Below are 54,283 nucleotides of genomic sequence, written 5' to 3'. Positions count from 1 at the left end.
CCGTGTCCGGGTGCACCTCGACGAAGGCTTCCGGCACGACGTCGTTGAGTTCCTCGATCAGCCGCGTCTGCGCGCCGGACTGGTAGTGCTGCAGCACGCGGCCGGTGGTGGCCTGCAACGGGAACTCCTCGTCCGGCAGCTCGGCCGGTCCGGTCTGCTCGACCGGGACGAACCGCGCGCGGCCGTCCGGGTGGGCGAACGCCTCGAGGAACATCCGCGGGGTGCCGGGGTGATCGTCCGCCGGCACCGGCCAGTGCAGGGCTTCGCCGTCGCGCAGCCGGTCGTAGCTGACGCCCGAGTAGTCGGCGATCCCGCCCTTGGACGCGATCCGCAGCTCCTCGAACACCGTCTCGGCGTGGGCGGGGAACCGGTTTTCCGGCTGTCCCAGCCGCTTCGCCAGTCCGTTGAGGACGTCCAGGTCGGACCGGACGCCCGGAGGCGCGTCGATCGCCTTGCGGCGCAGCAGGACGCGGCCTTCGAGGTTGGTGAGCGTGCCGTCCTCCTCGGCCCACTGCGTGACCGGCAGGACGACGTCGGCCAGCGCGGCCGTCTCCGACAGCACGAAGTCGGCGACGACCAGGAAGTCCAGTGCGGCAAGCCGATCTTGGACGCGCCCGGACCGCGGCGCCGAGACGACGACGTTGCTGCCGAACACCATCAGCGCCTTCGGGCCGTCTTCCTGGCCCAGCGCTTCGAGCAGTTCGGCGGCCGACCGGCCGGGGCCGGGCAGGCTGTCCGGGTCGACACCCCAGACGCCGGCGACGTACTCGCGCGCGGCGGGGTCGTCGAGCTTGCGGTAGCCGGGCAGCTGGTCGGCCTTCTGGCCGTGCTCGCGGCCACCCTGGCCGTTGCCCTGGCCGGTGAGGCAGCCGTAGCCGGAGCCTTCCCGGCCGGGCAAGCCCAGCGAGAGGGCCAGGTTGATCCAGCCGCCGACGGTCGCGGTGCCGGTGGCGTGCTGCTCGGTGCCGCGGGCGGTCAGGACGTAGGCGTTGCGGGCGTTGGCGAGCTTCGCGGCGGCCAGGCGCATGTCGGCGGCCGGGACACCGGTGACGCGCTCGGCCCGTTCCGGCCACCAGCTCGCGGCGATCCGCCAGGCGTCCTCGAACCCGTTCGTGCGTGCGTCCACATAGGACCGGTCGAGGTGGCCGCCTTCGACGACCGCGTGCAGGATGCCCAGCGCCAGCGCGAGGTCCGTGCCGGGCGCGGGGGCCAGGTGCAGGCTCGCCAGCTCGGCGGTGGGGGTGCGCCGCGGGTCGACGACGATCAGGTCGGCCCCGCGCAGGTGCTGGGTGAACGGCGGCATGGTCTCGGCCGGGTTCGCCCCGGCGAGCAGCACGACGTCGGCGTTCTTGAGGTCGGTGACAGGGAAGGGCATCCCGCGGTCGGCACCGAAGGCCTTGGTCCCCGCGGCGGCGGCCGAGGACATGCAGAACCGGCCGTTGTAGTCGATCTGCGAGGTGCCGAGCGCGACGCGGGCGAACTTCCCGAGCAGGTAGGCCTTTTCGTTGGTGAGGCCACCGCCGCCGAAGATCGCCACGCCGTCCGGGCCGTGGGCCTCCTGCGTTTCCCGCAGTTTGCGGGCGACGAAGTCGAGGGCGAAGTCCCAGCTGACGGGCTCGAGCGCGCCGTCGACGCGGATCATCGGGGTGGTGAGACGCTTCGGGCTGGTGAGGAGACTGCCGGAGGTCCAGCCCTTCTGGCACAGGCCGCCGGCGTTGACGGGGAAGTCCCGCGGCGTGACGCGGGAGCCGTCGAGGGTCATGCCGCACTGCAGCGCGCAGTACGGGCAGTGGGTGTCGACCTGCGGCACGGGCACCTCCTCGGCGGTTCGGGGATGCCCTGACGCTAAGGAGGCCGTGTTACTCGAAATCGACGGAATGTTTCAGGCAGTTGACATTGCTGCGGGAGTCGCGTGCCCTCGGCGGTGAGGTGCGTGACCGGGGTTACAGAACGCCGGAGACCTCGCGGGCCGCCGCGCGCAGCCCGTCCAGCGAGGCCTGCGTCGAACGAGGATTCAGCGCGTTCGACGCCAGCCGGAACAACACCGCCCGCAACAGCAGCTGCGGCCACTCCGGCAGGTGCGCCCACCGCTCCAGCAGCTCCCGCGACGCTCCGCCCCACGCCAGCGCGTCCACCGCCACGATCGCCGCGCCGTACTCGCCCGGGCGGTAGTACGGGACGAAGTCCACCAGCCCCGGGGCGGCGTCGCCGTCGAACAGCAAGCCCGCCAGCAGCTCGCCGTGGGCCACCTGCGGCGGCAGGCGGATCGGGCGGCGGGCGCCGGCCAGGACCTCGAACCAGCGGCCGCCCTTCGTCTCCTCCAGCGGGACTTCGAGTTCCTCCCACGCCACGCGGTCGGCGATCGCGTCGACGTCGCGGCGCGTGGCCAGGAACTCCGGCCGGGGCAGGCCGATCGTGGCGCGGTGCAGCTTCACCGCGGCCAGCACCGACGCGTCGCCGCGGTGCTCGGGCGTTCCGGGCACGAAGCGGGACGCCGTCCAGCCGCCGACGATCCAGCGGCCGTCGCTGGAGCGGACCGGCTTCGCCACCCGCAGGCCCGGCTCGGTCACGTAGTCGAGCGCGCGGGCCGTCCACAGCGTCCTGGCCTTGTCCGTGACCGGCTTGAACACGAGGTCGCCGCTGCGCCACGCCGTCGAGTCCGGCAGCGGTTCACCGGCGTCGACGAGGCCGCCGAAGGCCGAGCAGACGTGCGCCGGAGGGCGTTCGAGGGTTGACCGCACGAGCGGTGACGTTACCCGGCCGGGTGTTCCACGAACGAGAAGACGCGCTGGTCACAGAGTGTTTTAGCGCCTCAGTACGACTCGGGCGAAACGCCGTGAAGGCCGCCTCCGAAGCCGGAGGCGGCCTTCACGGGGAACCACTGTCAGTAGGTCGGCAGGCTCGGGTCGATCTGCTTGGCCCAGGCCAGCACGCCACCGCCGAGGTGCGTCGCGTCCTTGAAGCCGGCCGCGTGCAGCGCCGCGAGGGCCTCCGCCGAGCGGGCGCCCGACTTGCAGTGCAGGACGATCGGCTTGTCCTGAGGCAGCTCCGCCAGCGCCTCGCCCGAGAGGATCCGGTCCTTCGGGATCAGCGTCGCGCCCTTGATGTTGACGATCTCGTACTCGTGCGGCTCGCGGACGTCGATCAGGGCGAAGTTCTCGCCGCTGTCGAACTTGGCCTTGAGCTCGGCCGGGGTGATGGTGCTGCCCGACGCGGCCTGCGCGGCCTCGTCGGAAACCACGCCGCAGAACGCCTCGTAGTCGATCAGCTCGGTGATCTTGGGGGTCTCCGGGTCCTTGCGGATCTTGACCTCGCGGTACTTCATCTCCAGCGCGTCGTAGCTGATCAGGCGGCCGAGCAGCGGTTCGCCGATGCCGGTGATGAGCTTGATCGCCTCGGTCACCATGATCGAGCCGATGGACGCGCACAGCACGCCCAGCACGCCACCCTCGGCGCAGGAGGGGACCATGCCCGGGGGCGGCGGCTCCGGGTAGAGGTCGCGGTAGTTGAGGCCCTTGCCGTTCGGCGCGTCCTCCCAGAAGACGCTGACCTGGCCTTCGAACCGGAAGATCGAGCCCCAGACGTACGGCTTGCCGAGGATCACCGCGGCGTCGTTGACCAGGTAGCGCGTCGCGAAGTTGTCGGTGCCGTCGACGATCAGGTCGTACTGCTCGAAGATCTCGAGCGCGTTCGACGAGTCCAGCCGGTCGGTGTGCAGGTGCACCTTGACGAACGGGTTGACGTCGGCGATCGACTCCTGCGCGGACGCGGCCTTGAGCTTGCCGACGTCGGACTGGCCGTGGATGACCTGGCGCTGCAGGTTCGACTCGTCCACGACGTCGAAGTCGACGATGCCGAGCGTGCCGACCCCGGCCGCGGCCAGGTACAGCAGCGCGGGGCTGCCGAGGCCGCCGGCGCCGATCACCAGGACCTTCGCGTTCTTCAGCCGCTTCTGCCCGGTCACCCCGACGTCGGGGATGATCAGGTGCCGGCTGTACCGGGCCACCTCTTCCTTGGTGAGCTCGGCAGCCGGCTCGACGAGCGGCGGCAGTGCTGACATGGGTCCTCCATCTCGCGCGCGTATCGCGTCCATCCCACTATGCACAACGCGCGCAGGCAAATATGCCTTCCCGTGTCCGGATGGTGGGAAGGACTACGGCTTCGGCGTGGGATTCGGCCAGGCGTTGGGCAGGCAGGTGCGGCCGTCCTTGGCCACCTTCCCCTTGTCGCCGCCGGGGATGTCGTTGAGCATCGACACGTAGTTGTCGTCCACGCCGAAGGACTGCTGCATCATCACCGGCGCGGGCTGGCCGTTGCCGCCGCAGCCGACGTGCTGGTTGCCCAGCGCGTGGCCGACCTCGTGGTTGATGGCGTACTGCCGGTAGCCGGTCATGTCGGCGTTGAACGCCTTCGCGCCGCGCACCCAGCGGCCCAGGTTGATCAGCACCCGGCCCAGGCTCTTGCGGTAGCAGGACGCCTCGAACTTGATCTGGAAACCGCAGGCGTCGGCCCGGTGGGTGGTCTCCGGCGTGGTGAGGCTCACCCTGAACGACGGGTTCGGGAAGTTGGCGTCGACGCGCTGCAGCGCGATCTTGCCGTCCCAGGTCCACCCCTTCTTGGGGTCGGACAGCGTGCCCTGGACGGCGGCCGCGAAGGCGTCGTCGCCGGCGTAGCTCGCCGGGTCGATGCCGTCCTCGACCTCGACCGTGTAGGTGTAGAGCTTCCCGGTGCCGACCTTCGGGCCGCTGCCCGGCACGACGTGCCACTTCCCGGCGCCGGCCTGGGTGAACGGGGTGCCCTCGGGCAGGTCGGCGGTCGGCACCTTGAGGTCGACCGGGGTGGCCGGGTTCTCCGGGATGGCCTGCTCGCCGTTGCCGTCGATGGCGCCGCCCGCCGCGTCGCCGCCCGCCGACTCGACGCCGGGCGCGGTGACGCCCTGCTCGGCGATCGGCTCGGCCGGGCTGTTCGCGGTGTTGACCACGACGAGCACGGTCAGCACGACGAGGATCGGCAGAGCGTAGACGCGCCAGCCGTAGGTCTTGGTGAGCTTCGCGATGCCCGACTTCTCGGGCGCCGTCTTTTCCCGCGCGGTCTCGACGTGCGGCTTCCACGACGCGCTCAGCGGCTCGGCGGTGGTGCGCCGCCCGCCGGGGCGGTAGCGGTCCTCGCCGACGCGCTGGGCGGGCTGCTTGGCCGGGCGGTACTGCCCGGTCCGCGGGGCGTCTTCGGGCTCGGCGCGCCGGGCCGACGCGCGGTGGGGAGCCCGCCGATCGTCGCCTCGCGCGTCCTGCTTCACCCGATCCACCGCACCAGGGTGCCACAGCGCCACCGAACCGTTATCGGCGACTGGCGGACCACCCGGGGATTCATTGTCACCCGATCGGACTACCAGGTGCCGGCTTCGACGTGCTCCCACATGCCGAGGACGGCCTTCGCTACGACGATCGGGCGTTCCATCTGCGCCACATGCCCGGTCCGCGGCAGCACCAGCAGGCGGGCCTTCGGGATCACCCGGGCCGTCCGCATGGCGCGTCTCACGGAAATGACGCGGTCGTCGCGTCCCCAGACCACCAGCGTCGGGGCCTGGACGCGCGGCGCCGCCGACCACAGCGACGCCTTCCCGAGCGTCGACCACGCGCGGAAGATCGCGAACGTGCTGCGCGCCATGGCCGGCGTGGCCCAGGCGAACCCGGCGCGGGCGCCGTGCTCGTCGGCCAGCTCGTCCAGCCGTTCGGCCGGGAACCGCGACGGGTCGGCGAAGCACAGCTTGATCACCTGCGCGGCGCGCTCGCGCGGGCCGAGTGCGGCCAGCTGCGCGCGCACCCGGGCGCCGACCAGCGGCAGGTACGCCAGCGCCATCCGCGGGTCCGACAGCCGCCGGGGGTCGAGGCGGCGGTCCGGCATCGCGGGCGAGATGAGCGTCAGCGTCTTGACCAGTTCCGGGCGCCGCTCGGCGATCAGCAGCGCGATGGCGCCGCCCATCGAGTTGCCGAGCAGGTGCACCGGCGCGCCGACGTCCTCGATGTGCCGCGCGACGACTTCCGCGTGCGCCTGGAGGCTGAAGTCGAAGCCGGCTTCGGGCTCGGAGTAGCCGAACCCCGGCAGGTCGGGCGCGGTGCCGCCGGCGACCGGCGCGAGCAGCGCGGCCAGGTCGGTCCAGTTCGTGGACGAGCCGCCGAGGCCGTGCACGTAGACCGCGGGCACGCCGCCCGGGCCCGGCGTGCGGCGGACGTGGAGACGGGCGGTGCCGACCTCTTCGAAGGCCGCGGGCCACGGCGGTTTCAACGGCTCGAGGGACGGTAATTCCCTGGTCGACAGGGGCACGTGCGTCAGCGGCACCCGCGTGGTGGCGGTGGTGTTCACGGATTCAGGATGCCCGACCCGTGGCAAGGCATACATACCGGCGAGTAATCTTCAGGTCGACTTCACGCGGTGGCGACCCCGCCCGTCGAAGGGGCGATGACGGGAGGAAGAGCATGACGGAGATGACGCGGCTGCAGCAACGTGGGGTGCGCCTGCCCCGGACGGAACGGCGGGCGCAGCTCCTCGCCGCGGCGCAGCGGGTCTTCGCCGAGAACGGCTACCACGCCGCCGCGATGGACGAGATCGCCGAAGTGGCCGGTGTCAGCAAGCCGGTGCTCTACCAGCACTTCCCCGGCAAGCTCGACCTGTACATCGCGTTGCTGGAGAGCCACGTCGACGAGCTGGTGAAGCGCGTGCAGACGGCCCTGGACTCGACGACGGAGAACCGCCAGCGCGTCCCGGCGACGGTCGGCGCGTTCTTCGACTTCGTCAGCAACGACGCGGGCGCGTTCCGGATGGTGTTCGAGTCCGACCTGCGCGGCGAGCCGGCGGTCCAGGAAGCGGTCGACCGGGCGACGTCGGCGAGCGTGGACGCGATCACCGAGACGATCACGGCGGACGCGGGCCTCGACGAGGACAAGGCGCGGCTGCTGGCGGTCGGGCTGGTCGGGATGAGCCAGGTCAGCGCCCGGTTCTGGCTGCAGCACCACCAGTCGATGAGCCGCGAGGAAGCGGTGGCCCTGACGGCCAACCTGGCGTGGCGCGGCATCGGCGGCGGCTTCCCGCTCAAGGACGCCTGACCCCCAAGGCCGCACTTTCACGTGAAAGTGCGGCCCCCTGGTGGGCACTTTCACGTGAAAGTGCGGGGGTCAGCGGGTGGCGGTGCGGACCAGGGCCGAGATCCGGCGGGCCACCTCGAAGGGACGCTCCTGCGGGAGCATGTGCCCGGCTCCCGGGAACCGCACGAACTCCGCGTGCGGCAGCTCGTCCGCGATCACCTTCGCGTGCGCCAGCGGGCACAGCCGGTCCTTCTCCCCCGCCAGCACCACCGACGGCACGTCGCACAGCGCGCCCAGCCCGCCGACCCCGCGGTGGGACGCGATCGCGTCGAGGAACATCCCCGCGCTCGCCGGGTGGGCCGCCAGCAGCTGCTCGACGACGCTGTCCACCTGCTCACGCCCGGGCCGAACCCCGAACACCAGCCGGCGCGCGCCCGAGCGGACCATCCCCGGCCGCAGCCGCAACGTCTCGCTCCGCAGCCCCGCCAGCAGGCGGGCCACCCGCGGCTCGAAGCGCGTCACGCCCCGGCCGACCAGGCCCGGGAACCCGAGCGTCAGCTGGTCCATGTCGCCCGACGACGTCGCCACGAACGCCGCCCCGGCCAGCCGCTCCCGGACGAGCGCGGGATGCCGTTCGGCGAGCACCATCAGCGTCATGCCGCCCATCGAGTGCCCGGCGAGCACCAGCGGCCCTTCCGGCACACGCGAAGCGATCAGCTCGGCGAGGTCGTCGGCCAGACGGGCGATGGTGGCCCCGCCGGGCCGCGCGTGCGCCGAGCCGCCGTGGCCGCGCAGGTCGTAGCGCAGCACGCGGACGCCGGGGTCGAGGTGCGGCACGACGAAGTCCCACGTGCGGTGGTCCTGCGTCCAGCCGTGCACCAGCACCAGCGTCACCGCCGAGTCGGCCGGCCCGGACTGCGCGACGTGCAGCGCGGCGCCGTCGCTCGTGACGAACCGGTGCTCGATCGACGGGTCGCGCAGCCGCGACGCGGTGGTCACCGGCCCGCCGGGAGCAGGAACGACTTGCGCCAGAAGTACTTCCCCGGCAGCCCGACCAGGCCGGACTCCTCCAGGAACGGCATGATCTTCTCCCCGGCCCACGCGATCGTCCCCTGCCAGTGCGGGTTGTTCAGCGCCGCCTCGACGCCGTCACGCGGCCGGATGCCGACCGCCTTGTAGACGTTCGGGTTGATGAACGCCCGCGTCACGAAGTACGAGATCAGCGCGATGATGAACTGCTGGTAGGCGATCTCGGCCTTCGACAGCTTCGCCATCCCGCGCGTGACTTCCTCGCGGGCGAAGGTGACGTGCCGGGCCTCTTCGAGGACGTGGATCCGGTTGACCATCCGGACCAGCGGCTGGACGCCCTCGTCGTTCATCTGCTCGCGCTGCAGGCGGTCCAGGACCTCCTCGGCGACCAGGATCGCGCCGTAGCGGGCCGGGCCGTAGGAGATCGACGGCATCAGCTTCGCGAGCTTCCGCAGCCACGGCACCGGGCCGTAGGCGGGGCAGCCGATCCGCGACGCCATCCGCGCGAACATCGTCGAGTGCCGGCACTCGTCGGCGATCTCGGTGAGCGCGAACTGGGCGTGCGCGGACGTCGGGTCCTCTTCGTAGACCTCCTTGAGCAGCATCTGCATCAGCAGGATCTCGAACCACAGCCCGGTCGTCGCGACGCTCGCGACCTCGTGCTTGCCCAGCTCGATGCGCTGCTCGGGGGTCAGCTTGTCCCACAGTTCGGTGCCGTACAGCGAGGAGCGCTCGTCCAGGATGAAGCGTTTGCCCTCGACCAGCGGCGCCGTCCAGTCGATGTCGACGTCGGGGTCGTAGAACTTGTTCGCCGACGACTTGAGCAGGCGGTCCGCGGTCTTCTCGCGATCCGGTTCCTTCAGCGTCCGCGTCATTGCCGACACCCCTTCCGCAATGTGTAACTTGAGGTAACAGTTACCTCTGCGTAGCATGAGCCCGGTGATCGAACGTGTCAAGCGCTCCGGCAAGCAGTCCAGGTCCGCCTCCCGCGACGAGGAGGCGACCGGCGACGCACGCCGCGACCGCTGGCGCAAGCACCGGATCGCGCGGCGCAAGGAGTTCGTCGAGGCAGCGCTGCGGGCGCTCGACACGCACGGCCCCGACCTCGGCATGGAGGACGTCGCCGCGGAGGCCGGCGTCACGAAACCGGTGCTGTACCGGCACTTCGACGACAAGGCCGACCTCTACGTGGCGCTGGGCCAGCGCGGCACGGAGATCCTGTTCGAGCGGCTGATCCCGGCGATCAACGCCGAGCTGGCGCCGGTCCCCCGGATCCGGATGGCGCTCGACGCGTTCTTCACGGTGATCGAGGAGCACCCGAACCTGTACCGGCTGCTGGCGCACGGGCGGCCGGAGAAGCCGGTCTCGTCGGACGTCGTGGCCGAGGACAAGGAACTGATCGCGACGGCGCTGACGGCGCTGCTCGGCGACTACATGCGGATGTTCAACATGGACTCCGGCGCGGCCGAGCCGTGGGCGCACGGCATCGTCGGCATGGTCCAGAACACCGGCGAGTGGTGGCTGGACCGCCGTTCGATGGGCCGAGACGCGGTGGTCGAGTACCTGACGCAGATCATCTGGGCGGCGATCGACGGGCTGACCCGCCAGAACGGCGTGGTCATCGACCCGAACCTGCCCCTGGAAGCCAACAAGGTGGTCCAGCTGGGCCGCGCTTCGGACCCGGATTCGCTGGAGGAGACGTCATGAGCGAGCACGAGGAAGACGGCTACAGCGGGCCGGCCACGCTGGAGGTCGACGGCGTTTCGGTGCCGGTGACGGTCGAGCTGCGCGGCTACTTCCAGCCGATCGACGGCTATTACCGCTGGTACGGCCGGGTGGCGGTGAACGAGGAGCTGACCCGCCTGGCGGGCGGCAAGAAGAAGGCCGTCTCCATCCAGGCGGGCGAGCACACGGCGTCGGGCGAGCTGTCGGACCCGGACCCGTGGGGCCGCTACCGGATCATGGGCACGAGCACGCCACCGTTCCACGTGCCCACGACCCTGGAAGAGCTGAACGCCTAGGGCAGGCGGGGTCCCGGCAGCTCCACGCCGGGCAGCAGGCCGTTCGCGATGTCCGTCGCGCGCCACTTGCGCACGGACAGCCGGACCGCCGTCACCGGCGCGGCCAGGAACGGCGCGGCCTCCGGGACCTTCGCGACGAGCAGCTCGCGCACCCGCGCGTCCTCCTCGGCGCCGACGACCTCGGCGAGCGCCTGGGCCTGCAGGAACGGCTGCATCGGCGAGCCCGTCGAGACCACCACCGACACCACGGGGTTCTCACGGATGGCGGCCAGCGTCCGGCCGCGGTCCTCGAGGACGAGGTTGAGCGTGAACTCGCCGGTTTCGGCGAAGTACACCCCGCCGACCCACGGGCCGGTGCTGCCCGAAGTGGCGAGGAACAACGACTTGTGCGCGGAGAGGGTGCTCCGCACGAGGTCCGCGACGGCGGCCGGTTCGAGAGTGGTCACCGGCCGAAGCTAGGTGGCGGGAAAGCGACACTCCAAGCAAGACGCCACAATCCGGTGAATCCGGGCATGCGAAAGCCACCCCGGGAACGTCCCGAGGTGGCTTTCGCGGGCTGGGTGGGTCAGTCGCCGACGCCGAAGCCGACCTTGCGGACGTCGGACGGGGCGATCTCGACGTACGCGATCCGGTCGGACGGGACGATGTACTTGCGCCCCTTCTCGTCGTTGATGCGGAAGAGCCCGTCACCGGCCGTCAGGGCCTCGGCGACCAGCTTCTCCACCTCTTCGGGAGACTGGCCACTGGACACCACCAGCTCGCGCGGCGTGTCCTTGATGCCGATCTTGACCTCCACGTGGGACCTCCGCTGGAAATTCGTAAGGGATGTGCCGGCCAAGGCTAACCGAACCGGCTCGTTCCGGTGGCGCATGTCCGCGCCCGACCGCGTCGTCACTTCCGGGTACTCCATCGAGATCAGCCCAGGCCGAGCGCCTGCATGCGCTTCGTGTGCCCCTGTTGCAACCGCCGGAACAGCGCCGCAATTCCGGAGAGGTCACCCGAACCGCCGATGATCAGCTCCGCCAGCCCGTCGCGCTCGGCGACGACGTACTGGGCCTGCGTGAGCGCCTCGCCGAGCAGGCGGCGCCCCCACAGGGCGAGCTTGTCACGGGTCTTGGGGTCGGCTTCGATGCCGGCGGCGACTTCGCGTTCGGCGAACGCGGAGTGGCCGGTGTCCGCGAGCACGGTGAGCACCAGGTCCTTGGTCTCCGGGTCGAGCCAGCTGGCGATCTCGCGGTAGAGGTCGGCGGCGAGCCCGTCGCCGACGTACGCCTTGACCAGCGACTCGAGCCACGACTTCGGCGGCGTCGACGCGTGCCACGCGTCGACCTTGGCCACGAACGGCGTCATCGCGTCTTCGATCTTGACGCCGTGGGCGGCCAGGTGGTCGGCCAGCAGGCCGTAGTGACCGATCTCCGCGGCCGCCATCCTCGCCAGCGCGGCCCGCCCGGCCAGGGTCGGGGCGCTGCGCGCGTCTTCGGCCATCCGGTCGAACGCGGACAGTTCGAGGTAGGCGATCACACCCAGAAGGTCGACTACGCCCTCTGAGATCTCTTTCGGCTCGGTCACCCGGGCAGGGTATCGCCGAAGCACCCGGGCGTGCCGCGACGAGACCGATCCCACTGGTTCCGGCGCGCCGGGTACTGTCGAAAAACTGCTGACCAGGTACACTGCGTTTGACATCGAAGCTTCCGTACGCCATACCGGCGTCGGGAAACAGGCAGGTCACGCGGCTTGCCGACGTACTGCAATGTGCGTGCACGCCTCTTCCGGCATTCCCGGGACGGACCGGTTCCGCGCTCCAGATCAGCGCCAGGGACCAGGGTTTACTCCCGGTCGAGTGTCGAGCGGACCCACGGCTGTGCGCGCTGGTCACGAGAGAGGCGATCACCCTGACCGCAGAAATTCCCACAACCGAACAGACCCCCGCCGTCGCGCTGGAACACAGCGAGACCGGCCCGGCCGCGCTCGACACCTCGCACCCGCTGCAGGCGGGCGTCGAGGTCGAGCCCGAGGCCCCGACCTTCGCGTCCTTCGGCGTCAAGCCGGAGATCGTCAAGGCCCTCGGCGAGGCCGGCATCGAGCGGACCTTCGCGATCCAGGCGCTCACGCTGCCGCTCGCGATGGCCGGCGACGACCTCATCGGCCAGGCCCGCACCGGCATGGGCAAGACCCTCGGCTTCGGCGTCCCGCTGCTGCACCGCGTGCAGGTCCCCGGCGACGGCACCCCGCAGGTGCTGGTCGTGGTCCCGACCCGCGAGCTGTGCATCCAGGTCGCCAACGACCTCAAGGGCGCCGGCAAGCACCTCGGCATCCGCACCCTGGCCATCTACGGCGGCCGCCCCTACGAGCCGCAGATCGAGGCGCTGCGCAAGGGCGTCGACGTCGTGATCGGCACCCCGGGCCGCCTGCTCGACCTGGCCGAGCAGCAGCACCTGGTGCTGGGCAAGGTCCGCGGGCTCGTGCTGGACGAGGCCGACGAGATGCTCGACCTGGGCTTCCTGCCCGACATCGAGCGCATCCTGCGGATGGTGCCGGACGAGCGGCAGACGATGCTGTTCTCGGCCACCATGCCCGGTCCGATCATCACGCTGGCCCGCACGTTCCTGCGCCAGCCGACGCACATCCGCGCCGAGGAGAACGACGCCGGCGCGGTGCACGAGCGCACCACGCAGTTCGTCTACCGGGCGCACTCGATGGACAAGCCCGAGGTCGTCGCCCGGATCCTGCAGGCGGCCGACCGCGGCCTCACGATGATCTTCAGCCGCACCAAGCGCACCGCGCAGAAGGTGGCCGACGACCTGGTCGAGCGCGGCTTCGCGGCCGCCGCCGTGCACGGCGACCTGGGCCAGGGCGCCCGCGAGCAGGCGCTGCGCGCGTTCCGCTCGGGCAAGGTCGACGTGCTGGTCGCGACCGACGTCGCCGCCCGCGGCATCGACATCGACGACGTCACGCACGTCATCAACTACCAGTGCCCGGAGGACGAGAAGACCTACGTCCACCGGATCGGCCGCACCGGCCGCGCCGGGCGCACCGGCGTCGCCGTCACCCTGGTCGACTGGGACGAAGAGCCGCGCTGGAAGCTGATCTCCGACACCCTCGGCCTGGACAAGCCCGAGCCGGTGGAGACGTACTCGTCGTCGAAGCACCTGTTCGAGGACCTGGGCATCCCGGAGGGCACCACCGGGCGGCTGCCGCTTTCGAAGCGGACCCGCGCGGGCCTGGCCGCCGAGGAGGAAGAGGACCTGGGCGGCAAGAAGCGCGGCCGTGGCCGCGGCCGTTCCGGCGAAGCCGCGTCGGAGGACGCGCCGCGCAAGCGCACCCGGGCCCCGCGCAAGCGGACCCGCGGTGGCTCGCGGGCGGCCGAGGCGATCGAGGCCGCGGACAACGCCGCGGCCGCTTCGGACGAGGCTCCCGCCTCGGAGGGCCGCACCCGGACGCGTCGCCGCACCCGCGGCACCGCGCCGGAGGCGACCGGCCCGGCCACCGAGAAGGAAGCCGGCGAGAACGCCGAGCGGCCCGCTCGGCGGCGCCGCCGTCGCCGTCCCGCCGCGACGTCTGATACACCTGCGTCGGCAGACTGAGGCCTACGCACCGGGGGTCGGGTAAGTGAGCGAAGACGAGAAGGCGCCCGGAAGCGCGCCTGAAGAAGTCACGCCCGCGGAAGAACCGACCCCCGAGTACGGCTCCGAGGACGTCCTGGAGGACGTCGCTCCCACCCCGCCCGCCCCGCGCGTCAAGGCCCGGCGATCGCCGTGGAACCGCGGGCGGGACCGGGTGGCCGCCGCGCTGATCGCGGTCGCCGTGGTCGCCGTCGCGCTGGTCATCGGCGTGACGAGCGACAGCGCGGCCACCGACCGGACCGAGGCGGCGGCGCCCCCGCCGTTGCCGGCGGCGCCGGACAAGGTGCCCGGCTCGCTGACCGAGATCTGGAGCGCCCGCAGCGGCGCGACGCCGGTCCCGGTGGTGGCGGGCGACACGGTGGCGACGGCCGACGGCGGCGAGGTCGACGCCCGCGACCCGCTGACCGGCCAGGTCCGCTGGCACTACAAGCGTGACCTGCCGCTGTGCACGGTGAACGAGACGTGGGGGCGGCTGAACACCGTCTTCTCGAAGTCTTCGGGGTGCAGCGAGGTCACCCAGCTGGACCCGGGCACGGGCCGGATCACGGCGCAGCGCAACGGCAACGCGGAGCTGGGCACGCGGCTGGTCAGCGACGGCTCGCACGTGACGGCGACGGGCAAGAAGCTCCTGACGACGTGGCGCGACGACCTGGTGCAGAGCGCCGAGTACGGCCAGGTCCCGGCGCTGGTCAACGCGGGAAAGCAGCCCCGGACCGGGTGCACGTACGGCACGGTGGCGGCGGCGTCGGGCAAGGTCGGCGTGATCGAGCGCTGCCCGGGCGACCCGGCCGACCGGTTGACGGTCTACAAGGCGGCGCCGGAGAAGGACGACGAGCCGCAGGTGGCGTTCAGCAGTGTGCTGGCGGGCAAGCGCGCGTGGGTGATCGCGATGTCGGGCGAGCTGACGGCGGTGGTCCTGCCGGACCAGAAGCTCCTGGTGACCTACAACGGCGACGGTTCCCAGCGCGCGGCGTACCCGCTGGACGTGCCGGCTTCGGACCTGGCGCAGGACCCGCCGGCGGGGGCCGAGGCGACGACCCAGACGACGCAGAACGTGTACTGGTTCAGCGGGTCGAAGGTGGTCGCGTTGTCGCGTGACGACCTGTCGCCGCGGTGGACGCTGAGCAGCGCGTCGGGGCCGGGGATCGTGTTCGCGCAGCAGCTGGTGGTCCCGATCAAGGGCGGGCTGGCGGTGCTGAACGAGAACGACGGGTCGACGATCCGGACGGTCGGGGTGGACCGCCGCGGGTACGCGGGAGTGGTCCGGCTGGGTGCGGCGGGCCCGGTGCTGCTGGAGGAACGCGGCGACACCCTCACGGCCCTGAAGTAGTCAGCGCGGGTCCTCGGTCATCCCGTTCGAGCGATCCGTACGACGATCTTCCGTCCGCGGTCGAGGTGTTCGGCGACCACGACTTCGACCGGATCTCGGGGCTCGAGCGGGCCGACCGGTATCGCGTCCGGGATCAGTGCGGTCACCTCGGGGAACCGGGCGAGGACGACCTCGGTGTGCGTGACGTACCGCGCGAGGACTGCTCCGTGCACCGCTGTTCCGACCGGAAGGCACTGCTTGGCGTGCTCCCAGTACCGATCCCGCGACCGCGCCTCGGCGAGCACCGAGCGCACGAAGTCATCGGGGGGCCGGTAACCGTGCCGGTCGACGTAGTGAACCACCAGATCGGGCGCGGCGTAGCGGACCCCGTACGGACCTGGCACGCGAAGTTCAGCGCTGCCCAACGTCACCTGGCCGCGCTCCGCGAATTCGAACGGAACGGTCTCCGGCTCGAAGTCGCCGGGCCCGGTCCTGGGCCCGCACAGCTCGCACAGGTGGTAACCCCGGGCGCGGTTGACCGGGTGGAACGCGGCCAACGTGACCAGAGCCGACACCAAGGCCGGCGCCGCTTCGCCGACGGTGAAGGACGAGTCCCGGCCCAACCAGCCGACGTTGAGCACAATGCCTTCGTCCCCGGGGAAGTACTCGTAGGGCGTCAGGTCCTCGTAGGTGCTCATCGTCGTTCAGGCTTCAGCGCTCGTACTCGGCTGCGGCCCGGCCCGGTGATCAGGTGAGCCAGAAGAGGGTCAGGGCCGAGACGGCGAAGAGGACGACGGCCAGCCCCGCCCCGGCGGCGGGTGCACCGTTGCGGCGATCGGCGACGCGCTGGGCGACCAAGGCGAGCGCGGCGGCGACGGGGTGGCCGATCAGGAGGGCGGGACCCGGCCCGGGGGCACCGGTGCCGAGGTCGATCCCGGCGACGGCGAGAACCCCGACGGCTAGGACGACGAGGCCGGCGGCGAGGGAACCGGTGAAGCCGCGCCACCAGCGGCCACGCGCCTTGACGGGCGGGGCGGGCTCTTCGGCATCGGCATCGTCGGAATCGGCGGGTTCGATCCGCTCGGGATCGACGCGTTCTTGGGGAACGGTCTGCGCCTCGGCGGGCTCGGTCGCGAGCGGCTCGGTCCGCTGTTCCCCGGCGGCGGCTTCGGCAGCAGGTGCTGCCCGCCCCGGCGCTTGGGCTTCGGCGGCCAGCGGCTCGGTCCGCTGCTCCCCGGCCGCGCCTCGGCCGTCGGCCCGCAACTCGTCGGTGTCCGGTGAAGCCAACCTCTTCCTCTCCCCTGTCAAGGCGCGAGCAGGTCCCACGGCTGCGCCTGCGGGGCGGCTTCCTGCCCCGCCGCGCAGCTCGGCCTGAAGTCGCACCAGGCGCAACGGCGGTCCGGGCGGGCCGGGAACAGCACGTCCGCGTCGCCGCCCGCGTCCAGGGTATCCGTGGCCAGCCTCAGGTCCGCGGCGGTCTCGCCCGCGCGTTGCAAGTGCCGCTGCAGGCTCTCCGGGGTGTGCTCGGCCGCCGCGATCGTGCCCGTCGGGAGGTGGTGCAGCTCCACCGTCGTGCACGGCATCCGCAGCGTCCGGGCCGACGCCACCGCGTACAACGCCAGCGCCTGCGAGGCCCGCGCCTCGTACTCGTCCGGTGGGCGACGTCCCGTCTTGTAGTCGACGATCACCAAAGACCCGTCCCGCGCGTCGATGCGGTCCGCGCGGCCCTCGATGATCATCGACGGCCGCTCCCCCGGCGCCGGGCTCACCGGCGCCGACACCCACCGCTCGAGCCCGACCGGGTCGTGCGTGACGTCGTTGTCCTCGACGTACTCCGCCACCCACCCCTTCGCGCGCGCCCGGTAGCGGGCTGCCTGCTCGTCGCTCTCGAAGCCCGCGTCCTTCCAGAACTCCGCCACGAGCGCCACCGCCCGTTGCGGCACCCGCTTGAGCACCGGCAGGTCGAACAGCGCCCGCAACGCGTTGTGCACCACCGCGCCGAGCGTGCTGTGCGCCCACGGCCCGGTGCGCTGCGGAGTGGGCCGTTCGAGGTACGCGAGCCGGTACCGGCGCGGGCAGTCGTCGAAGGTGGCCAGCCGCGCCGGCGACACCTTCGTGAGCCGCACCGGTTGCGCGACCCCGAAGTCGAACCCCATCTGCTCCTTCACGGGTGCCACGCTACGCACCACCACCGACACTTTCCGCGCGGCACCCGTGAAGTCGCTACCTCACGACCAAGACAGTGTGCGTGCCTCCGCCCACGGTCAACGGACCCGCCGCACGCAGCGGGCGGCCATCCAGCAAGACCAGCCGGCCACCAGGGACCACCAGCGAACCCGAAGTCCCCCGCGGAGCCGTGACCGTCAACGAGAACACCGAACCCTGCTGAGACCACGAAGCCGACAACGCACCCTTCGGCGTCGGCACCGCGCCACGAGCCCACGAGACCGAACCCGGGTGCGGCGCCACAGTCCACGTCGCGAAGCCCGGCGAAGCAGGCGAGACGCCCAGCAGCTCGTTCGTCAACGCCGGCACCACACCGGTCGACCAGCCGTGCGCCGCCGACGTGTACCCCTGCTCGTAGTGCGACCCCCCTTCACCGATGCCCTCCCACGCCGTGAGGCCCGGGTCGTGCGACGCCATCCAGCCGTACATCCGCTTGATCTGGTCGATCGCCGAGTCGGGCTGACCGCTCCGGAACCGCGCCTGCAGCTCGGGGAACGACGTGAACGCGTACACGCGCTTCGTGCCGTCGGAAACCAGGGTGTCGTTGTCCATGAACGGGTTCCCGTACGGCAACGCGCCCGCCGCGAGCCGCGCCAACGCCGATGTGGCCTGCGAAGGCGACGCGATGCCGGCCAGGATGGCCTGGCTGTTGCCGTCCTGGCCGTGCCGCACCGCGCCCGTTCCGGAGTCGAGGTACGCGCCCGCCGCCGGATCCCACAAGTAGGTGTTCACCGCCGACGCGACGCCGGAAGCCCGCGCCAGCCACCGGTCGGCGTCGGCGGGATGCCCGGTCGCCCGCGCCAGCCCGGCCGCGCCCTGGAGCGCCCGGACGTACAACGCGTTGTAGTACGTCACTTCGCCGGTGCGCGGCAGGAACGCGTAGTCGCCGTAGCCGCCGGTGCCGTTGAGCCCCTTCGCGAGCAACCCGCGCGAATCGGTGACCGACGGGTACCACGAGTCGAGCGTCTTCACGAGGTGCGAGTAGTACGAAGCCGCGTACGCGGTGTCGCCCGTGTAGAGCACGTAGTCCCAGCTCGACGTGACCCACCAGAGCGGATAGTCGAACAGCGGCAACGTGTAGCCGTTGATCGAAGCGGGCGGGATCCAGCCGTCCGCGCGCTGGTGGTCGGCCAGGTCGGCGAGCACGTTGCGAGCCGCCGTGCCGTCCTGGTGCGTCAGGTACTCGGTCAGCCCGGACACCGCGACGTCGCCGACGTACGGGTCCCGGTCGCGCTTCGCGCCGTCGTGCAGCACCAGCTTCCCGTCCAGCGACGGCGAAAACGCGCCGCGCGGGTCCACATCGGACTCGCGGAAGGTGTCCATGCCCAGCTCGTTGGTGTACGACGCCGCGTACCAGTAGCGGTTCAACGCGTCATCGGACGACTCGAACCAGCCGCGGTAGGTGTCCGGAGTGCCGAGGAACGGCGTGAAGTCGAGCGAGACGCCGTTGATCCGCACCTCACCGGACGGCTGGGCCAGCGGTGCGTCCGAGGCCAGCGCGTCCAGGCTGATCCGCAGGTAGCGGAAGCCGTGCAGGCCGTCCGCGCACACCTGCGTCCCGCTCAGGCAGCCCTTCGTGTCCCGCCAGACGGCCGGCGACGCGGGCACGGCGTACTGGTCGCTGCCCGGCCCGCCGGAGAAGTCCGAGCGGGTGAAGTCGGAGCGTTCGCCCAGGTACTGCAGGGTTTCCGAGAACGACAGCCGGACGCCCGGCCGGTTCGCCGACGCGCCCGCGAACGAGACCTTCGGGTACCCGGCGACGACCTTGCCGAAGTCGACGACGGCCGTCGGGACCGGCGGGTCGGCGACCAGGCCCGGCCAGACCTCGGTGACCCGGCTGAACTCGCCCGACGGCGTGTTCTGGTCCTTCGTGACGGTGATCCGGACCTGCGTGGTCGTCACCGGCCGGTCGAACGGGACCGCGCGCTGCACGGCGCTGTTGCCGCTGACCGAGGCCGCGACGCGCCACGCGCCCGCGTCCAGCACCTCGACGGTGTAGTCCTGCGGCACACCGTCCACACTGGACAGCAGCGTGACGCCGGGCAGCGTCACCGGCGCGGCCGAGGTGATGGTCAGGACGTCCGGGTAGGCGCCGATCGTGTCGTCGTTCCAGAACGTCTCGGTGTCGCCGTCGACGGCGTTGCCGGGGGCGTAGGTCCGCGGCTGGCCGTTCCCGCCGTTGTTCGGGGCGTGGAACGACGACGCGGCCGCGGTGGTCCCCGCGGGCCACGCCGGCTTCGGCGGCGGTGCCTGCCGCTTGAAGGTCGCGACACCCCGGCCGAGCAGGCCGTCCGGGTTGGTGACGTCGCCGGTGGTGGACAGCACCTTCACCGGCCGGACGTCCCGGGTCGACGGCGCGACGACGTACTTCTGCCAGCTCGGCGCGGCGCCGGCGGGCGCGGCGACCACGCCGCTCGCCACCAGCACCGTGACCGGCAGGACTGCTCTGAGCCACTTCATCGAGGCCTCCGCAAGGCGTTTGAATCGTTTCAACCGCTGAGCTGAGGTTCAGGCTGCGCGAGCGGCGCCAACGATGTCAACGACCGCGGGGGTTCCTGTCCGGCAGGACAACCCGAAAGGCGGGGTCAGTTCCCGCCGGCGATGAAGCCGCGCACGGAGTTCGCGACGAGCTCGACGGCGATGGCCGCGAGCAGCAGGCCGGCCACCTTGGCCAGCAGCGTGATGCCGCTTTCCTTGATCAGCCGGATGACGACGCCGGAGTAGCGCATGCAGATGTAGATCACGAAGTGCGTCATGACGATCGCCAGCGCCAGCGCGATGTACGCGCCGACGTGGCCGTCGGCCTGGCGGACGAACACGATGGTCGCGGCGATGGCGCCGGGCCCGGCCAGCAGCGGCGTGCCGAGCGGGACGAGCGCGACGTTGACGTCTTCCGCGGCCGCCTCGGGTTCGTGGCCGCTGCCGGTGAGCAGCTGCAGCGCGATGAGCAGGAGCAGCAGGCCACCGGCGCCCTGCAGCGCCGGGATGCCGATGCCGAGGTAGGCGAGGATCGCCTGTCCCGCGACCGCGAACAGGCTGATGACCAGCAGCGACACCAGGACGGCCTGCCGCGCGGCGCGGGCGCGGACGGCCATCGGCTTGCGGCCGACCAGGCTCAGGAACACCGGCACCGTGCCGGGCGGGTCCATGATGACGATCAGGGTGATCGTCGCGCTCATGAAGAGCTTGGCGTCGAAGAAGTCGGCGAGCGCCATGTCAGCCCTTCACGACCTGGAACCCCGTCGCCCGCGAAACGAGCTCCTCGAGCTGCCCGGGGTCGGTGGTGCACTCGCCGAGCGCGATCGTCTTGTTGGTGCCGTGGTAGTCGCTCGACCCGGTGACGAGCAGGCCGAGCTCGCCGGCCAGCGCGCGGGTGCGCGCCCGCGTCGGCGCGTCGTGGTTCGGGTGGTCGGCTTCGACGCCGGTGAGCCCGTGCGCGGCCAGGCCGGCGAGGGTGTCCTCGCTGATCGTGGCACCGCGGCTGAAGGCGAAGGGGTGCGCGATGACCGTGACGCCGCCGGCCGCGGCGATCATGTCGATGGCCTCCTCGACCGGGGTGTCGCGGCGGGCGACGTAGTAGCCGCGGCGGGGGCTGAGGTAGTCGGCGAAGGCCTCGTCGACGGACTTGACCAGCCCGGCCCGGACCAGCGCCTGGGCCAGGTGCGGGCGTCCGGGCGGGGAGTCCTCGGGCAGCAGGCCGAAGATCTCGTCGGCGTCGACGGGCAGGCCGTCGGCGGCCATCCGCTCGGCCATCCGGCGCAGCCGCGTGCGGCGCTCGACGCGCAGCCGGGTCTGCTCGGTGACCACCGCCTCGGCCGTCGGGTCGAAGAGGTAGGCGAGCAGGTGGACGCTGATCTGGCGGCCGGTTTCGGGATCGATCGACACCGTGGAGAGCTCGGCGCCGGGGACGAGGGTCAGCCCCGGCGGAATGGCCTCGGTCGCGGGCGCCCAGCCCGCGGTGGTGTCGTGATCGGTGATGGCGACGGCGTCGAGGCCGGCTCTCGCCGCCGCGGCGACGAGACCGGCCGGCGTGTCGGTGCCGTCGGAAGCGGTGGAGTGGGCGTGCAGGTCGATGCGCATCGGGTCCATTGTCGACGATGCGCTGGGTCACACGCCCGGCGGGATGAGGCTTGTCAGCCGACCGGCTTCTTTCCGCGGGCGGCCCGCTGGGCCTTGATCATGGAGAAGCGCTCGGCCTGCTTCTGCTTGTCGCCGAAGACGAGCTCCGAGATCGTGTCGTAGAACTCTTCGGGCCGCGGCAGGTAGTCGATCCGGTTCAGCGCCTGGATCTGCCCGGCCGACTCGACGACCATCGTGCCGTAGCCCATCATGCGGCCGGTGGCGGTCCGCACGTAGCTGAGGTCGGTGACCTTGCTGATCGGCATCATCAGCACCTTGGTGGTGAACACCCCGGTGGTCATGACGAACCGCTTGTCGGTCACCACGAGGCGCTCGACCCACCACTCCATCACCTGGTAGGCGAAGCGCAGGACGACGAGCAGCGCCACGTACCAGAGGATGTTCTGGCCGATGTACAGCGCCGGTGGCAGCAGGTAGGACACCAGGACGCAGACGGCCAGCAGCGCGGCCGCTTCGAAGGTGTCCCACAGCAGCACCGCCCAGTGGCGGCGGATCCGGATGACCCGCCGCTCGGTGTCGAGGAGGTACTCGTCGGGATCGCGAGGCGCGAACATAGGTCGAGGGTAGCCCCGCTGTCAGCCCTTGAACACGTTGCTGACGAAGGTGATCACCGATTCGGCCGAGCTGCGCAGGAAGTCGACGATGTTGCCGACAAGGCCCGCGGCCTGACCCGGCTGGGCAATGACGAAGAACAGCACCAACGCGATACCGGCGAGGCCCGCAATCTTCTTCACGTTCACCGCGATCAAATCCCGTCTCTTACGGTGACACCGGACAACAGCAAAAATCCTGACTTTTTACGTTGTACCGCACTGAACAGGCGCTGGGGAGGTAAGTCCCGCGCTTGGGTCAGCACGCGGTCCGAAGTGTACCGTACGGCTACTCTCCGTGTACAGGACATCCGTTTTCAGTTCGGTCACGTCTACCCTTCGGGACATGAACGGCCCCACCAGCACCACGATCCGCTGCGTAGGCGGTGTCGCGTACGACGCGCACGGCCGTTTGCTGCTCATCCGCCGCCGGAACGACCCCGGTTCGGGGCAATGGTCGCTGCCAGGTGGCCGAGTCGAACCGGGCGAAACGGACAAACAGGCAGTAATCCGTGAGCTCGTCGAAGAGACCGGGCTCGACGTGATTCCCGGCACACTGGTGGGTTCGGTGACCAGGGGCCCCTACGAAATCTTCGACTACGCGTGCGAAGTGGCCGGCGGGACGCTCACGGCGGGTGACGACGCGACGGACGCCCGTTGGTCCGATGCGGCAGACCTGAAAGCGCTCGAGGCCGCGGGGGAGCTGGTGGATCTCCTGTACGTGACGCTGCGCGACTGGAAAGCGCTCCCCCGCGCCTGACTACAGCGGCAACCAGGTCATCCGCTGCCCGTGCGGGGCGGTGCGGGCCAAGGCGTGGGCCTCCGCCTTCCCGTCTTCCCACCGCACGACGCCCAGGGTCGCGAGCCCGTCGGCCCCGGAGAGGTCCGCACGGCCCGGCAAGACGGTCTCGAGGCCGGCGCCGTAGAACTCCTCCGAAACCCACCAGACCGGCCGCGAAGCCGCCAGCGACGCCAGCTCGGCGAGGAACGCCGCCCGCCGCTCGGCCGGGAAGTACGCCAGCGCGTGGCTCGTCACCACCACCAGCGGTCCCTCCAGGGTCGCGGCCGCCGAAGCGACGTCGTCCACGCCGTCGCCCTCGATCAGCCGCGGCCGGTGCTTGGCCTGCTCCGCCGCCGCCGTGCGCAGGAGCCGGATGCGGTCGGGCTGGTCGGCCCAGACGCAGGCCTCCAGCCACGCCAGCTCGTCCTCGTCCGAGAGGTCCACCGGCGCCCGGTCCAGGCCCGCCCGGTCGAGGATCGCCAGCTTCTTCGGCAGCTTCGGCGCCACCGCGCCCGGCGCGAGGTCCAGCGCGCAGTGCAGCCCGACCGCGGCCTTCGCCGGGCCCGCCGTCAGCTGCTCGCCGCCGTCGCACTGGTAGCGGTAGCCGAAGCGGTCCAGCCCCAGCAGCAGCCCCGCGCTGCATCCGACCTCCAGCAACGCGACCTTGCCGCCCGCTTCCTTCGCCGCCCGCGCCACGCCCGGGTACAGCAGCGCCGCCCGGCGGACCTCGTTCGTCTGCGTGTACCGCGACGAGATCAGCGCGCGCGCCTTGTCCGCGCGCTCCAGCAGGAACGACCGGAACAGCGGCCAAGTCTCCGAATCCACGCCGTCGAAACCGCCCAGGGACGGGTAGTACCGCGAAAGCGGGTGGATCGGATCGGCCTGGACCAGCCGGTGCGCGGTCGCCATCAGCAGCGTCGCCCGCACCTCGCCGTCCCGCGCGGCCGAAAGCAGCCCGGCGACGTCGTCGTCCGCCGCCGCCTGCAGCGCCAGGTGCTCGTACAGCGGCGACACCCCGCGCGCTTCGACTTCCGCGAACGTGCGCAGTACGCCCTTGATCCCGTCCAAGTCCATCAGAGCCTCATTCGTGCGGGACCGGACGGCCCGGCTGCTCCCCGCCCCGGGTCTCGCCGTACGAGCGCTTCGGCACCATCACCTTCCGGCGGAAGGTGCACACGATCAGGCCGTCCTGCTTGTACCCGCGCGTCTCGACGTACACGACGCCGCGGTCGTCCTTGGACTTCGACGGCGTCTTGTCGAGCACCTCGGTCTCGCCGTAGATGGTGTCGCCGTGGAACGTCGGCTTGACGTGCTTGAGGGACTCGACCTCGAGGTTCGCGATGGCCTTGCCGGAGACGTCGGGCACGGACATGCCCAGCAGCAGCGAGTAGATGTAGTTCCCGACCACGACGTTCTTGCCGAAGTCGGTGGTCTCCTCGGCGTAGTGCGCGTCGAGGTGCAGCGGGTGGTGGTTCATCGTGAGCAGGCAGAACAGGTGGTCGTCGTATTCGGTGACCGTTTTGCCCGGCCAGTGCTTGTAGACCGCACCGACCTCGAACTCCTCGTAGTACCGACCGAACTGCACTCGACTCTCCTGTCCGGGTAACACCGCGTGAGGCTGGTACGACACGCATCCGTGGTGAGGAGTACCCTCAACCATTGGTTCTCGCGCGTCAACGCGAGCCCCACCACTCTCCACCCGGCCGAAGGAGGTGAGGAACCCCGATGAGTAGTGGCGATAGTCCGCTCCCTAGTAGTCCCAGCGTTCCCACCTCACGGGTCGTCTCCAGGTAGGCCTTCTCTCTTCCCGGGAACGCTGGTGTCGCCGGGCGGACGCGGTTCCGCCCCTGGTCAGTCGTCTCGCACGACCAACGCACGACGCCCAGGAGATCCCATGCCTGCCATTCCCTCCCTCGGCGGCCTTCGCGGCCGCGGCAACAAGGGCGCCGTTCCCGTCCGCCCGGTTCCGGTCCCGCTGTCCGCGTACGTCGTGGACTGCGCGGTGTACGTCGCGGGCGAGCGCCTGCCCGGCCGCTGGACGCACACCGAAGCGATCAAAGAGGTCCGGAAGCGGCACGAGGGGTTCGTCTGGATCGGGCTGCACGAGCCCGATTCCAACCAGATCCAGGGCATCGCGGAGACGTTCGGGCTGCACGAGCTGGCGGTCGAGGACGCGCTCGAAGCGCACCAGCGGCCGAAGCTGGAGCGCTACGACGACACGCTGTTCCTCGTGGTGAAGACCGTCCGGTACGTCGAACACGAATCACCCACCACGGCGAACGAGATCGTCGAGACCGGCGAGCTCATGGTGTTCCTCGGCCGGGACTTCGTGATCACCGTCCGCCACGGGAACCACTCGGGCCTGGCGCGCCTGCGCCGCGAGCTGGACGACGACCCCGAGCGCCTGAAGCTGGGGCCGTCCGCGGTCGTGCACGCGATCGCCGACCACGTCGTCGACCACTACCTCGACGTCACGGGCCGGATCGAGAACGACATCGACGTCATGGAGGCGCAGGTCTTCGCGCCCCGCTCGCAGATCAGCGCCGAGCAGATCTACCTGATGAAGCGGGAGGTGCTCGAGCTGCGCCGCGCGGTGATGCCGCTGGCGACGCCGGTCCAGCGCCTGGCCGAGGGCTACACGCGGCTGGTGCCGGACGAGGTCCGCTCGTACTTCCGCGACGTCGCGGACCACCTCACGACCGTGTCCGAGCGGGTGGCGGCGTTCGACGAGCTGCTGTCCACCCTGGTCGACGCGACGGTCGCGAAGATCTCCCTGCAGCAGAACACCGACATGCGCAAGATCACGTCGTGGGCGGCGATCATCACCGTGCCGACGATGATCGCGGGCATCTACGGGATGAACTTCGACTACCTGCCCGAGCTGCACTGGAAGTTCGGGTACCCGCTGGTGATCACGGTCATCCTCGGGATCTGCCTGTTGCTGTACCGAATATTCCGGAAGAACGGCTGGCTCTAGGTCCCCCTCTTCCCCCATCGGAGTGTTCGCCATGTCCCGGATGCTGTCCAACCTCAAGTTCTGGGCGCTCGCGCTCAGCCTCGTGTGGATCTTCGTCATCACTTTCGTCATCGTCGCCGACCCGGGTTTCGCGCACGGCATGAAGTGAGGGCCCGGGTCGTACCCTGGACCCATGCCGAAAGCGCTGGTCGTCTCCGACGAGGTCGACGAGCGGTTGTGGACCGACGCGGTCCGCGCCGTCTCCGTCGACCTCGTCATCGGCGCCGGCGACCTGCCCTACGACTACCTCGCGTTCCTGGCCGGCGCGCTCGACGTGCCGTGCGTGTTCGTGCCCGGCAACCACGACCCGGACCTCAGCGGCTACACGCGCTACGGCGGGCTGTCCATGAAGGACGGTTTCCCGACGCCCTGGCCGGGCCCGGCGGGCGGCATCAACGCCGACGGCCGGATCGTCGACGTCGCCGGCCTGCGGTTCGCCGGGCTCGGCGGCTCGATCCGCTACAACGACGGGCCGAACCAGTGGACCCAGCGCCAGCAGGCGCGCCGGGCCCGCCGGCTGGTGCGGCGCGCGCGGTGGCGGCGGCGTCGCGACGGCCGCGGCGTCGACGTCCTGCTGACGCATTCGCCGCCGCTGGACCTCGGCGACCGGGCGGACCCGCCGCACCGCGGGTTCGCGTGCCTGCACCGGACGATCGACGTGCTGCGGCCGAAGTGGCTGCTGCACGGGCACATCCACCCCCACGGCGAGCCGGTGCCGGACCGGGTCGTCGGCGAAACCCGGATCCGCAACGTGGTGGGCCACCGGATCATGGAGTTCTCATGAAAGAGACGGGGTTCCCCCGCGCCGACGCGGAAAACGACTTCCTCCGCGCCCGCCGGGGCCAGGTGCTCTCGCGGCTTTCGACCTGGCTGCGCCGCGAGCCCGACGACGTCAACATCATGCTGCCGTTCCACGAGGTGGTGGAGGCGCTCGGCTACCTGGGCGAGAGCCGGATCGGCCTGCGGGTGATCAAACTGGACTCGATCGCGGGCACGGTCGACCGCAGCCGCGACTTCGACCGCCACTTCCGCCCGACGTCCGCCCGGGTGCGCGAACGCTGGGAGCGCCTGGCCCTGGCGGCCCGGCGCGGTGAGGAGATCCCGCCGATCGAGGTGTACCGGGTGGGCGAGCTGCACTTCATCATCGACGGCCACCACCGGGTTTCGGTCGCGATCGCGCAGGGACTGTCCACAATAGAGGCATCGGTGACGGTGGTCCGGACCAAGCTGAACCCGGCGGGCATCCGCCACCGCGGCGACCTGATCGTCAAGGACTACCGGCGGCTGTTCCTGGAGCGGGTGCCGCTGACGGGCCACGCGCGGGCATCGGTGATCGTGTCGGACCCGTGGGACTACGCGAAGCTGGGCGAGCACGTGGAGGCGTGGGGGTTCCGGCTGATGCAGGACGAGGGCAAGTTCTGCGACCGCGCGAGCGTGGCGCAGCGGTGGTTCGACGAGGAGTTCGTGCCGGTGGTGGGGATGCTGAGGCAGGCGGACCTGATCGGGGACCGGACCGACGCCGAGGCGTACATGTGGGTGGCGGCGGAGCGGTACCGGCTGATCCGGACCCACCGGTGGGACGACGAGGTCATCGAGACCCTCCGCTCCCGCCGGTCGTGAGCGGTGCTCGAGGGGCACCCCGAATTGCCGCTCGCGACCGGCCTCAGAACGTCAGCCCCGGCGTCAGCGCCAGGCTTCGCACCTGCTCCAGCGTCAACGTCGGCTCCGGACGCTGCTTCGGCAACCGCACCCCGGACTGCTCCGGCACCCCGCTGCTGTTCGACCAGAACTGCACGAGCGACGCTGGGCCGGCCAGTGCCACGCGGTTCTTCACGGCGTCCCCCACCCGCAGGGAAGCCGACCGCACCAATCCCAGGGCCGTGGGTTCGGTGCGGCACGTGATCTCTTCCGCTTGGCCGCACGATGGGCCCCCGGTGGTGCCGGGCACGATCAGCACGTACACCGACCCCGGACCCGCCGCGTCGGTCACCCGCACTCCCAGGTGGAAGATCGCCTCCTCGGGTGCGGCTCCGATCGGGTCCGCGATCAGGCGGAACGGATCCGCGGGCGGCGGCGTCTCGCCCGGAGTCGTCAACCGGGTGACGACAGCGTCCGCGGGCAGGAGCGCTCGGACCGCGTTGCCCACCACGCAGCTCAGCCGGTCGACCAGCGCCGACCGCGTGTCCACCGCGGTGGGGCACGGCCGCCCGGCCACCGGATCGCGGTCCGGCAGCACCACCACCGCCAACCCCAGCGCGAGCACCGCCACGAACACCGCCACCGCCCCGGTGAGCAGGTGCCGCCGTCGGGACAGGCGCGCTGCCGAAAGAACGGCTTCGCCAGTGAGGCCCAGAGGCGGTTCGCCCTCGGTCACGTACTCCGTCAAGGCGGTCCGGACGTCTTCCATCACCGCTCCCCGCTCATCGGAAACGCCAGAGCCGCGCGCAGGGCGTCCACCCCGCGGGCCGTCTGGGACTTGACCGTGCCTTCGGCGATGCCGAGCAGCGACGCCACCTCCGTCACCGGGAGGTCTTCGAGGAACCGGAGCACGACCATCGCGCGCTGGCGGGGCGTCAGCCCGGACAGCGCGCGCTCCACGTCGAGGCGCAGCGGCGTGTCCCGGCCCGGTGGTGACTCCGTCTCCGGAACGACAGCCGTCACGTATTCGCGCGCGGACTTGCGCCGCCCGGCGAGGAAGAGGTTCAGCAGGATGCGGCGCGCGTACGCGTCCGCCGTGTCCGGGCGGACGCGGCGCCAGCGCCGGTACAGCTGCACGAACATCGCCTGGACCAGGTCCTCGGCTTCGTACCAGTCGCCGCAGAGCGCGAACGCCACGCGCCGGAACCGCTGCACCCGCGCTTCGAAGTACTCACTGAAGTCGGAGTCTCTGGACGCCCGCACCCGGCCCTCCTTCGCACGGTTTCAGTCTTACTAGTGCGCGGAGGGCCGGGAAGGTTCAAGCGGAACTCACATGTGGATGGCGCCGGGAGCGGCTTCGCCCTTGGGGACGCCCGGGCGCAGCAGCAGGCCGCTGAGCACCGCGCCGGCCGCGAAGATCACGGCCGCCCACGTGAACGCCGTCGTGTAGCTCTCGATCGCCGCCTCGGCCGCCAGTTGCGGGGTCGGGACCTTGCCCGCGAGGTACGACGTCGCCGCGTTGCCGGCCAGCGTCGACAGCAGCGCCGTGCCGATCGAGCCGCCCACCTGCTGCATCGTGTTGACCGCGGCCGACGCGACGCCCGCGTCGTGCGCCTCGACGCCGAACGTCGCGACGCTCATCGCCGGCGCCATCGCCAGGCCGATGCCGAAGCCCATCACCAGCAGCGGGCCGAGCACGCCGGACGCGTACGTGCTGTCGAGGCCGATGCCGCTCAGCCAGAACAGGCCCACCGCCGCGATCGCCATGCCGGTCGGGACCAGCGGGCGCGGGCCGAAGCGGGGCAGCAGCACGGCCGTCGCCGTCGTCGCCGACAGCATCAGCGTCGCCACCATCGGCAGGAACCCGACGCCGCTCTGGATCGGCGTGAACCGCAGGTTCTGCTGCACGTAGAACGTCAGGAACAGGAAGATCGCGAACATGCCGATGGCCAGCAGGAACATCGCCAGGTAGGAGCCACCGCGGTTGCGGTCCAGCAGGACGCGCAGCGGGAGCAGCGGGTGCGACACCCGCTGCTGCAGCCACGCGAAGACGCCCAGCAGCACCACGCCGGCCGCGAGGAAGCCCCACACCGACACCGACGACCACGAGTCCGACTCCGCGTTCGCGAAGCCGTAGACCAGCGCGAACAGGCCGGCCGACGCGGTGATCGTGCCCGGCAGGTCGAGCTTCGGGCGCGGTCCGGCGTCGCGCTGGTTGCGCAACAGGACCGAGCTGCCGACGAACGCGACGACGGCGAAGATGATGTTCACGAACATGCACCAGCGCCAGTCGAGGTACTCGGTGAGCACGCCGCCGAGCAGCAGCCCGACCGCCGCGCCGCCACCGCCGATGGCGCCGAACACGCCGAACGCGCGGCCGCGTTCCTTCGGGTCGGTGAACGTCGTGGTGAGCAGTGAGAGCGTGGCGGGCGCGAGCAGCGCGCCGAAGACACCCTGGGCCGCGCGGGCGATCAGCAGCATCTCGATGTTGGTCGCGAAGCCGCCGAGGGCGGACACCGCGGCGAAGCCGGCCAGGCCGACGAGCAGCGCGTTCTTGCGGCCGAACAGGTCCGCGAGGCGACCGCCGAGCAGCAGCAGGCTGCCGAACGCGAGCGCGTACGCCGTGACGACCCACTGGCGCGCGTCGTTCGAGAAGCCCAGGTCGACCTGCGCGGACGGCAGCGCGATGTTCACGACGGTCGCGTCCAGCACGACCATCAGCTGCGCGATGCCGATCATCACCAGGATCAGCCATCTGCGGCTGTGGTGGGGGTTCTCGGCGGCGCGCGCGTCCCCCGGCGCGGCGACGGCGAGAGTGGATTCGGACATGGGTGTCCCCTCACTGGGAGTGATCAGGAAGCTATGTGGAGTAGGTATCTCCCCTTACGCGACCCAAGGTACACACAAACCGGAGAAGGTGCCTCTACTTTGTGAGTTAGACTGACGGGATGACACGGGACGCTGGTCCCGCCGCACCGGCGCGGCCGCTGCGGCGCGACGCCGAACTCAATCGCCGCCGCATCCTGGCGTCGGCCCGCGAGGTGTTCGGCCTGCGGGGGCTCGAGGCCACGCTGGACGACATCGCCCACCACGCCGGCCTCGGCGTCGGCACGGTCTACCGCCGGTTCCCCAGTAAGGAACACCTGGTCGAGGCCATGTTCGCCGAGCGGATGGAAGAGATCGGCGACCTCGCCGTGGAAGCGCTGAAGGCCGAGGACCCGTGGCAGGCGTTCGTCGACTTCACCTGGAAAGCGGCCGAGATGCACTCCGCCGACCGCGGGCTGCGCGAGATCATGCTGTCCAACAAGTTCGGTCACGAGCACGTCGCCGAAGAGAAAGCCCGCATGGTGCCGTTGATCACACAGCTCATCGAGCGGGCGCAGGACGCCGGGGGGCTGCGGGCGGACTTCGCCCCCTCGGACATGGCGCTCGTGCACATGATGGTCGGCTCGGTGGTCGAGTTCACGTGCGCGGTCGACCCGGACCTGTGGCGCCGCAGCCTCGGCATGCTGCTCGACGGCCTCCGCGCGGAGCCCGGCAAGCCCTCGAAGCTGCCCCGCCCACCGCTCGACGAGCAGGAGATCGACCGGGCGATGTCCTGCTGGCGCCCCTGATGGGGTGATCGGCGCGGGATCCCGGCGCCGCCCTCCCGCCCGGACACTGCACCCCGCGCGATCATGGCGACGGGGAGGTGCGGTGGCGTACTACAGCGTTCCGGCGATCAGGCGGTTGCAGCTCGGACGGGAGCTGAAGGCCTGGCGGGAGAAAGCCGGGTTGACGCTGGAACAAGCGGGCGGCGACCTGGACATCTCCAAGAGCACGCTCTCGCGGATGGAGAAGGGCCAGGGCGCGATCCACCCGCTGCACGCGCGGGCGATGGCGGAGCTGTACCGGCTGCCCGAGGACGATCTGGTGCGGGTGGTCGACATCGCGCGCGAGGCGAAGCGGCCCAACCAGAACCGGATCGAGGGGGTGTCGGTCAACAGCTACCCGGCACTCGAGGCGGAGGCGGTTTCGGTCCGCAACTTCGAGCTGGCGACGGTGCCGGGCCTGCTGCAGACCGAGGACTACGCGGCCGCTTTCTTCGCCGAGAGCGGTACTCGCGAGCGCAACCGGAACCTCAACGTGCGCATGCACCGCGCGAAGCGGCTTCACAGCGAAGAGCCGCTTCAGCTCCACGCGATCATCGATGAGGTAGCCCTTCGCCGCCGCATCGCGAAACCCAGCGCCCTCGTGGCGCAGATGCTGCACATTGTCGAGCTCTCCGAGCTCGGCAATGTGCAGGTGCAGGTGCTGTCGGCCGCGATCGGAGTGCACCCGGGGCTACGGGGTGCGTTTTCGGTGCTGCGGTTCCCGGAGGACACCATCAGCGATCTCGGCTACGTGGACCACGCGGGCGGCCACCTGCAGCTGGTCAAGCAGACCCAGGTCGCCGAGCTCATCCGCCAGTTCCGCAAGCTGAGTAGGATGGCCCTCGGCGAAGGCGAGTCGAGGGATCTCGTTTTCGCGCTGGCCAACGAAATGAGCGCTTGAGGTGGGGCTGTGGACCTGAACGAGGCGACCTGGTTCAAGAGCAGCTACAGCCAAGGCGAAAACACCGCTTGCGTCGAAGTCTCCCTCACCTCGCCCGCCGTGGCGGTGCGGGACTCGAAAGACCCTTCCGGCCCGCACCTCACCTTCGCCCCGTCGTCCTGGCTCGGGTTCCTCACCGCCGTCACTCGGACGGGATGATCGCCCACAGGATCAGGTACGCCACGAACTGCGGCCCGGGCAGCAGGCACGACAGCACGGCCAGCAGCCGCACGGTGCTCGTCTTCATGCCCCACCTCTGGGCGAGACCCGCGCACACGCCGCCGATCATGCGGCCGTAGCGGGGACGGGACAGCCGTCGGGTGACCGGTGCGCTCATCGTTTTTCCCTTTCCTCGAAGTTCCGATATCTCCACTTCACCACCGGAGTACCCGCTTCCGCATCGCCCGCGGGAAGGATCGCTCCCTTAGGGGACGGTAAAAGCGAAAAACGTTCGGACGGCCACGCGAAACCCCGGAAACCGAGCCGTACTCCGATGACCTGCGCGTTCTCCGTCCGAGGCTGGGAAAATACTGAGAGATGTCCCCGTCAGGGCTGGTTTTTCCGCCCGATGCGGTGATACTGGCTCACCGTGTACCCGCGTCCGAAACACTTGGTCGTCGCGATGGTCTGCGCCCTGCTCACCGCCGGGTGCGCGACGACCCAGGCCGCTCCGCAGCAGTCGTCCGGGCCGACGCCGCTGACCGCCTCCGCCGCGCTCGGGGACTACGCCACCGTCGACTACTGCAGCCTGCTCGACGTGCCCGCCGTCGCGCCCGGCGCCGTCGCGATCCCGACCTTCGAGACCTGCCGGGCCGACGTCGGCGCGCGCACGATCCTCATGGGGCCGCTGGCCTTCGACTCCGACCCGAACATCCGGCCCTACGCCTACCCCGGGCCCGTGCCGGACGGCGTCGCGGTCCAGCAGTCGATGTTCAACGACCACAGCACCTGCACCCGCGCGATCACCTTCGCCGACGGCAACCGGCTCGACCTGTCGGTCACCGACACCGGCGACGACCAGGCCGCGCGCTGCGGCGTCGCGGACGCGGCGGTCGGCTCGGCGCTGACCGCCATCACCGCGGGCAAGGTCGGGCGGCTGAAGTTCCCGGACCGCTCGTGGGGCCAGGTGGCGCCGTGCGTGCTGCTGGACAACCCCGACCTCGAAGCGGTCGCGGGCAAGGGCAGCCGGCCGGCGACGGGACTGTCCGGGCACAGCTGCATCCGCGGCAAGGTGAGCCTCAAGCTGACTGTGGAGACCGACGAGCCGGCCGCCCCGCCCGAGACACTGGGCGGCCGGGAAGCCCGGGTGCGCGTCGCGGGCGCGTTCTGTCTGGTGGACACGACGCAGCCGGCGCCGGGCCTGCCGGGCCGCCGCGAACTGGCGGAGCTCAGTGTGGTCGAGACGGCGGGCACCGCCGGCGACGGCACCTGCGCCCAGGCACGCGCCGCGGCGAACGCGATCTTCCCGGTGCTTCCGACTCCGTAGGAACTTTTTCGCGGGCGGATGTCGAATCGCCGCCGGCCGGTTCGTAGTCCCAGTGACAGCACCCGAACCGATACGGAGCCCCGCATGACCGCGACCTACACCTTCGACGTCTTCGCCAGCCTCGACGGCTTCGGCAGCCACTACGGCGACTGGGGCGGTTACTGGGGCAAGCAAGGTCCCGAACTGCTCGCCCACCGCCTCGCGCAGTACCGCGACGACCAGCGGATGGTCTTCGGCGCCACCACCTTCCGGAGGAACGTGGAACTGCCCGGCGACGACGAGGCGGGCGACGCGTGGGTCCGCCGGATGCGGAGCCTGCCGGCCACGGTCATCTCGAGCACGCTCCACGGCCCGCTGGACTGGCCCGACGCGACCGTCGTGAGCGGCGACGCGGTCGACGTCGTCGCCCGCCTCAAGGAGGAGTCCGACGTGCCGTTGCGCTCGCACGGCAGCCTTTCGCTGAACCGGGCGCTGCTGGCCGCCGGGCTCGTCGACCGCCTCCAGGTCACGCTGTTCCCGGTGCTCAGCGGCAAGTTCGGGGACGCCCCGGTCTTCGCGGGCGCGGAAGCCTTCGACCTCGAGCTCCTGGAGAGCCGGACGCTCGACGGCGGCACCCAGGAACTCGTCTACCGCCCCACCCGGCACCTCTGAAACGCCGTGAAGGCCTCCTTTCGCCGGAAAGGAGGCCTTCACGGGCTCGCGGTCAGTCCTCGTAGGTGAGGTTCTTGCCGTTCGCGGGGTCGAACAGCTTGATCTTGTCCGCGTCGTACCAGACTTCGAGGTCCGCGTTCTCCGCCGCGGACGACTCCGCCGACAGCCGGGCCACGATCTGGGACTCCGCGCCCGGGACGTCGGACGAGCCGCTGTCCGCGGCCAGCTCCGCCAGCTCCTCGGACGTCGCCACGTCGCCCTCCAGCGTGAAGTGGGCGAACTTCTCCGAGCCCATCGACTCCAGCACGTCGATGTGCGCGGTGAACGTGGCGCCGCCCGCCTTCTGACCGGCCTCGACCAGCGCCGCGTCCTCGAAGTGCTCCGGCCGGATGCCGACGATCAGCTCACGCGGCGCGTTGGCCTTCTCCACCAGCTGCCGGACGCGGTCCGTCAGCGGTGTCGTGCCCAGCGCGCTGCGCAGCTCGTTGTTCTCCAGCGTCGCCGGCACGAAGTTCATCGACGGCGAGCCGATGAACCCGGCCACGAACAGGTTCGCCGGGTTGTCGTAGAGGAACTGCGGTGCGCCGATCTGCTGCACGTACCCGCCGCGCAGCACCACGACCCGGTCGCCCAGGGTCATGGCTTCGGTCTGGTCGTGCGTGACGTACAGCGTCGTCGTGCCGAGCTGCTTCTGGATCTTCGACACCGACGTCCGCATCTGCCCGCGCAGCTTGGCGTCCAGGTTGGACAGTGGCTCGTCCATCAGGAACGCCTTGGGGCTGCGGACGATCGCCCGGCCCATCGCGACGCGCTGCCGCTGGCCACCGGAGAGGTTGGCCGGCTTGCGGTCGAGGTGCTGGGTCAGGTCGAGGATCTGCGCCGCCTCCTCGACCTTCGCCCGGACCGTCTTGTCGTCGACCTTCGCCAGCCGCAGCGGGAACGCCATGTTCTCCCGGACGCTCATGTGCGGGTAGAGCGCGTAGGACTGGAACACCATCGCGATGTCGCGGTCCTTGGGGGCCTTCTCGTTGACGCGCTTGCCGTCGATGCGCAGCTCGCCGGAGGAGATGTCCTCCAGGCCCGCCACCATGTTCAGCGTCGTCGACTTCCCGCAGCCGGACGGGCCGACCAGGATGATGAACTCGCCGTCGGCGATGGTGATGTCCACTTCGGACACCGCGAGCGCGCCGTCGGGGTACTTCTTCGACACCTTGTCGAGGACGATTTCAGCCATGACTACCCCTTCACCGCACCGGAGGTCAGCCCCGCCACGATGCGACGCTGGAAGAACAACACGAACACAATGATCGGGATGGTGATCACGACCGCGGCCGCGCTCACCTGCCCGGTCGGGTCCTCGAACTGCGAGGACCCGGTGAAGAACGACAACGCCGCCGGCACCGTGCGCGACGCCGTGGTCGACGTCAGCGAGATGGCGAACAGGAAGTCGTTCCAGCAGAAGATGAACACCAGGATCGCGGTGGTGAACACGCCCGGCGCGGCCAGCGGCGCGATCACCTTCCGGAACGCCTGGGCCGGCGTCGCGCCGTCCATCTTCGCCGCCTTTTCCAGCTCCCACGGGATTTCGCGGAAGAACGCCGACAGCGTGTAGATCGACAGCGGCAGGGCGAACGTGATGTAGGGCAGGATCAGGCCCGGCCAGGTGTCGAACAGCGCCAGGTTCCGCTCGATGTTGAACAGCGGGGTCACCAGCGACACCTGCGGGAACATCGCGATCAGCAGCGAGAGCCCGACGAGCAGCTGCTTGCCGGGGAACTCCAGCCGCGCGATCGCGTACGCGGCCATCGTGCCCAGCACCACCGCGATCACGGTCGAGATGATCGCGATGCCGATCGAGTTCACCAGCGCCAGCAGGAACTCCGAGGTCTGGAAGATGTCCGCGTAGTTCTGCCAGGTCCACGACTGCGGGATGAACGACCCGTCGGTCAGCGTGTCCTTGGTCTTGAACGACAGCGAAACGACCCAGAGCACCGGCACCAGCGCGAACACCAGCACGAGGATGTCGACCAGGCCCCAGCGAACTTTGCGGCCCGTCGTGACGGTTCCCATCACCATCAGCGCTTACCCCCGTCGTCCGAGCCAGGTGCGGCCGTGCCGAACACCTTGATGAAGATGAAGGCGATGATCGCCACGGTGATGAAGATCAGCACCGCCATCGTCGACCCGATCCCGAGGTTGAGGCCCTTGACCAGGTTGTCGTAGGTCTGCATGGACACCGAGCCGGTGTCCTGCGCGCCGCCGGTGAGCACGTAGATGTTGTCGAAGATCCGGAACGCGTCGAGCGTGCGGAACAGCAGCGCCACCAGGATCGCCGGCTTCATCACCGGCAGCATCACCTTCGTGAACCGCTGCCACGCGCTCGCGCCGTCCATCGCCGCGGCCTTGAGCAGGTCGTCCGGCACCAGCGCGAGGCCGGCCATCAGCAGCAGCGCCATGAACGGCGTGGTCTTCCACACCTCGGCGCCGATGATGATGAACATCGACGGCCACTGGTCGGTCAGCGGCGCCGCGTCCGCGGCCAGCCAGTTGGCCAGGTAGCCGGTCTTCGGCGTCCACGCGTAGTACCACGAGAACGCCGCGACGACCGTGACGATGCCGTACGGGATCAGCGCGACGGTGCGGACGAGGCCGCGGCCGACGAGCGTCCGGTGCATGATCAGCGCCAGCGCCATGCCGAGCACGAACTCGATGGCCACCGACACGACGGTCAGGAACATCGTCGTGCCGAACGCCGTCCACCAGTACGAATTGGACAGCACGGCCCCGTAGTTGTCGAAGCCGACGAACTCCTGCTGCGCCGGGAAGCGCAGGTCGTACCGCTGCAGCGACAGCCAGATGGAGTAGACGATCGGGTAGCCGGTGACCGCGATCATCACGACGAACGCGGGCGCGCACAGCCACAGCCCGAGCCGCCGCTCGGCCTTCTTCCCTTCGGAGAGGGCGGGCTTGCCCTTCTTCTTGTGCGACACGGGTTCCGGTGCCGCGGTGGCTCCCGCCGTGGTCGGGTCCTGGACGGTCACGGGATCACTCCCTTCGACTGGAGCGCGTCGTTGAGCTGCTCGCGCAGCTTCGCCGCGGTGGCCTGCGGGTCGATTTCACCCGGCGGGGAAAGGACTTTCGACATCACGGTCGACATGTTCTGGTACGCCGGGGTCAGCGGCCGCACCGCGGAGTCCTTGATGGCGTCGATGATCGAATCGCGCATCGGGTACTTCAGCGCCATGTTCGGGTTGTCGGCGCTCGCCGGCTTGGACGGGTCGAGCGGGGTGTCGTTGTGGTACACCGATTCGATGGTCGGCGGGACGCCGTCGTTGATCGCCGAGAACTTCTGGTTCTCCGCGTTGCGCAGGCACAGCGCCGCTTCGAACGCTTCGGGCTTGTGCTGCGACAGCGAGCTGACGCCGAGGTCGTAGCCGCCGATCGTGGTCTTGGCCGGCGTGCCGGCCTTCGCCTCGGGGTAGACGGCCCACTTGAAGTGCGAGACGTCCTGCGGCTTTTCCTTGGCGTAGGAGGCGTAGACGAACGGCCAGTTGAGCTCGAACGCGGCGTCCCCGCGCTGGAACGTCTGGCGGACGTCGTCCTCCTTCGAGTTGGTCAGCGAGGCATCGGTGATGCCCGAGGACGCGATCTGCTTCAGCAGCGCGAGCGCCTGCACCGCGCCGTCGTCCAGGACGACGCTCTTGCCGTCGTCGGACAGGATGTGCCCGCCCATCGACTCCACGAGCGTGTTGTAGAAGACGACGAGGCCTTCGTACTGCGCGCCGGTGAACACGATGCTGTAGGGCTTGCCCTGCGCCTTGAGCTCCTTGGACTTGGCGATCATCTCTTCCCACGTCTTGGGCGGCGTGGGCGTGATCCGGTCGTCGTACCAGAGCAGCTGGACGTTGGTGTTCTTCGTGGCCGCGTAGAGCTTCCCGTCGTAGGTCGCCGTTTCCAGCGGTCCCTGCAGGACGCCTTCGGTGGCGGCCGCCTTGTTCTGGTCCTTCCACTCCTCGACCCAGCCGGCTTCGGCGAACTCCGAAACCCAGGTCACGTCGAGCCCGAGGACGTCCATCGCGGTGTCACCCGCGGCGAGCCGCCTCGCCATCTGCAGGCGCTGGTCGTCCGCGCCGCGCTGCAGCTTGTTGTAGACGATCTCGTACTTCCCGTTCGCCGCCTTGTTGCAGTTGTCGACGACTTTCTGGAAGCTGTCCTCCGGCGCGTAGTAGACGTTGATCTTCAGCCCGCCGCCCGATCCGCAACCGGCCAGCATGCCGGTCACCAAAGCCCCTGCCCCCAGCAGGACCGCGGTACGGCCGGGCGAGCGCCCCCGTTTGCCCGCGCCGATCCTCTTCCCCATCAGGCCTCCTCACCCGCGTGCACGCCGGATACCGCGGTGCCCGGTGGGCACCACGACGCGATGAGGCGAACCGCGCCAGCACCCCGACGTGCTAGTGCTCGGGCCGCCGCGCTGGTAGGGCGAGGCCGCCCGACTGGTGTCGGACAACTTATGCCGGGCGATCACACCCCGCAAGCAGTATCGGTAACGATTCAGCCCACTGCAGCTCGAACTGTGATTTTCCCCTGATAATGGCGGCTTTTTTCAGGTCGTCGCCGGAGGTGGTTTGAGGGCCAGCTTGGCGAGCAGCTCGCGGCCCTGTTCGGCCGTGCGCGGCTGGCACAGGACGTCGTAGCGGCCGGCGACGAGCTGGCTCGCCGAGGAGAAGTCCCGCCGCCCGCGCGACATGCTGTACCCGATGGCGGCGAACATCAGCCCCGACAGGACGCCGAGCACGAGCCCGGTCAGCAGCTGCAGCGCGAAGCCCTGGTTGACGAACAAGCCGAGCAGCAGCCCGGCGAACAGGCCGAACCAGGCGCCGGACACCGCACCGGTGCCGAGCACGCGGCCCCAGGACAGCTTCCCGATGACCCGTTCGACGAGCATCAGGTCGACCCCGACGATCGTGACGTCGGAGACGGCGAACTCGCTGTCCGCGAGGAAGTCGACGGCCTGCTGCGCCTCGCCGTAGGTCGCGTACGACCCGATCGGCCAGCCGGTCGGCGGGGTCGGCAGCCGAGGCAGGTTGCCGGGCGCCCGGCTCCCGCCGAAGGGACTACTCACCATCATCACCTGCGCACTCGTGGGTCTGGGCGTCCATCTTGTCAAGAACGCCCGGACCGTGCGAGCCGCTTACCCCGAAAGGCCGGAGCCGATTGTCGTCGTATCGACAATCGGCCCCGGATCGCGTCAGGACCGCGACTTGTACTCCCGCAGCAGACCGCGGGAGATGATCGTCTTCTGGATCTCGCTCGTGCCCTCGCCGATCAGCAGGAACGGCGCCTCGCGCATCAGCCGCTCGATCTCGTACTCCTTCGAGTACCCGTAACCGCCGTGGATGCGGAACGCGTCCTGCGTGACCTCCGCGCAGTACTCCGAAGCGATCAGCTTCGCCATCCCCGCCTCGACGTCGTTGCGCTCGCCCGAGTCCTTCAACCGGGCCGCGTTCACCATCATCAGGTGGGCCGCCTCGACCTTCGTCGCCATCTCGGCCAGCTTGAACGCCACGGCCTGGTGCTCGGCGATCGCCTTGCCGAACGTCTTGCGCTGCTGGGCGTACTCGACCGCCAGCTCGAACGCGCGGATCGCGATGCCGCACGCCCGCGCCGCGACGTTCACGCGGCCGACCTCGACACCGTCCATCATGTACGCGAAGCCCTTGCCCGGCGCCTCGCCCAAGACCATGTCCGCGCCGATCTTGAAGCCGTCGAAGACCGCTTCGGTCGTGTCGACGCCCTTGTAGCCCATCTTGTCGATCTTGCCGGGGATGGTCAGGCCCGGCGCCACCTCGCCGAAGCCCTCCGGCTTCTCCACGAGGAACGTCGTGAGGTTCTGGTGGGCCTTCTCGGCGCCCTCGTCCGTCTTCACCAGCAGCGCGATCAGGTTGGACGAGCCGCCGTTGGTCAGCCACATCTTGGAGCCGTCGATGACGTAGCCGTCGTCGGTCTTCTTCGCCTTCGTCTTGATCGCCGCGACGTCCGAGCCGAGGTCCGGCTCCGACATCGAGAACGAGCCGCGCACCTCGCCGGTCGCCATCCGCGGCAGGAAGTGCTGCTTCTGCGCTTCGGTGCCGTGGCGGGAGATCATGTGCGCCACGATGAAGTGGGTGTTGATCACGCCGGACACGCTCATCCAGCCGCGCGCGATCTCCTCCACGACCAGCGCGTAGGTCAGCAGCGACTCGCCGAGCCCGCCGTACTCCTCCGGGATGGTGATCCCGAACAGGCCCATCTCCTTCATGCCCTCGACGATGTCCGCCGGGTAGGTGTCGGAGTGCTCGAGCTCCTGCGCGTGCGGGATGACCTCCTTGTCCACGAACGAGCGGACGGTCGCGAGGATCTCCGACTGCACGTCGGTGAGGCCGGCGGTCTGGGCGAGACGGGCCATCACGGCTCCCTTTCCGATTGCGACGCCGGCTCCCGGCGCTGGGTTACCGGTGAGTATGACCCCAATCCCCCAACCCTGCTATGAGGGCGCTCACGCTCCCGGCCGTAGAGTCCCGCGCGGAGGAAGCCGATCTTGAGCCACCAGTACGACCCGGACGACCCCTTCGGCAGGCGGTCCCCGGCCGGCGCTCCCCCGCCGGACCCCGGCGAGCCGGGCCCGGGACTCGCGGCCGGGGCGTTGCTCTGCTCGGTCGCCGGCGCCGTGGGGTGTCTGCCGGCGGGATTCGCGGGCATCGTCCTGGGCCACGTCGCCCACCGCCGGGCCACCCGCGGCGAGGCCACCGGCCGGGGCATCGCGATCGCCGCGTTCGTCGTGGGCTACCTCGGGATCGTGCTGAACGCGGTCGCGCTCGTGCTGCTCTTCCGGCTCGGCGTCGCGCACGGGCTCCTCCGCTGACCGCTAAATTGAGGTCCAGCACGCATCGAGGGGGCCCGCCATGACCGACCCGTCCGGGGACAAGGACCGTCCGGCCGTGTCCTACGACCCGCCGCCGACCGCGGATCCGGCACCGTACACGCCGGAGAACTACGACCCGCCGGCGAGCGACAGCACAGTCACCGGGCCACCGGAACCGGAGCCGGCCACGCCCGAGCAGCCCGCCGAGCTGCCGCCGGGGTCGTTCGAGACGCCGGCCGCGCACATCCCCGGCACGCCGTACGTCGCCCCGGGGGAACCGGTCTACCAGCAGCCGTACCCGCCGGCCTACGGCCAGCCCTACGGCGGCCCGGCGCCCTACGTCCAGCCGCCGTACGTGCCGGGCCCGCCGCGGCGGCAGGACAACGCGCTGGCGATCGGCGCGCTGGTCTGCTCGATCCTCGGCTTCTGCTCCGGCATCACGGCGATCGCCGGGCTGGTGATGGGCCACATCGCGCTGAGCAAGACGAACCGCGGCGAGGCGGGCGGCCGCGGCATGGCCACGGCCGCCGTGATCATCGGCTACGTCGTGCTCGCGCTGTGGTTCAGCTTCTTCACGACCTTGATCATCCTGGCCGCGAACGGCCAGCTGGACTAGTCCGCCGGCAGCACCGCGTCGCCGGGGCTGCGCGGCGACGGCGTCGCGTGGCCGTTCGCCTCCGGCTTGGCCTCCGGCAGCTCGAGTTCCGGCTCCGGAGCCGCGGGAGCCGGAGCCGGGGCGGCCGCCTTGGGGGTCTGCGCGTCCAGGAACCGCAGCAGCTCCACCGGGAACGGCAGCACCAGCGTCGAGTTCTTCTCCGACGACACCTGCACGACGGTCTCCAGCAGCCGCAGCTGCAGCGCCGACGGGGTGTCGGCCATCGTCGCCGCGGCCTGCGCGAGCTTGTGCGACGCCTGCAGCTCACCATCGGCGGAGATGACGCGCGCACGCCGTTCCCGCTCCGCCTCGGCCTGGCGCGACATGGAGCGCTTCATCGCCTCCGGGAGCGCGACGTCCTTGATCTCGACGCGGTCGATGTGGATGCCCCAGTCCAGCGCCGGGCTGTCGATCATCAGCTCCAGGCCCTCGTTGAGGCGCTCGCGGTTGGAGAGCAGGTCGTCGAGGTCGCTCTTGCCGATGATCGAGCGCAGCGACGTCTGCGCGACCTGGCCGACCGCCGACCGGTAGTCCTGGACGTTGACCGCCGCGACGACCGGGTCGATCACCTTGAAGTAGACGACCGCGTCGACCCGGACCGTGACGTTGTCGCGGGTGATGCCGTCCTGGGCGGGCACCGGCATGGTCACGATCTGCATGTTGACCTTCTGCAGCCGGTCCGCGAACGGCACCAGCACCATCAGCCCGGGTTCCGCGACCCGCGACCGCACCCGGCCGAACCGGTAGACCAGACCGCGCTCGTACTGCTTCACCACGCGCACGCTCGACGCGAGCCACACCCCGCCCGCGAGGACGACGGCGCTGAGGATCTCCACCACCATGGCTGCTCCCGGGGTTGCGTTTTCCCCTGAAAACCCAGCGTACGCCCGCGAAGACCATGACGAAATGCGCTGGACCGAGCGGGCAGACTGGGGTGGTGAACGATCTCCGCGTCCCGCCGCTGTTCGCCGCTCGCGCGCCCCGGGTGCTCGGCCCCGGCGCCGTCCCGTGGCTGGCGGCGCTGCCGGACCTCGCCGCGGGGTACGCGCGGAAGTGGGGTCTGACGTTCGACGGCGAGGCGATGCACGGGTACGTCGGCGTGGTGCAGCCCGCGCGGCTGGCCGACGGCACGCCGGTGGTGCTGAAACTGGGCTGGCGCGACGAAGAGTCCGCCGACGAGCCGCTCGCACTGTCCACATGGGCCGGCCGGGGTGCGGTGCTGCTGCTGGAGTCCGCGCCGGACGACGGCGTGCTGCTGCTCGAACGGCTCGACGCCGGCCGCACCCTCGACGACCTCCCGCTGCGCTCGGCGATCCCGCTCATCGGCGGCTCGGCGCGGCGGTTGGCCGTCCCCGCGCCGGCGGCGCTGCGCCGGAGCCTGCGTGCCGAGGCGGCGCGGTTGACCGAAGAACTCCCCCGCCGCTGGGCCGGACTCGGCGAGCCGTTCGAGAAGCGGCTGGTCGACGACGCCGTCGCGATCTGCCGCGAGCTGGGCCCCCCGGCGGGCGAGGTGCTGGTGAACGAGGACCTGCACTTCCAGAACGTCCTGGCGGGCACGCGGGAGCCGTGGCTGGTCATCGACCCGAAGCCACTGGCCGGCGACCTCGAGTGGGGCGTCATCCCGTTGTTCTGGAACCGGTTCGCGGAGTCCACACTGGACGAACGGTTCGCGATGGTCGTCGCTTCGCAGGAACTGGACGCTTCGAAGGCGCGCGCGTGGACGCTCGTGCGGGCGGTGCAGAACTGGATCTGGATGCTGGAGGAGGACGCGGACAGCGACGACCCCGCCTTCGTCACAGTGCCGGAGATCGCTGTCTGGGCGGCCAGCCGATAGTGTCAGCGGCATGGCCGCGGTCAACAGGGTTTTCGCAGCTCAGCTGTCCGGCTTGCCCGTCTTCGGGCCGGACGGCGAGTCCATCGGCCGGGTCCGCGACCTGGTCGCCGGACTGCGCCTGGACGCCCAGCCGCCGCGGATCCTCGGCCTCGTCGTCGAGCTGGCCACGCGGCGGCGGGTCTTCGTGCCGATGCTGCGCGTCACCGCGATCGAGCCGAGCGCCGTCACGCTCGCCACGGGCTCGGTCAACATGCGCCAGTTCAACCAGCGCCCCAACGAGGTCCTGGTGCTCGGCCAGCTGCTCGACGCGCACGCGACGCTGGCCGGGTCCGACACGCGGATCACCGTCGTCGACGCCGGGATGGAACCGACCCGCACCCGCGACTGGGTGCTCGCCAAGCTGGCCATCCGCGAACGCCGGGTCGGGCTGGGCCGCCGTCGCGCGGCGATGCAGGTGCTGCCCTGGTCGGAGGTGGCCGGGCTGGGCCTGGCCGACCTCGGCGCGCAGCCGCAGGGGGCGGGCCAGCTGCTCATGCTGTTCGACACGATGCGCCCGGCCGACATCGCCGCGACCGTGCGCGACCTGCCGCTCAAGCGCCGCCACGAGGTCGCCGACGCGATGGACGACGAGCGCCTCGCCGACGTCATCGAGGAGCTGCCGGACGACGACCAGAAGGAGCTGCTGGCCTACCTGGCCGAGGAGCGCGCGGCCGACGTCCTCGAGGCGATGAACCCCGACGACGCCGCCGACCTGCTGGCCGAGCTGGCCCCGGCCGACCAGAGCCGGCTGCTGGAGCTGATGGAGCCGGAGGAGTCCGCGCCGGTCAAGCGGCTGCTGGAGTACTCCTCCGACACCGCGGGCGGCCTCATGACGCCGGAGCCGGTGGTGCTGACCCCGGACACGACGATCGCCGAGGCGCTGGCCCACATCCGCAACGCCGAGCTGCCGCCCGCGCTGGCCAGCATGGTGTTCGTCTGCCGGCCGCCGACGGCGACGCCGACCGGGCGCTACGTCGGCGTCGTCCACTTCCAGCGGCTCCTGCGCGAGCCGCCCGCCGAACTCGTGGCCAGCGCGGTGGACACCGGGCTGCCGCCGCTGAAACCGGGCGCGTCGCTGGCCGAGGTCACGCGGTACTTCGCGGCCTACAACCTGACCTGCGGGCCGGTCGTCGACACCGAGGACCACCTGATCGGCGCGGTGACCGTCGACGACGTCCTCGACCACCTGCTGCCGGAGGACTGGCGCGAGACCGGGCTGCACGACACCTTGGAGGAAGACCGTGCCTGAACCGACTTCGGGACGGCGGCTCGACCAGCCCCGCAGCCAAGCCCGGTTCCGGCTGAACATCGACCCGGACACGTTCGGCCGCTTCACCGAGCGGATCGCCCGGTTCCTGGGCACCGGGAAGTACCTGTTCTGGCAGACGCTGATCGTCATCGTCTGGATCGTGCTGAACCTCACAGCGCTGTCACTGCAGTGGGACCCGTACCCGTTCATCCTGCTCAACCTGGCGTTTTCGACGCAGGCGGCGTATGCGGCGCCGCTGATCCTGCTGGCGCAGAACCGGCAGGACGACCGCGACCGCGTCTCCCTGGAGGAGGACCGCAACCGGGCGGCGCAGACGAAGGCGGACACGGAGTACCTGGCCAGGGAGCTGGCGGCGCTGCGGCTGGCGATCGGCGAAGTCGCGACGCGCGACTACCTGCGCAGCGAGCTCGACCGGCTGCGGGAGGACCTGGACGTAAAGCCCAAGAAGTCCCGTACGCCTACCGGTACGTAACATGGATGGGGTGACCAGTACGCAGCAGCTCCCCAGCGTCGACGACGTCCGCAGCGCGCTGAAGAGCGTGCAAGACCCCGAGATCCGGAAACCCATCACGGACCTGGGGATGGTCAAGGACGTCGCGGTCGCTGACGACGGCGTCGTCACCGTCGGGATCTACCTGACGGTGGCCGGCTGCCCGCTGAAGGCGACGCTGACCAACGACACCCGCGACGCGGTTTCGAAGCTGCCGGGCGTGGTGGACGTGCGCGTCGAACTGGACGTGATGAGCGACGAGCAGCGCACCGAGCTGCGCAAGTCCCTGCGCGGCGACCAGGCGGAGCCGGTGATCCCGTTCGCGCAGCCGGGCTCGATGACCCGGGTGTACTGCGTGGCGTCGGGCAAGGGCGGCGTCGGCAAGTCGTCGGTCACGGTGAACCTCGCGGCGGCGATGGCCGCGCGCGGGCTGTCGGTGGGTGTCGTGGACGCGGACATCTACGGCCACTCGATCCCCCGCATGCTGGGCGCGCGCGAGAAGCCGACCAAGGTCGACACGATGATCATGCCGCCGCAGTCCCACGGCGTGAAGGTGATCTCGATCGGCATGTTCACCCCGGGCAACACGCCGGTGGTGTGGCGCGGCCCGATGCTGCACCGGGCGTTGCAGCAGTTCCTGGCGGACGTGTTCTGGGGCGACCTGGACATCCTGCTGCTGGACCTCCCGCCGGGCACCGGCGACATCGCGATCTCGGTGGCCCAGCTGATCCCGAACGCGGAGATCCTGGTGGTGACCACCCCCCAGCAGGCGGCGGCCGAGGTGGCCGAGCGCGCGGGGGCGATCGCGCTGCAGACGCGTCAGCGAGTGGCCGGGGTCATCGAGAACATGTCGTGGCTGGAGACGCCTTCCGGGGAGCGCATGGAGATCTTCGGCTCGGGTGGCGGCCAGACGGTGGCCGACTCGCTGACGAAGTCGATCGGGTCCGAGGTGCCGCTGCTGGGCCAGGTCCCGATGGACCCGCGCATGGTCGCCCAGGGCGACGCGGGTGAGCCGCTGGTGCTGACCGAGCCGGAGGCGCCGGCGTCGGTGGTGCTGAAGGACGCGGCGAAGAAGCTGACGGTCAAGGCCCGCGGCCTGGCCGGGATGATGCTGAACGTCACCCCGGCCGGCCGCTGAGGTCTTCTCAAGAGCACCGCCAGAGGTAGGCGGTGGAGTGCCGCGTGGCGGAGTCGTAGCGGTAGCCGCCCACGGTGCCGTCATCGCCGACGACGACGGGCAGGTCGGCTTTGAGGTCGCCGAACTTCGCGACGAAGGCGCCCTGGTCCCAGACGCCGTAGCCGGTGCCGGCCGCGTCGTTGCCGCCGTTCGCCTCGTCGAGGCGGCCGGTGATCAGGCCGCTGGAGTTGATCGAGAAGCCCGGGTTGCCGTTGGAGAGGTTGTAGCTGGACTTCGGCAGGACGTGGGCGGCGAGCTGCTGGTCCCAGTAGACGCCGACGTTCTTGCCGTTGTAGACGCCGTAGCCGACGACGCGGCCGTTGCGGATGGCATCGGGCCAGGCGTACTTCAGGCCGGGCAGGGTGCCGAGGTGGGTCGTGGTGCCGTCACGCCAGATGTCGCCGTTGGCGAAGGCGATCGAGCCGTCGGTGCCGACGGCGGCCATGGCGACACCCGCCGGAACGCCGGTCAGCAGGGTGACGGTGCCGGGCTGCCCGGCGGGCCACCGGACGGCGGTCGTGCCGGAGCCGTCCTGCTTGCGCACGACGCCGAGGACGTCCCCGGAGTCGGTGATGCCGACGGCGGCGGAGCGCGTGTACCGGCCCGACGTCGGGAAGGGCAGCTGGACGAGGGTGCTGCCGTCGCTTTTGAAGGCTTTTTCGAAGAAGAGACCGGTCCCGAATATCGCGTAGCTCGCGGTCCCCGCGGGGGCGCCCGAGTGGTTCTCGCCGGTGACGACGGCGCCGTCGGTACCGGCCGTCCCGAGGTCGGCGAAGGTACCACCGGTCCAGGACGCGGCGCGGCGGCCGGCCCCGAACTCGTCGGTGGGGAGCGTCCAGCCGGCGAAGTTGCCCTTGCCGTCGGTCGCGGTGATCTCGGCGCTCACGGAAGTACCGGCATCGAGGGCGGTGGGCTTCCAGGTGCAGGCGGCGGTTCTTGTGGCTGCGGCCGCGGTTTGGCCCGAGGCCAGCAGGCTCGCCGCGAGCACGGCGCAGCCCAGCGATCCGAGTTTCATCGTTCTCCCCTTCGACGTGGGCGGCGGATGGCCGTCCCCTTCCGACGGTAGGGAGAAGCGGTGAGCTGCTCGGGGTTCTTGATCGGGGACTAGGGAAACTCTCGGAACGGACATCCCTTGCGCCGCACGACCGGGCTGTGGACAACCGGCTCGAGTTACGTGGCGTCCGGGTCGATCGGCGGGCGCTCGCCCGGCTTCAGCGGCTCCGGCTGCTTCGCCTGGCTCGCCGCGTACCCGTTCGAGCCATTGGTCCCGTTCGTCCCGTTCGAACCGTTGGTACCGCTCAGGTTCGGGCTGCCGTTCGTGATGCCCTTCAGGCCGAGCGGGTCCGCGTCGCCGTCGAACAGGTGCTGGGTCACCACTCGCTTCGGGTCGAAGTTGCGCAGGCCGCGCAAATCCTCGAGGGGCTTGCGGAGCTGGTCGAACTCCGGGCCCATCTCCTCGCGCAGCTGTTCCCGCGCGCCGGTGGCGAAGTCGCGGACCTTCTTCACGCTCTTCGCCATCCAGGACGCCGCCTCGGGAAGCCGTTCCGGGCCGAGGATGAAGAGACCGGCGATGATGAGGACGAGGATTTCCCCCCATCCGACACTGTCGAACACCCGTCTACCTCCGCTGCAGAACCGACCCGCCCAGGTTACCCGCCCCGGCCCGCGCGACGGCAGGCCGAACGCGGGAACTCAGTCGGAAGCCAGGGTTACGTCGACGACGAAGCTCGCGCCGTCGCGGGCCAGTTGCACCGGCACGACCTCGCCGACGTCGTGGGCGCGCACGGCGACCGTCATCTCGGCCGAGTCGCGCACCAGGCGGCCGCCGATCTTCGTGATGACGTCGCCCTCCTTGATGCCCGCGTTCGCGGCCGGGCCGCCGGGGGCGACGTTCTTCACCTGCGCGCCCATGGTGGAGGAGCCGGCGACCGTCGACGAGGCGTTGATGCCGATGTCGGCGTGCTGGACCTTGCCGTCCTTGATCAGCGCCTTCGCGATCTTGACCGCGTAGTCGCTCGGGATGGCGAAGCCGATGCCGATGCTGCCGCCGTCCGCGCCGGAGGAGCGGATCGAGGAGTTGATCCCGACCAGCGCGCCGGTGGCGTCGACGAGCGCGCCGCCGGAGTTGCCGTGGTTGATGGCGGCGTCGGTCTGGATGGCTTCGTAGGTGACCGGCGGGGCGCCGTTGTCGCCGCCCGCGGTGATCGGGCGGTTCAGCGCGCTGACGATGCCGGCGGTCACGGAGTTCTGCAGCGCCAGCGGCGAGCCGATGGCCATCACGGTGTCGCCGACCTGCAGGTCCGCGGACTTGCCGATCTGCAGCACGGTCGGGTTGGTGACGTTGACCTTGACGACCGCGAGGTCGGTCTTCTGGTCGGAGCCGACGAGCTTGGCCTCGGTGCGGGTGCCGTCGATGAAGATCGCGGTGACCTTGACGCCCGGGTCGGCGCTCGCCGAGGAGATGACGTGCTCGTTGGTGAGGATGTAGCCCTGCGGGTCGATCATGACCCCGGAGCCCTGCTCCCCGGAGTCGGCGCCGGGCTTGTAGACCTCGAGCGAGACGACGGCGGGCGCGACGCGCTTGGCGATCTCGGCGACCGAGCCGGCGGGGCGTTCCTTGGCGGCCTCGGCTTCGGAGATGGTGGCGGAGCCGGTGAGCCCGTTCCCGGTGTCGGCGACCCACCACCCGACGAGCCCGCCGACGGCACCCACGAGCAGCGCGACGACCCCGAGCAGCGCGAGCGCCTTCGGCTGCACGCGGCGGCCGAAGAGCACCTCGGGCAGGCTGAGCAACGCGCCGGGCGGGCGTTTCGCGGGCTTTTCCTCGTCTTCGGCCGGCATCGCGGGCCCGGCGAGGACGGCGCCGGCACCGGGATCGCGCCAGGGGTCGCTCGTGCTGTTCCACAGGGGCGGATCCTGCGGTTTCGGTTCCGCCGTCGCTTCCCGCGGCCGTTCGAGCAGCACGCCTTCGGCACCGGGCGGCCGCCGGAAGGCCTCGGCCAGCGACTCGGGCGCGGGCGGCGCGAGACTGACGCCATTGGACTTCTGCGGGGTGTAGAGCTTGTCGAACGCGCCGTCGACGCCGGTGGGCCTGCCGAACACGGCGGCCTGAGCTGGATCGACGGCCGGCCGCGCGAGCGGCCGCGGACCCAGCCGGTCGGCGTCGCGCGCGCCGGGCTGCTCGGGATTCACGTTCGGCTCGGTCATCATTCCCCGGTGCAGAAGATCAGGTGGCTGGGCGTGACGATACCCAAGCCCAGTGCTCCGAGTCTGCCGGTCCGCCGGTGAAGTGGCTGTTGCTTGGCCTGGCGTCGCGGCGGGCACGGCGAAGGCCGCCACGAGGAATCCCTCATGACGGCCTTCGGGGAACCAAGTCTCAGCGCATGCCCGCCGGCACCGCGGCCGGCGTCGTGCTCACCGGGGTCGACACCGGCGCCACCTGCTGCGGCACCGCCATCTGGGCCGGCAGCAGGTTCGCCTGCTGCGGCGCCCCGCCACCGGTCTCCGGCGCGCCGTCACCGCTGTCCGCCGTCGTCCCGACCAGGGCGAGCGCGCTCAGCACCAGGCCGGACACCACCACGCCGGCTCCCTGCGCGGCGCGGCGCTTGAAGCCGCCGACCACGTTCGGGGACTGGCCCAGCGGCGCCGCCGATCCCAACGGCGCGACACCACCCAGCACGCCCGTGTCGCGCAGGCCCGCCACCCGGTCCGGGCGCTGGACGGCGACCAGCTGGCCGTCGGCCGTGATCGCCAGGTTGTCCGGCGTGCCCGGAAGCTCCGTGTGCTGCGGGATCGACTGCAGGCTCGCCAGGAACCCGGCCGACATCGACGGCGCCGACGCGCGGCGGATCGCCTCCACCGTCTGGCGCTGGGCGCGCACCTCGGCGGCGCACGCCGCGCAGCGCGTGATGTGCGACGCCGCGCGGTCGCGGGCGCCGTGCGAAAGCTCCCCGTCGACGAACGCCACCACGGCGTCCGGCATCAGGTGCGACTCGGGGAGTCCCCAGCCTCGCGGTGCGGTCATACCGACACCTTCGCAGACTCCGGTGCGTAAGCGCGCCGGCGCTCGAGCGACGCACGCAGCGCCTGGCGCCCGCGGTGGATCCGGCTGCGGACGGTGCCCAGCTTGACCCCGAGCGTCGCGCCGATCTCCTCGTACGACAGGCCCTCGACGTCGCACAGCACGACGGCGGCGCGGAACTCCGGGGGCAGCTCGTCGAGCGCCGCCTGCAGGTCCGGGTCCAGGTGCGTGTCGGAGTAGACCTGCTCGGGGCTCGGGTCGTCGCCCACGATGCGGTCGGTGTCGTCCGGCAGGCCCTCCATCCGCACGCGCGAGCGGCGGCGGGCCATGTCCAGGAAGAGGTTGGTGGTGATCCGGTGCAGCCAGCCCTCGAACGTGCCCGGCTTGTACGACGCCAGCGAGCGGAAGACCCGGATGAAGGTCTCCTGCGTCAGGTCCTCGGCGTCGTGCGTGTTGCCGGTCAGGCGGTAGGCGAGCCGGTAGACGCGGTCACCGTGCTCGCGCACGACCTCGTCCCAGGACGGCGGCGTCCAGACCGCTTCGTCCAGGGACACGGGCTGAGCCGCGTCGGCGTCGTTTTCGGCAACGGCGTTCTGCATCGCGGGAGCAGGCACCTCCATCTGCGTAACTCCTGTCTGCTCCACCCAACGCGGGTCGTCGGCACGGTGTTCCCGTGTTCCTCACTGAGTCTGTCCGGACTCCTTATGGTTCTAGTGAGACTGGACTGAGAGCAGGCTGAGAACTTCTCGCCGGGTGCTTACCAGGGAGCCTGCGCGGATTTATCGACAACCAACGCTAACCTCCGTGCGTGAACACGCCCACCCCTGCGGCCGCACCGGCCGATTCCGGGTTCGTCGACGGGTACCTGCCCGACGACGAGGTGCTGACCACGGCCCGGGCGCGGGCCGAGGACCTGGGCTGCACCCCGCTCAGCGCGGGTGCGGGCGCGACCTTGCGCTTCCTGGCCGCGACGCTGTGCGCGAAGGCGGTCGTCGAGGTCGGCACGGGGGCCGGGGTGAGCGGGCTGAGCCTGCTGCGCGGCATGGCCCCGGACGGCGTCCTGACCTCGATCGACGTCGAGCCGGAGTACCAGCGTGCGGCGCGCGCGACGTTCCGCGAAGCCGGCTACGCTCCCGGCCGCACGCGGCTGATCATCGGCCGCGCGCTGGACGTGCTGCAGCGGCTCACGCCGGGCGGGTACGACCTGGTGTTCGTCGATTCCGCGCACATCGAGTACCCGGGGTGCTATGAGCTGGGGGTCTCGCTGCTGCGGCGCGGCGGGATCATCGCGTTCCACAACGTGCTGGCCGGCGGCCGGGTGATCGACCCGTCGCACCGGGACCCGGAGACGCTGGCGCTGCGCGAGGTGGCGCGGGCTTTCCGGGAGGACGAACGGCTGGTGCCGGCGCTGCTGCCGGTGGGCGGCGGCCTGCTGGTCGCGGCGGCAGTTTGACGCTCAGACCGCGTTGACCAGCTCGCGCCGCTCTTCGCGGACTCGCGTACCGGCGCCGACCGCGGCCGCCGCCACCAGCAGCCACACCGACACCACCGCGATCAGCCACGGCCAGCCCGCGTGCCCGTACACCCACGCCCCCGCCGCGCCGCCGACGCTGCTGCCCAGGTAGTACGTCGCCGTGTACATGCCGCCCACCTGACCTCGCGCGTTCTCCGGCGCGTCGGCCGCCGCCCAGCCGTTCGCGACCGCGTGCGCCGCGAAGAACGCGCACGTCAGGACCAGGAAGCCGGCGATCACCAGCGGCAACGAGTCGGGCAGCGTCAGCGCCGCGCCGCACGCCGTCAGCAGCAGCGCGCCGATCAGCGCCCGGCGGCGGCCGACCCGGGCCACCAGCCGTCCGGCCGCCGCCGACGACACCGAGCCCGTCGCGTAGGCCAGGAACACCAGGGACGCGATCGCCGGCGACAGGTCCAGCGGGTCGCCGGTCAGCCGGAACCCCGCCGCGTTGTAGAGCGCCACGAACGAACCCATCGCCAGCAGCGCGACCGCGTACTGGGCCAGCAGCACGGGTTTGCTCAACGCCGTGACCAGGCCTTTCGCCACCGACCGCAGCTGCGCGTCGCCGCGGGGGCGGGTGCCCGGCGGCAGCGTCACGACGGTGATCGCCGAGCACACCGCACCGACGCCCGCGACGACGAACAGCGCGCCGCGCCAGCCCAGCGGCCCGGCGGTGAACCCGCTGGCCAGCCTGCCGAGCATGCCGCCGATGGTGTTGCCCGCGATCATCGCGCCGACGGCGGCCGCGACGCCCGCGCGGCCGAGCCGTTCGGCCAGGTAGGCCGCCGCGACGCCGGGGAAGCCCGCGATGGCGACCCCCTGGAGCGCGCGGAGGACGAGCAGCGCCGGGTACGTCGGCATCAGCGGCAGCAGCAGCCCGAAGACGACGGACGCGATCACCGACGTCAGGATCACCGGCCGCCGGCCGACGACCTCGGACAGCGCCGCGATGGGCAGGACGGCGATGGCGAGCGCGCCGGTCGCGACGCTGACCGCGAGCGCCGCGCCGCCGGGGTCGAGGTGGTACTGCGCGGCGAGCTGGGGCAGCACCGGCTGCGGCGCGTAGAGCAGGGCGAAGGAGGAGATCCCGGCCGCGGCGACGGCGGTCTTGACTCGGCGCGTGGAAGTCACGGGTTCGAAAGTAAGCAGGCCTAACCAATGCGTCTAATGCACTTGGCTGGCAGAATCGATGCGATGACGTATGACTCGCTGTCGGCGCAGGTCGCGCCGCACCTGCCGCTCCTCGCCGCCCTCCGGGAGACGAGGAACGTCACACGCGCGGCCGAGCTGCTGGGCGTCCCGCAGCCGACGGTCAGCCGCCGGCTCGCGGCGCTGGCCGACGCGCTGGGGGCACCGCTGACGGTCCCGGACGGCCGCGGCATCCGGCTCACGCGCGCGGCGGAACTGCTGGCCGAAGCAGCCGAGCGCGGTTTGGCGGCGGTGGAGAGCGGCGTCCGGCTGGCGCGCGAAGAGGTGGCGCCGGAGTCGGGACACGTCGTGCTGGGCTTCCTGCACCTGCTCGGGCGGTCGCTGGTGCCTTCGCTGCTGCGCGGGTACCGGGCGCGGTACCCGGGGGTGCGGTTCACGCTGGTCCAGGGCTCGCGGCAGGACATGGTCGCCCGGCTGGCGGGCGGCGAACTGGACCTGGCGCTGGTGGCGCCGCTGCCGTCGGTGCCGGCTCTGGCCTCGGCGGGCCTGGTGGACGAGGAGATCCTGCTGTCGGTCCCGGCGGGCCACCACCTCGCCGGACGGCGTTCGGTGCGCGTCGCGGAGCTGGCGTCGGAGGAGTTCGTGCTGCTGGAGCAGGGCTACGGAGTCCGGACGCTGACCGACGAGCTGTGCGCGGCGGCGGGCTTCACGCCGCGGATCGCGTTCGAAGGGCAGGAGTCGGACACGGTGCGCGGCCTGGTGGCGGCGGGGCTGGGGGTGGCGCTGCTGCCGCGGTTCGGGCCGGGCACCCCGGCGGGGGTGGCCGAGGTGCCGCTCGAGCCGCGGCCGTACCGGACGATCGGGCTGGTGTGGCGGGCGGAGGAGCCGATGACCCCGGCGGTGGCGGGGTTCCGCGACCACGTGCTGGCCACCGCAGCGCCCGGTCGTGAGTGAGAAACAGTGTTCTAACACTGTTCCGGCTCCTGGACATGACCGAAGCCGGGCGCAACCCCGGGCGGATCATCCCGCGCGTGCTGCGGGCTTTCGCGGACGGGCACCCGGCCGGTCCG

Annotated in this window: 59 protein-coding genes (1 of these 59 cut by a window edge); 22 read left to right on the top strand and 37 right to left on the bottom strand. The window is 70.9% G+C overall.

What is annotated here, in order from left to right; genetic code table 11:
- From ACWEVP_RS39060 to ACWEVP_RS39040, 5 genes are all read right to left on the bottom strand, one after another.
- Positions 1–1,810, bottom strand: partial view of a molybdopterin oxidoreductase family protein gene (locus ACWEVP_RS39060; RefSeq protein ID WP_452067603.1) — the 5' portion only. It extends 293 nt beyond the left edge of the window; 1,810 of the gene's 2,103 nt are visible here — the first part of the coding sequence; the start codon lies at positions 1,808–1,810; its stop codon lies beyond the left edge, outside the window.
- Positions 1,811–1,943: 133 nt separating this feature from the next.
- On the bottom strand, positions 1,944–2,741 hold the full coding sequence (locus ACWEVP_RS39055) for a TIGR02569 family protein (protein WP_452067602.1): 798 nt from the start codon (positions 2,739–2,741) through the stop codon (positions 1,944–1,946).
- Between the two features lie 143 nt (positions 2,742–2,884).
- Positions 2,885–4,060, bottom strand: coding sequence for an adenylyltransferase/sulfurtransferase MoeZ (gene moeZ, locus ACWEVP_RS39050; RefSeq protein ID WP_364463537.1), 1,176 nt, complete (start codon positions 4,058–4,060; stop codon positions 2,885–2,887).
- Positions 4,061–4,153: 93 nt separating this feature from the next.
- Positions 4,154–5,305 carry a DUF3152 domain-containing protein gene (locus ACWEVP_RS39045; RefSeq protein WP_452067601.1) on the bottom strand — a complete coding sequence of 384 codons (1,152 nt, stop codon included), beginning with the start codon at positions 5,303–5,305 and terminating at the stop codon, positions 4,154–4,156.
- A gap of 80 nt (positions 5,306–5,385) precedes the next feature.
- Positions 5,386–6,399, bottom strand: coding sequence for an alpha/beta hydrolase (locus ACWEVP_RS39040; protein ID WP_452067600.1), 1,014 nt, complete (start codon positions 6,397–6,399; stop codon positions 5,386–5,388).
- A 77-nt stretch (positions 6,400–6,476) separates the two neighbouring features.
- Between ACWEVP_RS39040 and ACWEVP_RS39035 the strand changes: the two genes are divergently transcribed.
- On the top strand, positions 6,477–7,103 hold the full coding sequence (locus tag ACWEVP_RS39035) for a TetR/AcrR family transcriptional regulator (RefSeq protein ID WP_285999752.1): 627 nt from the start codon (positions 6,477–6,479) through the stop codon (positions 7,101–7,103).
- A gap of 69 nt (positions 7,104–7,172) precedes the next feature.
- On the opposite strand, the gene ACWEVP_RS39030 is transcribed toward ACWEVP_RS39035, so the two are convergent.
- On the bottom strand, positions 7,173–8,081 hold the full coding sequence (locus tag ACWEVP_RS39030; RefSeq protein ID WP_452067599.1) for an alpha/beta fold hydrolase: 909 nt from the start codon (positions 8,079–8,081) through the stop codon (positions 7,173–7,175).
- A complete protein-coding gene (locus ACWEVP_RS39025; RefSeq protein ID WP_451987081.1) occupies positions 8,078–8,986 on the bottom strand; it encodes an AurF N-oxygenase family protein in 909 nt (302 codons plus the stop codon). Before ACWEVP_RS39025 ends, ACWEVP_RS39030 begins: the two co-directional genes overlap by 4 nt.
- A gap of 55 nt (positions 8,987–9,041) precedes the next feature.
- Here ACWEVP_RS39025 and ACWEVP_RS39020 point away from each other — a divergent pair, with 55 nt between their 5' ends.
- Positions 9,042–9,818: a TetR/AcrR family transcriptional regulator gene (locus ACWEVP_RS39020; RefSeq protein WP_452067598.1), complete on the top strand. Its 777-nt coding sequence runs from the start codon at positions 9,042–9,044 to the stop codon at positions 9,816–9,818.
- Positions 9,815–10,132, top strand: a complete 318-nt coding sequence (locus ACWEVP_RS39015; RefSeq protein ID WP_452067597.1) for a DUF4873 domain-containing protein — start codon at positions 9,815–9,817, stop codon at positions 10,130–10,132. Before ACWEVP_RS39020 ends, ACWEVP_RS39015 begins: the two co-directional genes overlap by 4 nt.
- Here ACWEVP_RS39015 and ACWEVP_RS39010 read toward each other — a convergent pair.
- From ACWEVP_RS39010 to ACWEVP_RS39000, 3 genes are all read right to left on the bottom strand, one after another.
- On the bottom strand, positions 10,129–10,578 hold the full coding sequence (locus ACWEVP_RS39010; RefSeq protein ID WP_452067596.1) for a pyridoxamine 5'-phosphate oxidase family protein: 450 nt from the start codon (positions 10,576–10,578) through the stop codon (positions 10,129–10,131). The genes ACWEVP_RS39015 and ACWEVP_RS39010 overlap by 4 nt on opposite strands.
- A 119-nt stretch (positions 10,579–10,697) precedes the next feature.
- On the bottom strand, positions 10,698–10,928 hold the full coding sequence (locus tag ACWEVP_RS39005) for a DUF3107 domain-containing protein (protein ID WP_013223016.1): 231 nt from the start codon (positions 10,926–10,928) through the stop codon (positions 10,698–10,700).
- A gap of 119 nt (positions 10,929–11,047) precedes the next feature.
- The gene (locus ACWEVP_RS39000; RefSeq protein WP_364463521.1) at positions 11,048–11,701 is read right to left on the bottom strand and encodes a ferritin-like fold-containing protein; all 654 of its coding nucleotides are present in this window, start codon (positions 11,699–11,701) and stop codon (positions 11,048–11,050) included.
- A gap of 416 nt (positions 11,702–12,117) precedes the next feature.
- Here ACWEVP_RS39000 and ACWEVP_RS38995 point away from each other — a divergent pair, with 416 nt between their 5' ends.
- Both ACWEVP_RS38995 and ACWEVP_RS38990 read left to right on the top strand, forming a co-directional pair.
- Positions 12,118–13,716, top strand: a complete 1,599-nt coding sequence (locus ACWEVP_RS38995) for a DEAD/DEAH box helicase (RefSeq protein ID WP_452067706.1) — start codon at positions 12,118–12,120, stop codon at positions 13,714–13,716.
- A gap of 25 nt (positions 13,717–13,741) precedes the next feature.
- Positions 13,742–15,085 (top strand): Rv3212 family protein, encoded by a 1,344-nt coding sequence (locus ACWEVP_RS38990; RefSeq protein WP_452067595.1) that lies wholly within the window; start codon positions 13,742–13,744, stop codon positions 15,083–15,085.
- Between the two features lie 17 nt (positions 15,086–15,102).
- On the opposite strand, the gene ACWEVP_RS38985 is transcribed toward ACWEVP_RS38990, so the two are convergent.
- From ACWEVP_RS38985 to ACWEVP_RS38950, 8 genes are all read right to left on the bottom strand, one after another.
- Positions 15,103–15,762 (bottom strand): DUF7919 family protein, encoded by a 660-nt coding sequence (locus ACWEVP_RS38985; protein ID WP_452067594.1) that lies wholly within the window; start codon positions 15,760–15,762, stop codon positions 15,103–15,105.
- 49 nt (positions 15,763–15,811) lie between these two features.
- A complete protein-coding gene (locus ACWEVP_RS38980) occupies positions 15,812–16,351 on the bottom strand; it encodes a hypothetical protein (protein WP_452067593.1) in 540 nt (179 codons plus the stop codon).
- Positions 16,352–16,368: 17 nt separating this feature from the next.
- Positions 16,369–17,220, bottom strand: coding sequence for a RecB family exonuclease (locus tag ACWEVP_RS38975; RefSeq protein ID WP_452067705.1), 852 nt, complete (start codon positions 17,218–17,220; stop codon positions 16,369–16,371).
- A 67-nt stretch (positions 17,221–17,287) separates the two neighbouring features.
- On the bottom strand, positions 17,288–19,750 hold the full coding sequence (locus ACWEVP_RS38970) for an alpha-L-rhamnosidase-related protein (RefSeq protein ID WP_452067592.1): 2,463 nt from the start codon (positions 19,748–19,750) through the stop codon (positions 17,288–17,290).
- A 125-nt stretch (positions 19,751–19,875) separates the two neighbouring features.
- Positions 19,876–20,505, bottom strand: a complete 630-nt coding sequence (locus ACWEVP_RS38965; protein ID WP_452067591.1) for a MarC family protein — start codon at positions 20,503–20,505, stop codon at positions 19,876–19,878.
- Position 20,506: 1 nt separating this feature from the next.
- Positions 20,507–21,370: a PHP domain-containing protein gene (locus ACWEVP_RS38960; RefSeq protein ID WP_452067590.1), complete on the bottom strand. Its 864-nt coding sequence runs from the start codon at positions 21,368–21,370 to the stop codon at positions 20,507–20,509.
- Between the two features lie 53 nt (positions 21,371–21,423).
- Positions 21,424–21,984: a PH domain-containing protein gene (locus ACWEVP_RS38955; RefSeq protein ID WP_072481681.1), complete on the bottom strand. Its 561-nt coding sequence runs from the start codon at positions 21,982–21,984 to the stop codon at positions 21,424–21,426.
- A 21-nt stretch (positions 21,985–22,005) separates the two neighbouring features.
- Positions 22,006–22,170, bottom strand: coding sequence for a hypothetical protein (locus tag ACWEVP_RS38950; protein ID WP_167379843.1), 165 nt, complete (start codon positions 22,168–22,170; stop codon positions 22,006–22,008).
- A gap of 196 nt (positions 22,171–22,366) precedes the next feature.
- Between ACWEVP_RS38950 and ACWEVP_RS38945 the strand changes: the two genes are divergently transcribed.
- Positions 22,367–22,780, top strand: coding sequence for an NUDIX hydrolase (locus ACWEVP_RS38945; protein ID WP_452067589.1), 414 nt, complete (start codon positions 22,367–22,369; stop codon positions 22,778–22,780).
- Here ACWEVP_RS38945 and ACWEVP_RS38940 read toward each other — a convergent pair whose 3' ends face one another.
- Both ACWEVP_RS38940 and ACWEVP_RS38935 read right to left on the bottom strand, forming a co-directional pair.
- Complete coding sequence (locus ACWEVP_RS38940) at positions 22,781–23,875, bottom strand: DUF2332 domain-containing protein (RefSeq protein WP_452067588.1); 1,095 nt, start codon at positions 23,873–23,875, stop codon at positions 22,781–22,783.
- 7 nt (positions 23,876–23,882) lie between these two features.
- Entirely contained in the window at positions 23,883–24,386 is a 504-nt protein-coding gene (locus ACWEVP_RS38935) for a MaoC family dehydratase (RefSeq protein WP_452067587.1), read from the bottom strand.
- Positions 24,387–24,695: 309 nt separating this feature from the next.
- Here ACWEVP_RS38935 and corA point away from each other — a divergent pair, with 309 nt between their 5' ends.
- From corA to ACWEVP_RS38920, 3 genes are all read left to right on the top strand, one after another.
- The gene (gene corA, locus ACWEVP_RS38930) at positions 24,696–25,778 is read left to right on the top strand and encodes a magnesium/cobalt transporter CorA (protein WP_452067586.1); all 1,083 of its coding nucleotides are present in this window, start codon (positions 24,696–24,698) and stop codon (positions 25,776–25,778) included.
- A 172-nt stretch (positions 25,779–25,950) separates the two neighbouring features.
- On the top strand, positions 25,951–26,601 hold the full coding sequence (locus ACWEVP_RS38925) for a metallophosphoesterase family protein (RefSeq protein ID WP_452067585.1): 651 nt from the start codon (positions 25,951–25,953) through the stop codon (positions 26,599–26,601).
- Complete coding sequence (locus ACWEVP_RS38920; RefSeq protein ID WP_452067584.1) at positions 26,598–27,437, top strand: chromosome partitioning protein ParB; 840 nt, start codon at positions 26,598–26,600, stop codon at positions 27,435–27,437. The genes ACWEVP_RS38925 and ACWEVP_RS38920 overlap by 4 nt, the downstream gene beginning before the upstream one ends.
- 43 nt (positions 27,438–27,480) lie before the next feature.
- On the opposite strand, the gene ACWEVP_RS38915 is transcribed toward ACWEVP_RS38920, so the two are convergent.
- From ACWEVP_RS38915 to ACWEVP_RS38905, 3 genes are all read right to left on the bottom strand, one after another.
- A complete protein-coding gene (locus tag ACWEVP_RS38915) occupies positions 27,481–28,224 on the bottom strand; it encodes a hypothetical protein (protein ID WP_452067583.1) in 744 nt (247 codons plus the stop codon).
- Positions 28,224–28,718 (bottom strand): SigE family RNA polymerase sigma factor, encoded by a 495-nt coding sequence (locus tag ACWEVP_RS38910; protein WP_452067582.1) that lies wholly within the window; start codon positions 28,716–28,718, stop codon positions 28,224–28,226. Before ACWEVP_RS38910 ends, ACWEVP_RS38915 begins: the two co-directional genes overlap by 1 nt.
- 66 nt (positions 28,719–28,784) lie before the next feature.
- Positions 28,785–30,284, bottom strand: coding sequence for an MFS transporter (locus tag ACWEVP_RS38905; protein ID WP_452067581.1), 1,500 nt, complete (start codon positions 30,282–30,284; stop codon positions 28,785–28,787).
- A 119-nt stretch (positions 30,285–30,403) separates the two neighbouring features.
- Here ACWEVP_RS38905 and ACWEVP_RS38900 point away from each other — a divergent pair, with 119 nt between their 5' ends.
- The 3 genes from ACWEVP_RS38900 to ACWEVP_RS38890 all read left to right on the top strand — a co-directional run bounded on the left by ACWEVP_RS38900 (position 30,404) and on the right by ACWEVP_RS38890 (position 32,186).
- Complete coding sequence (locus ACWEVP_RS38900; RefSeq protein ID WP_452067580.1) at positions 30,404–31,069, top strand: TetR/AcrR family transcriptional regulator; 666 nt, start codon at positions 30,404–30,406, stop codon at positions 31,067–31,069.
- 82 nt (positions 31,070–31,151) lie between these two features.
- Entirely contained in the window at positions 31,152–31,988 is an 837-nt protein-coding gene (locus ACWEVP_RS38895; protein ID WP_452067579.1) for a helix-turn-helix domain-containing protein, read from the top strand.
- A 9-nt stretch (positions 31,989–31,997) separates the two neighbouring features.
- Complete coding sequence (locus ACWEVP_RS38890; RefSeq protein WP_452067578.1) at positions 31,998–32,186, top strand: DUF397 domain-containing protein; 189 nt, start codon at positions 31,998–32,000, stop codon at positions 32,184–32,186.
- Here ACWEVP_RS38890 and ACWEVP_RS38885 read toward each other — a convergent pair.
- Positions 32,170–32,364 (bottom strand): PspC domain-containing protein, encoded by a 195-nt coding sequence (locus ACWEVP_RS38885; protein WP_400900053.1) that lies wholly within the window; start codon positions 32,362–32,364, stop codon positions 32,170–32,172. The genes ACWEVP_RS38890 and ACWEVP_RS38885 overlap by 17 nt on opposite strands.
- Positions 32,365–32,649: 285 nt before the next feature.
- Between ACWEVP_RS38885 and ACWEVP_RS38880 the strand changes: the two genes are divergently transcribed.
- Together ACWEVP_RS38880 and ACWEVP_RS38875 are read left to right on the top strand one after the other, a co-directional pair.
- Positions 32,650–33,513, top strand: a complete 864-nt coding sequence (locus ACWEVP_RS38880) for a hypothetical protein (protein WP_452067704.1) — start codon at positions 32,650–32,652, stop codon at positions 33,511–33,513.
- A gap of 84 nt (positions 33,514–33,597) precedes the next feature.
- Complete coding sequence (locus ACWEVP_RS38875; protein ID WP_452067577.1) at positions 33,598–34,164, top strand: dihydrofolate reductase family protein; 567 nt, start codon at positions 33,598–33,600, stop codon at positions 34,162–34,164.
- 52 nt (positions 34,165–34,216) lie between these two features.
- Here the strand turns inward: ACWEVP_RS38875 and ACWEVP_RS38870 are convergent, their stop codons facing one another.
- The 6 genes from ACWEVP_RS38870 to ACWEVP_RS38845 all read right to left on the bottom strand — a co-directional run bounded on the left by ACWEVP_RS38870 (position 34,217) and on the right by ACWEVP_RS38845 (position 40,609).
- Positions 34,217–35,398: an ABC transporter ATP-binding protein gene (locus ACWEVP_RS38870; protein ID WP_452067576.1), complete on the bottom strand. Its 1,182-nt coding sequence runs from the start codon at positions 35,396–35,398 to the stop codon at positions 34,217–34,219.
- 2 nt (positions 35,399–35,400) lie between these two features.
- On the bottom strand, positions 35,401–36,240 hold the full coding sequence (locus ACWEVP_RS38865) for a carbohydrate ABC transporter permease (protein ID WP_400538335.1): 840 nt from the start codon (positions 36,238–36,240) through the stop codon (positions 35,401–35,403).
- A complete protein-coding gene (locus tag ACWEVP_RS38860; protein WP_452067575.1) occupies positions 36,240–37,205 on the bottom strand; it encodes a carbohydrate ABC transporter permease in 966 nt (321 codons plus the stop codon). The genes ACWEVP_RS38865 and ACWEVP_RS38860 overlap by 1 nt, the downstream gene beginning before the upstream one ends.
- Positions 37,202–38,524, bottom strand: a complete 1,323-nt coding sequence (locus ACWEVP_RS38855) for an ABC transporter substrate-binding protein (protein WP_452067574.1) — start codon at positions 38,522–38,524, stop codon at positions 37,202–37,204. The genes ACWEVP_RS38860 and ACWEVP_RS38855 overlap by 4 nt, the downstream gene beginning before the upstream one ends.
- A 243-nt stretch (positions 38,525–38,767) precedes the next feature.
- Positions 38,768–39,292 (bottom strand): general stress protein, encoded by a 525-nt coding sequence (locus ACWEVP_RS38850; RefSeq protein WP_372672246.1) that lies wholly within the window; start codon positions 39,290–39,292, stop codon positions 38,768–38,770.
- Between the two features lie 120 nt (positions 39,293–39,412).
- Positions 39,413–40,609, bottom strand: coding sequence for an acyl-CoA dehydrogenase family protein (locus tag ACWEVP_RS38845; protein ID WP_452067573.1), 1,197 nt, complete (start codon positions 40,607–40,609; stop codon positions 39,413–39,415).
- Between the two features lie 132 nt (positions 40,610–40,741).
- Between ACWEVP_RS38845 and ACWEVP_RS38840 the strand changes: the two genes are divergently transcribed.
- Together ACWEVP_RS38840 and ACWEVP_RS38835 are read left to right on the top strand one after the other, a co-directional pair.
- Complete coding sequence (locus ACWEVP_RS38840; RefSeq protein ID WP_452067572.1) at positions 40,742–41,065, top strand: DUF4190 domain-containing protein; 324 nt, start codon at positions 40,742–40,744, stop codon at positions 41,063–41,065.
- Between the two features lie 40 nt (positions 41,066–41,105).
- Complete coding sequence (locus ACWEVP_RS38835) at positions 41,106–41,681, top strand: DUF4190 domain-containing protein (protein WP_452067571.1); 576 nt, start codon at positions 41,106–41,108, stop codon at positions 41,679–41,681.
- On the opposite strand, the gene ACWEVP_RS38830 is transcribed toward ACWEVP_RS38835, so the two are convergent.
- On the bottom strand, positions 41,678–42,562 hold the full coding sequence (locus ACWEVP_RS38830) for a slipin family protein (RefSeq protein WP_452067570.1): 885 nt from the start codon (positions 42,560–42,562) through the stop codon (positions 41,678–41,680). The genes ACWEVP_RS38835 and ACWEVP_RS38830 overlap by 4 nt on opposite strands.
- Before the next feature lie 92 nt (positions 42,563–42,654).
- Between ACWEVP_RS38830 and ACWEVP_RS38825 the strand changes: the two genes are divergently transcribed.
- The 4 genes from ACWEVP_RS38825 to ACWEVP_RS38810 are packed head-to-tail and all read left to right on the top strand — an operon-like array spanning position 42,655 to position 46,491.
- Positions 42,655–43,554, top strand: coding sequence for an aminoglycoside phosphotransferase family protein (locus ACWEVP_RS38825; RefSeq protein ID WP_452067569.1), 900 nt, complete (start codon positions 42,655–42,657; stop codon positions 43,552–43,554).
- Positions 43,555–43,564: 10 nt separating this feature from the next.
- A complete protein-coding gene (locus ACWEVP_RS38820) occupies positions 43,565–44,842 on the top strand; it encodes a magnesium transporter MgtE N-terminal domain-containing protein (protein ID WP_364459914.1) in 1,278 nt (425 codons plus the stop codon).
- Positions 44,835–45,335 carry a DUF1003 domain-containing protein gene (locus ACWEVP_RS38815; RefSeq protein WP_364459917.1) on the top strand — a complete coding sequence of 167 codons (501 nt, stop codon included), beginning with the start codon at positions 44,835–44,837 and terminating at the stop codon, positions 45,333–45,335. The genes ACWEVP_RS38820 and ACWEVP_RS38815 overlap by 8 nt, the downstream gene beginning before the upstream one ends.
- 10 nt (positions 45,336–45,345) lie before the next feature.
- Positions 45,346–46,491 carry an Mrp/NBP35 family ATP-binding protein gene (locus tag ACWEVP_RS38810; protein ID WP_452067568.1) on the top strand — a complete coding sequence of 382 codons (1,146 nt, stop codon included), beginning with the start codon at positions 45,346–45,348 and terminating at the stop codon, positions 46,489–46,491.
- Between the two features lie 7 nt (positions 46,492–46,498).
- On the opposite strand, the gene ACWEVP_RS38805 is transcribed toward ACWEVP_RS38810, so the two are convergent.
- The 5 genes from ACWEVP_RS38805 to sigE form a co-directional block, all read right to left on the bottom strand.
- The gene (locus tag ACWEVP_RS38805; protein WP_452067567.1) at positions 46,499–47,545 is read right to left on the bottom strand and encodes a hypothetical protein; all 1,047 of its coding nucleotides are present in this window, start codon (positions 47,543–47,545) and stop codon (positions 46,499–46,501) included.
- Between the two features lie 155 nt (positions 47,546–47,700).
- Entirely contained in the window at positions 47,701–48,144 is a 444-nt protein-coding gene (tatB, locus tag ACWEVP_RS38800; protein WP_452067566.1) for a Sec-independent protein translocase protein TatB, read from the bottom strand.
- Positions 48,145–48,222: 78 nt separating this feature from the next.
- Positions 48,223–49,740: a trypsin-like peptidase domain-containing protein gene (locus ACWEVP_RS38795; protein ID WP_452067565.1), complete on the bottom strand. Its 1,518-nt coding sequence runs from the start codon at positions 49,738–49,740 to the stop codon at positions 48,223–48,225.
- 166 nt (positions 49,741–49,906) lie between these two features.
- A complete protein-coding gene (locus ACWEVP_RS38790; protein ID WP_452067564.1) occupies positions 49,907–50,554 on the bottom strand; it encodes an anti-sigma factor family protein in 648 nt (215 codons plus the stop codon).
- Positions 50,551–51,150 (bottom strand): RNA polymerase sigma factor SigE, encoded by a 600-nt coding sequence (gene sigE, locus ACWEVP_RS38785; protein WP_452067703.1) that lies wholly within the window; start codon positions 51,148–51,150, stop codon positions 50,551–50,553. The genes ACWEVP_RS38790 and sigE overlap by 4 nt, the downstream gene beginning before the upstream one ends.
- Before the next feature lie 209 nt (positions 51,151–51,359).
- On the opposite strand from sigE, the gene ACWEVP_RS38780 reads away from it, so the two are divergent.
- Positions 51,360–52,004 carry an O-methyltransferase gene (locus ACWEVP_RS38780; protein WP_452067563.1) on the top strand — a complete coding sequence of 215 codons (645 nt, stop codon included), beginning with the start codon at positions 51,360–51,362 and terminating at the stop codon, positions 52,002–52,004.
- A gap of 3 nt (positions 52,005–52,007) precedes the next feature.
- Here ACWEVP_RS38780 and ACWEVP_RS38775 read toward each other — a convergent pair whose 3' ends face one another.
- Positions 52,008–53,195 (bottom strand): MFS transporter, encoded by a 1,188-nt coding sequence (locus ACWEVP_RS38775; RefSeq protein WP_452067562.1) that lies wholly within the window; start codon positions 53,193–53,195, stop codon positions 52,008–52,010.
- Between the two features lie 63 nt (positions 53,196–53,258).
- Between ACWEVP_RS38775 and ACWEVP_RS38770 the strand changes: the two genes are divergently transcribed.
- Positions 53,259–54,167, top strand: a complete 909-nt coding sequence (locus tag ACWEVP_RS38770; RefSeq protein WP_452067561.1) for a LysR family transcriptional regulator — start codon at positions 53,259–53,261, stop codon at positions 54,165–54,167.
- The last annotated feature ends 116 nt before the right edge of the window (positions 54,168–54,283 follow it).

The sequence above is a fragment of the Amycolatopsis sp. NPDC003865 genome (assembly GCF_053605345.1).
The sequence above is the reverse complement of the archived record's forward strand: the minus strand, read 5'-3'. Positions and strand labels throughout refer to the sequence as shown.

What these genes read in the sequence shown, in the direction of transcription:
- moeZ (WP_364463537.1), bottom strand. Translation starts at nt 4,060, where the DNA reads ATGTCAGCACTGCCGCCGCTCGTCGAGCCGGCTGCCGAGCTCACCAAG.
- ACWEVP_RS39040 (WP_452067600.1), bottom strand. Translation starts at nt 6,399, where the DNA reads ATGTATGCCTTGCCACGGGTCGGGCATCCTGAATCCGTGAACACCACC.
- ACWEVP_RS39035 (WP_285999752.1), top strand. Translation starts at nt 6,477, where the DNA reads ATGACGGAGATGACGCGGCTGCAGCAACGTGGGGTGCGCCTGCCCCGG.
- ACWEVP_RS39025 (WP_451987081.1), bottom strand. Translation starts at nt 8,986, where the DNA reads ATGACGCGGACGCTGAAGGAACCGGATCGCGAGAAGACCGCGGACCGC.
- ACWEVP_RS39020 (WP_452067598.1), top strand. Translation starts at nt 9,042, where the DNA reads ATGAGCCCGGTGATCGAACGTGTCAAGCGCTCCGGCAAGCAGTCCAGG.
- ACWEVP_RS39015 (WP_452067597.1), top strand. Translation starts at nt 9,815, where the DNA reads ATGAGCGAGCACGAGGAAGACGGCTACAGCGGGCCGGCCACGCTGGAG.
- ACWEVP_RS38985 (WP_452067594.1), bottom strand. Translation starts at nt 15,762, where the DNA reads ATGAGCACCTACGAGGACCTGACGCCCTACGAGTACTTCCCCGGGGAC.
- ACWEVP_RS38975 (WP_452067705.1), bottom strand. Translation starts at nt 17,220, where the DNA reads ATGGGGTTCGACTTCGGGGTCGCGCAACCGGTGCGGCTCACGAAGGTG.
- ACWEVP_RS38970 (WP_452067592.1), bottom strand. Translation starts at nt 19,750, where the DNA reads ATGAAGTGGCTCAGAGCAGTCCTGCCGGTCACGGTGCTGGTGGCGAGC.
- ACWEVP_RS38965 (WP_452067591.1), bottom strand. Translation starts at nt 20,505, where the DNA reads ATGGCGCTCGCCGACTTCTTCGACGCCAAGCTCTTCATGAGCGCGACG.
- ACWEVP_RS38960 (WP_452067590.1), bottom strand. Translation starts at nt 21,370, where the DNA reads ATGCGCATCGACCTGCACGCCCACTCCACCGCTTCCGACGGCACCGAC.
- ACWEVP_RS38955 (WP_072481681.1), bottom strand. Translation starts at nt 21,984, where the DNA reads ATGTTCGCGCCTCGCGATCCCGACGAGTACCTCCTCGACACCGAGCGG.
- ACWEVP_RS38945 (WP_452067589.1), top strand. Translation starts at nt 22,367, where the DNA reads ATGAACGGCCCCACCAGCACCACGATCCGCTGCGTAGGCGGTGTCGCG.
- ACWEVP_RS38940 (WP_452067588.1), bottom strand. Translation starts at nt 23,875, where the DNA reads ATGGACTTGGACGGGATCAAGGGCGTACTGCGCACGTTCGCGGAAGTC.
- corA (WP_452067586.1), top strand. Translation starts at nt 24,696, where the DNA reads ATGCCTGCCATTCCCTCCCTCGGCGGCCTTCGCGGCCGCGGCAACAAG.
- ACWEVP_RS38925 (WP_452067585.1), top strand. Translation starts at nt 25,951, where the DNA reads ATGCCGAAAGCGCTGGTCGTCTCCGACGAGGTCGACGAGCGGTTGTGG.
- ACWEVP_RS38920 (WP_452067584.1), top strand. Translation starts at nt 26,598, where the DNA reads ATGAAAGAGACGGGGTTCCCCCGCGCCGACGCGGAAAACGACTTCCTC.
- ACWEVP_RS38915 (WP_452067583.1), bottom strand. Translation starts at nt 28,224, where the DNA reads ATGGAAGACGTCCGGACCGCCTTGACGGAGTACGTGACCGAGGGCGAA.
- ACWEVP_RS38905 (WP_452067581.1), bottom strand. Translation starts at nt 30,284, where the DNA reads ATGTCCGAATCCACTCTCGCCGTCGCCGCGCCGGGGGACGCGCGCGCC.
- ACWEVP_RS38900 (WP_452067580.1), top strand. Translation starts at nt 30,404, where the DNA reads ATGACACGGGACGCTGGTCCCGCCGCACCGGCGCGGCCGCTGCGGCGC.
- ACWEVP_RS38885 (WP_400900053.1), bottom strand. Translation starts at nt 32,364, where the DNA reads ATGAGCGCACCGGTCACCCGACGGCTGTCCCGTCCCCGCTACGGCCGC.
- ACWEVP_RS38880 (WP_452067704.1), top strand. Translation starts at nt 32,650, where the DNA reads ATGGTCTGCGCCCTGCTCACCGCCGGGTGCGCGACGACCCAGGCCGCT.
- ACWEVP_RS38875 (WP_452067577.1), top strand. Translation starts at nt 33,598, where the DNA reads ATGACCGCGACCTACACCTTCGACGTCTTCGCCAGCCTCGACGGCTTC.
- ACWEVP_RS38870 (WP_452067576.1), bottom strand. Translation starts at nt 35,398, where the DNA reads ATGGCTGAAATCGTCCTCGACAAGGTGTCGAAGAAGTACCCCGACGGC.
- ACWEVP_RS38865 (WP_400538335.1), bottom strand. Translation starts at nt 36,240, where the DNA reads ATGGTGATGGGAACCGTCACGACGGGCCGCAAAGTTCGCTGGGGCCTG.
- ACWEVP_RS38855 (WP_452067574.1), bottom strand. Translation starts at nt 38,524, where the DNA reads ATGGGGAAGAGGATCGGCGCGGGCAAACGGGGGCGCTCGCCCGGCCGT.
- ACWEVP_RS38850 (WP_372672246.1), bottom strand. Translation starts at nt 39,292, where the DNA reads ATGATGGTGAGTAGTCCCTTCGGCGGGAGCCGGGCGCCCGGCAACCTG.
- ACWEVP_RS38845 (WP_452067573.1), bottom strand. Translation starts at nt 40,609, where the DNA reads ATGGCCCGTCTCGCCCAGACCGCCGGCCTCACCGACGTGCAGTCGGAG.
- ACWEVP_RS38835 (WP_452067571.1), top strand. Translation starts at nt 41,106, where the DNA reads ATGACCGACCCGTCCGGGGACAAGGACCGTCCGGCCGTGTCCTACGAC.
- ACWEVP_RS38830 (WP_452067570.1), bottom strand. Translation starts at nt 42,562, where the DNA reads ATGGTGGTGGAGATCCTCAGCGCCGTCGTCCTCGCGGGCGGGGTGTGG.
- ACWEVP_RS38820 (WP_364459914.1), top strand. Translation starts at nt 43,565, where the DNA reads ATGGCCGCGGTCAACAGGGTTTTCGCAGCTCAGCTGTCCGGCTTGCCC.
- ACWEVP_RS38805 (WP_452067567.1), bottom strand. Translation starts at nt 47,545, where the DNA reads ATGAAACTCGGATCGCTGGGCTGCGCCGTGCTCGCGGCGAGCCTGCTG.
- ACWEVP_RS38795 (WP_452067565.1), bottom strand. Translation starts at nt 49,740, where the DNA reads ATGATGACCGAGCCGAACGTGAATCCCGAGCAGCCCGGCGCGCGCGAC.
- ACWEVP_RS38790 (WP_452067564.1), bottom strand. Translation starts at nt 50,554, where the DNA reads ATGACCGCACCGCGAGGCTGGGGACTCCCCGAGTCGCACCTGATGCCG.
- sigE (WP_452067703.1), bottom strand. Translation starts at nt 51,150, where the DNA reads ATGCAGAACGCCGTTGCCGAAAACGACGCCGACGCGGCTCAGCCCGTG.
- ACWEVP_RS38770 (WP_452067561.1), top strand. Translation starts at nt 53,259, where the DNA reads ATGACGTATGACTCGCTGTCGGCGCAGGTCGCGCCGCACCTGCCGCTC.